Annotated in this window: 44 protein-coding genes and 1 pseudogene (1 of these 45 running past the window's edge); 21 read left to right on the top strand and 24 right to left on the bottom strand. The window is 42.2% G+C overall.

Going from position 1 to position 57,671, the window contains the following annotated elements; all coding sequences use genetic code 11:
• The 21 genes from QME03_RS03705 to QME03_RS03605 all read right to left on the bottom strand — a co-directional run.
• On the bottom strand, positions 1-561 hold the 5' portion of the coding sequence (locus QME03_RS03705) for a nucleotidyltransferase domain-containing protein (RefSeq protein ID WP_281723514.1). It extends 522 nt beyond the left edge of the window; 561 of the gene's 1,083 nt are visible here — the first part of the coding sequence; the start codon lies at positions 559-561; its stop codon lies off the left edge, out of view.
• A gap of 189 nt (positions 562-750) precedes the next feature.
• A complete protein-coding gene (locus QME03_RS03700; RefSeq protein WP_281723513.1) occupies positions 751-2,673 on the bottom strand; it encodes a nucleoside-diphosphate sugar epimerase/dehydratase in 1,923 nt (640 codons plus the stop codon).
• Positions 2,674-2,709: 36 nt separating this feature from the next.
• Positions 2,710-3,660: an MraY family glycosyltransferase gene (locus tag QME03_RS03695; protein WP_281723512.1), complete on the bottom strand. Its 951-nt coding sequence runs from the start codon at positions 3,658-3,660 to the stop codon at positions 2,710-2,712.
• Between the two features lies 1 nt (position 3,661).
• Complete coding sequence (locus tag QME03_RS03690; protein ID WP_273147500.1) at positions 3,662-4,597, bottom strand: NAD-dependent epimerase/dehydratase family protein; 936 nt, start codon at positions 4,595-4,597, stop codon at positions 3,662-3,664.
• 183 nt (positions 4,598-4,780) lie between these two features.
• A complete protein-coding gene (locus QME03_RS03685; protein WP_281723511.1) occupies positions 4,781-5,941 on the bottom strand; it encodes a glycosyltransferase family 4 protein in 1,161 nt (386 codons plus the stop codon).
• A gap of 81 nt (positions 5,942-6,022) precedes the next feature.
• Positions 6,023-7,102, bottom strand: coding sequence for a glycosyltransferase (locus QME03_RS03680; protein ID WP_281723510.1), 1,080 nt, complete (start codon positions 7,100-7,102; stop codon positions 6,023-6,025).
• 34 nt (positions 7,103-7,136) lie between these two features.
• Positions 7,137-8,006 (bottom strand): glycosyltransferase family 2 protein, encoded by an 870-nt coding sequence (locus tag QME03_RS03675; RefSeq protein ID WP_281723509.1) that lies wholly within the window; start codon positions 8,004-8,006, stop codon positions 7,137-7,139.
• Between the two features lie 11 nt (positions 8,007-8,017).
• Positions 8,018-9,043 (bottom strand): acyltransferase family protein, encoded by a 1,026-nt coding sequence (locus QME03_RS03670; protein WP_281723508.1) that lies wholly within the window; start codon positions 9,041-9,043, stop codon positions 8,018-8,020.
• A gap of 16 nt (positions 9,044-9,059) precedes the next feature.
• Positions 9,060-10,214 (bottom strand): EpsG family protein, encoded by a 1,155-nt coding sequence (locus tag QME03_RS03665; RefSeq protein ID WP_281723507.1) that lies wholly within the window; start codon positions 10,212-10,214, stop codon positions 9,060-9,062.
• A 7-nt stretch (positions 10,215-10,221) separates the two neighbouring features.
• The gene (locus QME03_RS03660; protein WP_274946752.1) at positions 10,222-11,424 is read right to left on the bottom strand and encodes a glycosyltransferase family protein; all 1,203 of its coding nucleotides are present in this window, start codon (positions 11,422-11,424) and stop codon (positions 10,222-10,224) included.
• Positions 11,421-12,710: an HAD-IIIA family hydrolase gene (locus tag QME03_RS03655; RefSeq protein WP_281723506.1), complete on the bottom strand. Its 1,290-nt coding sequence runs from the start codon at positions 12,708-12,710 to the stop codon at positions 11,421-11,423. Before QME03_RS03655 ends, QME03_RS03660 begins: the two co-directional genes overlap by 4 nt.
• A 5-nt stretch (positions 12,711-12,715) precedes the next feature.
• Complete coding sequence (locus tag QME03_RS03650; RefSeq protein ID WP_281723505.1) at positions 12,716-13,363, bottom strand: D-sedoheptulose-7-phosphate isomerase; 648 nt, start codon at positions 13,361-13,363, stop codon at positions 12,716-12,718.
• A gap of 39 nt (positions 13,364-13,402) precedes the next feature.
• Positions 13,403-14,440: a GHMP family kinase ATP-binding protein gene (locus tag QME03_RS03645; protein ID WP_025816667.1), complete on the bottom strand. Its 1,038-nt coding sequence runs from the start codon at positions 14,438-14,440 to the stop codon at positions 13,403-13,405.
• Between the two features lie 412 nt (positions 14,441-14,852).
• The gene (locus QME03_RS03640; protein WP_281723504.1) at positions 14,853-15,821 is read right to left on the bottom strand and encodes a glycosyltransferase family 2 protein; all 969 of its coding nucleotides are present in this window, start codon (positions 15,819-15,821) and stop codon (positions 14,853-14,855) included.
• A gap of 85 nt (positions 15,822-15,906) precedes the next feature.
• Positions 15,907-16,986 (bottom strand): polysaccharide pyruvyl transferase family protein, encoded by a 1,080-nt coding sequence (locus tag QME03_RS03635; protein WP_281723503.1) that lies wholly within the window; start codon positions 16,984-16,986, stop codon positions 15,907-15,909.
• Positions 16,983-18,140 (bottom strand): Coenzyme F420 hydrogenase/dehydrogenase, beta subunit C-terminal domain, encoded by a 1,158-nt coding sequence (locus tag QME03_RS03630; RefSeq protein WP_281723502.1) that lies wholly within the window; start codon positions 18,138-18,140, stop codon positions 16,983-16,985. Before QME03_RS03630 ends, QME03_RS03635 begins: the two co-directional genes overlap by 4 nt.
• Positions 18,134-19,681: an oligosaccharide flippase family protein gene (locus tag QME03_RS03625; RefSeq protein WP_281723501.1), complete on the bottom strand. Its 1,548-nt coding sequence runs from the start codon at positions 19,679-19,681 to the stop codon at positions 18,134-18,136. Before QME03_RS03625 ends, QME03_RS03630 begins: the two co-directional genes overlap by 7 nt.
• A gap of 15 nt (positions 19,682-19,696) precedes the next feature.
• Positions 19,697-20,023 (bottom strand): hypothetical protein, encoded by a 327-nt coding sequence (locus QME03_RS03620; protein WP_345740167.1) that lies wholly within the window; start codon positions 20,021-20,023, stop codon positions 19,697-19,699.
• A gap of 65 nt (positions 20,024-20,088) precedes the next feature.
• On the bottom strand, positions 20,089-21,195 hold the full coding sequence (locus QME03_RS03615) for an acyltransferase family protein (protein WP_281723500.1): 1,107 nt from the start codon (positions 21,193-21,195) through the stop codon (positions 20,089-20,091).
• Between the two features lie 701 nt (positions 21,196-21,896).
• On the bottom strand, positions 21,897-22,898 hold the full coding sequence (locus QME03_RS03610) for an acyltransferase family protein (RefSeq protein WP_281723499.1): 1,002 nt from the start codon (positions 22,896-22,898) through the stop codon (positions 21,897-21,899).
• 328 nt (positions 22,899-23,226) lie between these two features.
• On the bottom strand, positions 23,227-23,691 hold the full coding sequence (locus QME03_RS03605; protein WP_025817476.1) for a MaoC family dehydratase: 465 nt from the start codon (positions 23,689-23,691) through the stop codon (positions 23,227-23,229).
• Positions 23,692-24,361: 670 nt separating this feature from the next.
• Between QME03_RS03605 and QME03_RS03600 the strand changes: the two genes are divergently transcribed.
• The 4 genes from QME03_RS03600 to xpt all read left to right on the top strand — a co-directional run bounded on the left by QME03_RS03600 (position 24,362) and on the right by xpt (position 28,540).
• On the top strand, positions 24,362-25,645 hold the full coding sequence (locus QME03_RS03600) for a histidine-type phosphatase (RefSeq protein ID WP_025817474.1): 1,284 nt from the start codon (positions 24,362-24,364) through the stop codon (positions 25,643-25,645).
• Positions 25,646-26,098, top strand: coding sequence for a Fur family transcriptional regulator (locus tag QME03_RS03595; protein WP_281723498.1), 453 nt, complete (start codon positions 25,646-25,648; stop codon positions 26,096-26,098).
• 328 nt (positions 26,099-26,426) lie between these two features.
• Positions 26,427-27,746 carry a nucleobase:cation symporter-2 family protein gene (locus QME03_RS03590; protein WP_281723497.1) on the top strand — a complete coding sequence of 440 codons (1,320 nt, stop codon included), beginning with the start codon at positions 26,427-26,429 and terminating at the stop codon, positions 27,744-27,746.
• A 227-nt stretch (positions 27,747-27,973) separates the two neighbouring features.
• Positions 27,974-28,540, top strand: coding sequence for a xanthine phosphoribosyltransferase (gene xpt / locus QME03_RS03585; RefSeq protein ID WP_273263482.1), 567 nt, complete (start codon positions 27,974-27,976; stop codon positions 28,538-28,540).
• A gap of 207 nt (positions 28,541-28,747) precedes the next feature.
• Here the strand turns inward: xpt and QME03_RS03580 are convergent, their stop codons facing one another.
• Positions 28,748-29,650 (bottom strand): patatin-like phospholipase family protein, encoded by a 903-nt coding sequence (locus QME03_RS03580; protein WP_025817469.1) that lies wholly within the window; start codon positions 29,648-29,650, stop codon positions 28,748-28,750.
• Positions 29,651-30,009: 359 nt separating this feature from the next.
• Positions 30,010-30,669, bottom strand: a complete 660-nt coding sequence (gene upp / locus QME03_RS03575; protein ID WP_025817466.1) for a uracil phosphoribosyltransferase — start codon at positions 30,667-30,669, stop codon at positions 30,010-30,012.
• 465 nt (positions 30,670-31,134) lie between these two features.
• Here upp and pckA point away from each other — a divergent pair, with 465 nt between their 5' ends.
• The 8 genes and pseudogenes from pckA to QME03_RS03530 all read left to right on the top strand — a co-directional run bounded on the left by pckA (position 31,135) and on the right by QME03_RS03530 (position 40,180).
• The gene (gene pckA, locus QME03_RS03570) at positions 31,135-32,748 is read left to right on the top strand and encodes a phosphoenolpyruvate carboxykinase (ATP) (protein WP_281723496.1); all 1,614 of its coding nucleotides are present in this window, start codon (positions 31,135-31,137) and stop codon (positions 32,746-32,748) included.
• 1,728 nt (positions 32,749-34,476) lie between these two features.
• Positions 34,477-35,400: pseudogene (locus tag QME03_RS03560) on the top strand (EcoRI family type II restriction endonuclease).
• A 19-nt stretch (positions 35,401-35,419) separates the two neighbouring features.
• On the top strand, positions 35,420-36,445 hold the full coding sequence (locus QME03_RS03555) for an adenine-specific methyltransferase EcoRI family protein (protein WP_281723493.1): 1,026 nt from the start codon (positions 35,420-35,422) through the stop codon (positions 36,443-36,445).
• 256 nt (positions 36,446-36,701) lie between these two features.
• A complete protein-coding gene (locus tag QME03_RS03550) occupies positions 36,702-37,100 on the top strand; it encodes an FKBP-type peptidyl-prolyl cis-trans isomerase (protein WP_025817158.1) in 399 nt (132 codons plus the stop codon).
• Between the two features lie 419 nt (positions 37,101-37,519).
• Positions 37,520-37,918: a hypothetical protein gene (locus QME03_RS03545; RefSeq protein WP_281723492.1), complete on the top strand. Its 399-nt coding sequence runs from the start codon at positions 37,520-37,522 to the stop codon at positions 37,916-37,918.
• Between the two features lie 473 nt (positions 37,919-38,391).
• Positions 38,392-38,823, top strand: coding sequence for a D-Ala-D-Ala carboxypeptidase family metallohydrolase (locus tag QME03_RS03540; protein WP_025817160.1), 432 nt, complete (start codon positions 38,392-38,394; stop codon positions 38,821-38,823).
• 610 nt (positions 38,824-39,433) lie between these two features.
• A complete protein-coding gene (locus QME03_RS03535; protein ID WP_025817161.1) occupies positions 39,434-39,898 on the top strand; it encodes an HU family DNA-binding protein in 465 nt (154 codons plus the stop codon).
• Between the two features lie 171 nt (positions 39,899-40,069).
• A complete protein-coding gene (locus QME03_RS03530) occupies positions 40,070-40,180 on the top strand; it encodes a smalltalk protein (protein WP_156932255.1) in 111 nt (36 codons plus the stop codon).
• 293 nt (positions 40,181-40,473) lie between these two features.
• Here the strand turns inward: QME03_RS03530 and QME03_RS03525 are convergent, their stop codons facing one another.
• Positions 40,474-40,860, bottom strand: a complete 387-nt coding sequence (locus QME03_RS03525; protein ID WP_273113516.1) for a hypothetical protein — start codon at positions 40,858-40,860, stop codon at positions 40,474-40,476.
• Between the two features lie 359 nt (positions 40,861-41,219).
• On the opposite strand from QME03_RS03525, the gene QME03_RS03520 reads away from it, so the two are divergent.
• The 9 genes from QME03_RS03520 (at position 41,220) to QME03_RS03480 (ending at position 57,343) form a co-directional block, all read left to right on the top strand.
• Positions 41,220-44,030 (top strand): TonB-dependent receptor domain-containing protein, encoded by a 2,811-nt coding sequence (locus QME03_RS03520; RefSeq protein WP_281723491.1) that lies wholly within the window; start codon positions 41,220-41,222, stop codon positions 44,028-44,030.
• 277 nt (positions 44,031-44,307) lie between these two features.
• Entirely contained in the window at positions 44,308-45,570 is a 1,263-nt protein-coding gene (locus tag QME03_RS03515) for a RagB/SusD family nutrient uptake outer membrane protein (protein ID WP_281723490.1), read from the top strand.
• A gap of 1,004 nt (positions 45,571-46,574) precedes the next feature.
• The gene (locus QME03_RS03510) at positions 46,575-49,670 is read left to right on the top strand and encodes a SusC/RagA family TonB-linked outer membrane protein (protein WP_281723489.1); all 3,096 of its coding nucleotides are present in this window, start codon (positions 46,575-46,577) and stop codon (positions 49,668-49,670) included.
• A gap of 46 nt (positions 49,671-49,716) precedes the next feature.
• Positions 49,717-51,261: a SusD/RagB family nutrient-binding outer membrane lipoprotein gene (locus QME03_RS03505; protein ID WP_281723488.1), complete on the top strand. Its 1,545-nt coding sequence runs from the start codon at positions 49,717-49,719 to the stop codon at positions 51,259-51,261.
• Positions 51,262-51,482: 221 nt separating this feature from the next.
• Positions 51,483-52,586: a glycoside hydrolase family 18 gene (locus QME03_RS03500; RefSeq protein WP_281723487.1), complete on the top strand. Its 1,104-nt coding sequence runs from the start codon at positions 51,483-51,485 to the stop codon at positions 52,584-52,586.
• Between the two features lie 22 nt (positions 52,587-52,608).
• A complete protein-coding gene (locus QME03_RS03495; RefSeq protein WP_281723486.1) occupies positions 52,609-53,772 on the top strand; it encodes a BT_3987 domain-containing protein in 1,164 nt (387 codons plus the stop codon).
• 98 nt (positions 53,773-53,870) lie between these two features.
• Positions 53,871-54,863 (top strand): discoidin domain-containing protein, encoded by a 993-nt coding sequence (locus tag QME03_RS03490; protein ID WP_281723485.1) that lies wholly within the window; start codon positions 53,871-53,873, stop codon positions 54,861-54,863.
• Between the two features lie 350 nt (positions 54,864-55,213).
• The gene (locus tag QME03_RS03485; protein ID WP_281723484.1) at positions 55,214-56,617 is read left to right on the top strand and encodes a THUMP-like domain-containing protein; all 1,404 of its coding nucleotides are present in this window, start codon (positions 55,214-55,216) and stop codon (positions 56,615-56,617) included.
• A gap of 363 nt (positions 56,618-56,980) precedes the next feature.
• A complete protein-coding gene (locus QME03_RS03480) occupies positions 56,981-57,343 on the top strand; it encodes a hypothetical protein (RefSeq protein WP_281723483.1) in 363 nt (120 codons plus the stop codon).
• Positions 57,344-57,671 lie beyond the last annotated feature (328 nt).

Raw genomic sequence — 57,671 nt, 5'->3', positions numbered from 1 at the left:
CTGCTCGATAGAAGCCTCGGCCAGCAGACGTTCCCAATAAGTTTGGATGGCGTTGCTGTTAAACTTCATCATGCAGAAATGCATCTCCAAAGGCACATCTTTATAAGAGAAGTCGCGATGTTGCATGCTCTCTTCACCCCCAAGTGTGATGCCCCAAGCCTTTTGCAGCAGCTGTTGGGCACGAGCAAAGTGGTTGGGGACACAATAAAAATCAATGTCGCCCGGCATTCGCGTTTCAGGATGAGGATAGAGTAAAGCCAGCGTTTGCCCCTTAAAGATGCGATAATCAATGCCATCGTTGGCCAAAATGGTTGCCAACTCTTTAGCCACAGCGTTAACCTTGTGGTTGAGTTGTTCAATCATCATGGTGCGCGAATAGGCCAGAAGCGCGTCGGCACGCTCCAACTTCACATTGTTGCGTATCAAGGCGCCCATCACTAAGCCCTCTACCGTTTGCTTGGCAGAAGCCTGTTGGAGCTTAACAAACTGCTCGTGACTGAGCGAAGTAAAGGGTAATGGCGTTTGCCACAACTCATTATGAAGAACAGAATACAGCATCATGCCGAGATTAAAATTGAAAAGGATGAATATTAACCATAAAAATGAAGATGCAAGCCACAAGGCCAGCAATAAAAAGCCCTAAAAGAGCAAGATGGGAGCGGCAAGACACATAGTAAACGTCGCCACAGCAGGCATCGTTGCTCGTCTTTACCGCCCCCATCTCGTTATATGGGCATCACAACCAAGCTTTTAATCAAGCTCAGAATAAACAGAGTTTTTGCTCTTAAACTCGGGCACAATCTGTTTCATCTTGCGCACGATATTCATATCATCATAGGTATGCGATATAGATACCAGTTCCATCACATCGGTGTTCACCTGTTCGTAATCGTACTCGCGCACCTTTGCGATGCGTATTTTGGGGTTGAACGAGGGCAAAGTACCCTCTTGGTCGTTGAGCACCTCTTCGTAAAGTTTCTCACCAGCACGCAACCCCGTGTATTGTATCTCGATGTTCTTAGCTCCCGAAAGGCGTATCATACGCTTAGCCAGGTCGGCAATCTTCACAGGTTTACCCATATCGAACACGAAAATCTCGCCGCCATTGCCCTTTGTACCCGCCTCGAGCACCAGTTTACAAGCCTCGGGAATGAGCATAAAGAAGCGAATGATGTTGGGGTCGGTAACGGTAACGGGGCCACCAGCCTTAATTTGTCGTTCGAACAGCGGTATAACCGAGCCATTAGAGCCCAGCACATTACCAAAACGCGTGGTAACAAACTGCGTTGTGCCATGGATTTTGCCCTCTTTCTCGGCCTTATCAAGCGCCTGCACGTAAATCTCGCAGATACGTTTAGAGCAGCCCATCACGTTAGTGGGGTTAACAGCCTTATCGGTAGACACCATCACAAACTTCTTTACGCCATATTTCAGACTAAGGTCGGCCACCACCTTTGTACCCCAAACATTATTTTGGATACTCTCGCTGGGGTTGTTTTCCATCATAGGCACGTGTTTATAAGCAGCGGCATGGAACACGTAATCAGGGCGGAAAGTCGAGAAGATGCCCTCCATGCGGTCGCGGTTAGCGATAGAAGCCACCACGGTAGAGGTTTTCACGTTGGGATAGTTGTCGGCCATCATCAGGCGGATGTCGTGTTGTGGCGTCTCAGCTTGGTCTACCAGCATCAGTTCGCCAGGTTGGAAGAGACACACCTGCCTAACCATCTCGCTACCAATACTACCAGCCGAACCAGTGATAAGAATTTTCTTACCGTGCAAGAGGTTGCCCACGCTTTGCATATCGATTTGAATTTGGTCGCGTGGCAGCAAGTCTTCTATACTAATTTCCTTCAGTGTGTTAACCACCTTAGACGAATCTTCGCCATCCCATTCTTGCACACCCTCGGTCATATAGATATTAACGCCAGCCTCGATGAGCATATCTTGTAGCTGCGTGTTGTCACGGAACACCTCGTTGCGTAAGGGCGACACCAGCACGGCATTGATACGATTTTCCTTAATTACTTTGAGCAAGTCTTTATCTACAGGATACACCTTTTTACCCATGAGATAATGATTGGTGAAAGTATCCTCGTGAGTGATAAACCCGAAAAGTCTGAACTGTTGTGGCTTTTGCGCAGCAATATTTTTAGCCAGTCCCACGCCACCTTCGCGCACACCATAGATAAGTGCACGTTTGGCCCGTTCGGTATCGAACACTGTGTCGTAGATACCCTTAATCATGATGCGGAAAGTCCACAGCAGGATAGTAGTAACCAGATAAATAGACACGATATGCCTTAAATGCAACGGCACGAGGTACTGATGCGTTTCGGGCGTGAAGATAATGAAATAATGAAGAATGGCTACAATAACAAAGCCCAACCCCATTGCATAAGCCACCCGCTTGAGGTCGATAAACGACGAATAGCGTATTACGCCAGCATAAGTGTGGAACACACGGAAACCAATCACATTAAACAGCTGATAAAACAGCAATGTGTTGATAATGGGCATGATGTTGGCGGCAGTGCGCGACAAGCGGAAGAACAGCATGCACACAAAAATACCACCAAGAATGCAAATGAGGCAGTCGATAAGGAAGATGCACCAGTAAGGCAAAGACTCTCTACGGAAATACCAGTTAACTAGTTTATTAAAAGACAACATAAAATCTAATTCTGTTTTTATACTTATGTATTATCATCACTTGCGTTGCAGGTGTAGATGAAAAAACTTCTTCATAAAAAGAAGATACGCCAAAGACAATACCACAACCACTGCGGCAAACATTATCAGGCCAGGCTTCAGTAAGTAAACAAAACAAACCAAAGCTTGCAGACACATGTAAATGGCAGAAACCAAGACATGGGGCATCTTTAATTCGTTGGCCATTATCTGATAAGCATGCTTGCGATGGGGTTGGGATAACTTCTCATGCAGTAAAATACGATGAATGAGTGTAAGCGTACCATCGACACCATAAACAGTGAGGAAAGCAAACCACGAGAAGTCGTTGGTTAACAACACCAACTTGCAAATAAAGAACAATATGACAAACGCGATGGCCACAGCCCCCACGTCGCCAGCAAAACACTTGGCTCGCGTTCTAAAGTTGAAGAAGCAGAACACAAGTACAGAAATAAGACTAAACAAAATAAAATTAGGGTCGACAAACTCAATGACATGGTGGTTAACATACAACAACGCCACCAACACCACAGTGGCATAACCTCCAGTAATGCCATTCACGCCATCCATGAAGTTGAACACATTAATAGCCCCTGCACAAACGAAAAGCATAATGGGAATAAGCCACCACAAAGAAGAAGTGATTAAGCCCAACTGCTGAAACATTAAAAGCATGGCTACAAAATGTACTAGAAGCCTAATGCGTGGCGGCAAGGAGCTAACATCGTCGTAAAAACTGATGCAAGAAATCATCAACATCCCCACGATAAACCACGGATAAGCAAAACCCGAATAAAAAAAGTAGACCAAGACAACAAAAGGGAACACTATGCCACCTCCGCGCAAGGTAACAGCCTTTGACGACCCGCGTTCAGAGGGTCGGTCTACAATATTGTACTTCGAAGCGACTTTAAAATACAGTAATTCGAAGACAAATGCAAGAACAACAATTAACAGATAAATCATCTCAATGCTTAATAAAACTCCTTATTGTTTTTTCAAGACCCGCTTTCGAGTCGATGGGCAACCGGTCAACACCCAGCGCCTTTTTTATCTTTTGGTTAGACACTACATAACTCTCGGTTAGCTTAGCAAGTCTTTGGGTGTTAAGTGGCAAGTGCAACACGTTACCCACCTTAGCCAATAAGCCTATTAACCCAGGCGAAACATTCCAAATGCGACATTTCTTACCCATCACGCCACAGATAATCTCGATTAGGGCGTTTGTAGACAGCGGATTGTCATCTGCAATATTATAAGCTCCACCAGGAATATCTCTGTTAAGTAATTCAGAAACGATGAGACAAACATTGTCAATAGAAGCAAACGAACGACTGTTGCTGAATGCGCCCAACGGCCAAGGAATGCCTTTAGCCACCAATTTATAAAGCAAGTTAAGATTGCCTTTGTTACCCTCGCCATGCATCATACATGGCCGTAGGATATACACCTGCTTGTTAGATGCAGGATGAGTTTGGATATAACGTTCAGCTTCGAGTTTGCTTTCGCCATATGGTCCTTTGGGTTTTGGCTCATCATCTTCGGTCAGTACACTAGTACCCAATTCGTCGGCAATGGCCTTCACCGTGCTAAAGAAAAGGAATTTAGAGGCCGACGAGTTTACGAAATAGTTGTAAAGATTAATTGTGAGGTCTCTGTTCACCTTGAAATAAACGTCAGCCTTAGCTTGGTTTTTGGTATCATGAGCCTTTCCTGCAAGGTGTATAATGGCATCAACTTCGGGCAAAGAGGCATTATCGAGGTCGTTCCAGGTATATATTTTTTCAACGCCAGCCATTTTGCCTGCTGTACGCGCCAAGCCGAAAATGCGATGTTTTCCAGACAACTGGGCCACAAGATTTTGACCCACAAAGCCATGCAAGCCTGTAATAAGTATGTTCATGCTATAATGTTAAATTCATATTGCGGTGCTAAGATTTTGCGTAAGTGATTTTGCACCTATATTTTTTACTCCCTAATATTTTCTTTTATGTTTGAATCAAACTAGGAATATGCATTGTGAGCAGTGCCTTAAGAAATTGAGTATCCAATAAAAGAGGCATTGCTTGAGACCTTTAGATTTGTGTTAGGCTTTGGAAGATGGAGCATACAAGCGTTTAATTTCTTCCCACACCCTAAGGTTATCAAAGTTAAGCGTAACCCATGAGCGTACTTGCTCTTTAGAGAACGAGCGTTCGCCTCTAGACATCTCCTCAATAACTTGAGCAAGCTGTTGAGGTGTTCGGTTGACAAACACACCCGTTTGGCCATCCACAATCGAGTCGCAACAGCCAGTTACGCGCGTTGTTATGACAGGCACACCCATCGACTGCGCTTCGAGCGTACCCGTGGGGAAGCCTTCTCGATAACTCATCAACACATAGACATTCATCATGGCATAGAAATATTCCATGTCTTCGTTCTGAAAATCGGTAAAAACAATCTGCGGGTCGTTCTTTATTTTGTCTTGAACTTCTTGTGGTAAGGCGTCTCGTTCTTCGAACATTCCCACCAAAAGGAGTTTAAGTTTAGGGTTATTAGCCTTAATCAACTGGAAGGCATCTACCAGTTCTATTATTCCCTTATCTCTTACGAGGCGTCCGGTGTAGCCTACAACCCAGTCGGTTTCATTAATCCCCCATTTACTTCTAAACTCGGCCATCTTTGTGGGGTCGATATTCTGTGGATTGAACTTGCCTTGCGTGTCCACCCCCGAACAAGTACCCTTACCCAACACAATTTGCTTACGTGCAGGAGCGAGTTTGTCTTTGATGCTTTCTTCCAAAACAGAAGGACTAACGCAGACAATCTTAGTTGCTAGCAGAGAAGCAAGACGGTCTACACTCATGAGAATGAACCGTTTGAGTCCTGTAGAAGTTTGGTAAACCAGCCCATGCCTGAAGTACACCCGTTTAGGAACACGCATCAACCAGGCAGCCACCATCGACAGGAGCCCGCCTTTGGGTGTATGTCCCACCACAATACCCGTTTGTGTCTCTTTGATGTAACGACAAATTTGCCTAATCGACTTAAAGTCTTGAATGGGGTTGATGCTTCGTAGGATAGGTATTTCGCGATAGCCAAAATGGTGTTGTTGTGCATAAGGAGCCAAATAAGGGCTTTCAGAGCATACAACATTTAATTCGTAGCCCAATTCTCGGAAGTATTCAAACTGCCCTCCCAAGAAATAAGGTATAACGAAATAAATATTCACCACATGTAGTATATGCTTATCGTTATGTATCATTGTCTAATAAATTGTTGTTGAAGAAATTGTGTGAGCTGCTTCGTTCTTTACCAATATTGAGTGCACATAAAAGAGAAATGCTTATTTGCTATGCATCAACTCTTGATAAACAGCTTCGTATCCGTCTACCATCTTTTCAATATCGAACATCATAGCACGTTGGTAACATTTCTCGGCCACTTCATCGTAATAGGCCTTATCATCGTGCAGTTTTTGGATGATGCCAGCTAACGCCTTAGCATCTTCATGGGGGAACAGCACGCCATAACCTTTGGTTACCTCGCGCAACCCATCAACATCGCTCGCAATAAAGGGACGACCCGACGACATACCCTCAATGTTAGAGAGGGAGAGGCCTTCCCAATGGGAAGACATCACTACCACATCAGCAGCTTTCAGCACTTGGGGAACATCCGAACGAATACCCAAAAGTTTAACGCGATGGGCAACTCCTTCTGATGCAATGACAGCTTCTAAAGCATCACGTCTTACCCCATCACCTACCAACCACAGCTGATATTGGTTAGGCAGTGAAGCAATCGCCCGAATTAGTGTGTCTTGATCTTTAGCCTCGCGAAATCCAGCCACCATAACAGTAACAAAGGTATCGGCCTGTCTCAAGTTTGGCGCCTCATCTGCAAGATAAAATCGTTGAACATCCACACCATTATTAATGGTGAGCACTTTCTGCTGGTAGTTGTTGCCAATATGTTCAAGTAGTTTTTCTTTAGCTATATCGGAAATGCAGACTATTTTATCGTAACGGCTATACATCCAGCGGTCAATACTACGATATCCCCAAATTGAACGTCTACGATTATTGGTAGAGTGTTCAGTTGTGACCAATTTGGCCTTACAATTTCCTTTGGCCATAGCAGCAAACAACTGTGGTGAAGTGTTGTGCGTATGTACGATATCGTAGTGTGCCATGAGGCGTTTAAGCCGTTTAACATGCTTAAAGTTATACACGCTATCGGTTTGAGAAAACTCTATCACGCCACAGCCTCCATCAATTAAAGCCTGCTTAAAGATAGAAGGACCGCCAGCGAAAGCCACGACATCAACTTCATGTCCTCGACTTTTAAGCTTCAAAGACAAGTCAACCACAATTTTTTCAGCCCCACCAGTTTGCAGGGAAGTAATTACTTGAAGAATGCGCATATATTGAACTCTCTATTATATTGAACTCTCTATTTTACTTTACCAAACGCAGGTCTTTTATGTGCATCAACCATCCTAAGGGGCACACACACATCCACATCCACCCGATATTGGGTGCAGGTTTGCCCTTTTTACAACACAATCTAAATCGCCAATAGTTAACAGCAGCCTTTAGCTTATCTTTAAAAGGAATATCCAACGAAAGCATTTCGGCATAACAGGTGGTGCTGGCAATGGGACTTTTCATGCGAATCTCAACAATTCTGGCTGTCAATCCGCCATCTTGATATTCCGCAATATAAATGGGCTCGTTAAAATACCTAAGCTTATATTTACGAGCTATCCTATTCCAGATTAGTACCTCAGGGCAGAATTTTTCATCGTCAATTTCAGGGAAAGGGAATTCTTTCATAACTTCTGTGCGGAACACCTCAGACAAATCCCCTAGCACATGATATTTACTTCTAATCTCAATGGAATTACAATCTAAAGTAGGTGTAGGTAAGCCAGAGCCAACAATTCGCCCATCGGGGTATGCATCCACACCAGCTACACCACCAAAGTTTTTATCATCTTTTATCTGTTGATATACTTCCACAACCATTTTAAGTGCATCAGGCGGCAACATATCGTCGCTATCGGCAATAAAGAACAACTCGCCTTGTGCTTGTTGCACCCCCTCGTTAATGGCACGATGTTTCCCGCCATTGCGCTTAAATACATATTTGATTGTTATTATCCCTTCCTCAATAAAGGTCTTAACCACCTCGCTTGTATTATCAGTTGACCCATCGTCAACAATTAACCATTCAAAATGGTGATAAGTTTGCTTCTTAATAGAAGAATACAACCTTTCTAATAAATGCGCCCGATTATAAGTGGGAGTAAAGAGAGTAATAAGCATAAGCGTAAAATTTAATTCCTGGTTATCTTCTTCCAGCTATATATTCTTAACTTATCAAGCAATATTGAAAAGAAGAAGATTACCAATAATGTGCATGCCACTGTTAAAACAAACATCATGGTGCTATGAGCGTCAAACAAGAATTTTATCCATCGCCCAAAAAATGGTCTCAAAATAAATTGGTTAGCATGGGTTAAATAAACTGCAAAGCAAGATATTGCCATCCAATTAATAAACTTGCTCTTAATATTAAGCTTAGAGAAGGCTAACACCATAAAAAGCGACTGGCATATAACTAAAGGGTTAGTGTAGGTGAATATTCTACCAAACACCATAATATTCATTCGAGCCAGGAAAAATGCAAGTGAAGCATTTAAAATAGCTATTGCAAAGAAAACTGCAATATATTGTTTACCTCTAAACTTAGATGTTTCAAAGCCATAAATCCTTAAATAACGCATTAATAAATACAACCCTATGAACGACAATGCCGAGAATCCTCCTGCAAATTCTGGTGCTCCATTAATACTTAGCCATCCATAAATAGTTTGAAATACAAAAAAGACAATTAATATATGCTTAACTAACACTTTATTAGATGCATCCTCTATAAGTTTATTAAGAAATGGTGAAAAAAGGAATAGAAGCGCATAAGACTTTACGAACCAATAATCTTCTCCATTAAGCAAACACACCACTAACAGAGACCGTAAATTCAAGTATTCGCGAGGGTTGACGAAAACGAAACAACAATATATTAAAACAGAAAAGAAAAAAACCTGAAAAAGGAAACTACCTAGACGTATGAGATTAAAGCGGATTCCATACCAACCAGACAGAAGTATAAAAACATTTACACACACCACTGATACTGATTGTGTAAGAAATCTCATAAACACAGAAAATGGTTCAGTGTTTGCCTCCTCAAATGTGGGCAACCCTAACGATAAAAAACCAGTATGTACTAGCACCACTAAAAGCATAGCTACACAGCGTAGCAGCTCCATATTTGAATCGCGTTCTTTATTTAAAGACATAGAAACAACTTTATTCTTAACGGTGAAATTTATCAATGTCATAATCTAGATCGTATTCCCACTTATCATGCACCCAGTCTCCCTTTCTAACACCATTAGTGAAAAAGGATTTATAAGGATAAAGCGTTCCTAACGGACCCCAAGAAAAAAGTAAAATTCTCAAATACAAGAAACAAGAAAAAACTACAAGTGCAAGATATTGAGAGGTTATTCGCTTTGCGTTAGGGACGATTAATGACAATGTAGAAATTAAACCTATTAAATAATACCACCCTAATCTACCACCATTTAACGATTTTATAAATATTAGCAATATTGCGCAAAATGCCAATGCCATATTTAATAATATGGTCTTGGATGGGGTATTGGGTATCTTCTCATAATTTCGCAATATAAAATAGAGAAAGAAAAATGCTTCTAAGATATACTCAACTTTAAATCCAACTTCGTTTTCTGCATATTGTTGTCCTCTACCTTCCATATCTGAAACAGAACCATATAAATCAAATAACGTAGATGGGATACCTGTTACACCAATAATAAGACAAAAAAGCATCACCCACACCACTGTTGTTTTTGAGAATTGTTTCTTTGCTAAAAAATATACTGGCAAAAGAATAATACCTGAATTGTGTATCAAAGTCGCCAAAAGTACTACAGCAAGAAACTTCAGCAATTTTCTCTTATATGCATACGTTATGGATAACCACCCAATACCCACACCTAACAATTGCCGTAGATAGGTAAAGGTGAAAAAGAAAATTAACCCCATAAACAACATTATTGCAAAAGGATAATTATCTACATACCGTATAAAAGAGATAAAGAGCAAAACATAAATGGCGATAGTCAATATCAAAATAAAAATATATCTATTTGCAGTAATATACGAGATGCCTACATTTAGCCAACTAAAGCCCCACTCAGATGCATACAACTCAAAGATATAAGCTGTTTTAACATCTCCACCTGCAAGTCTCACGTCAGCCACTTCATCAAATAGTTCTCCATATATATATCGGTCGTAGCCCCCTAGCATATCAGAAAAGCCAACAAATAATGCTAATACTCCGAACCAAAGAACAAGCAATGCGCTAGATTTCGCTTCGCCTTTCTTAATGAAAAAAGAACAAACTATTGCGAAAGCCAAAATGAGTAGATATATGTACATCTCCTTATTATTTAAACAGTTCCATCAATTGTTGCGATATGCGCTTTCTTCCATGCTCTCTGAAGATAGCTTCACGCCCAGCCTCTGCCATCTGCTCATACTTCTCCACATTACGAGGAATATCTTTTAAAGCAGCCAATAGTTCTTCGTTTGAACGATACTCCACACACGATACGCCATTCTCTACCGCGATATTCTCCAATGCGTATGGTGTACCCACAACCAATAAGCCATTAGCCAAAGCATCAAGAACCTTGCCCTTTGTGCCTGTGCCAATGGCTATTGGCGTTAGCTGTATATCGTGTTTACATACCTCTTCTATATAGTCTGGCGCAAACTTTACATGTTCAACATCATAGCCTAGGGCGTTTAAGGAATCTACATGCTGCTCCCAGCCTTTTCCTAAAAAGGTAAGTTTATATGCTTGCTGGAGTATAGCAAGATTATCTTTATTCGCAAACAAATCAACCATCTCATCTGCCCGTTCTTTCATATAAAAATCATAACGACCAGCTATCAATAGTTTTATTTTGGGATGGGTAAACTTAATCTCCTTGGGAGTCTCTGGGAATTCATAGTGCGGATGGCGTAAAAAAACGGCATTAAGATTAGGGTTAATCTCTTGTAGGAAACGCACATCTTCTTCACCCACCAAATGCGCTACTACATTATCAGACGCATCATAAGCACGTTCCATTCTATAATACTTGCGATAATTAACCACGCAACGGAAGAATTCTCCTGCACTAGCAAGAGTAAAACGACAACCTAGCCTACGAAACCAATGCAATGAATAACAATCAGGAACTGTGTGTACTCGTTTGAACTCTTTAAATTGTTTTAGTATACCCGAAAACTCCTGACCATACACCCACACCGCATCAGGTTGAGTAGTTTTTATCTGTTCAACCATAGACTTTGGTAATCGAATATAATAACCGATGGGATATTTTAGGAATAGGCGGATAAAGGTTAAATGCAGTTTTAGTATCCAAGTGAAGAAAGCGGGTTGCTTCAACAGATGTATCTTAACACGCAATTCTCTTTCTACGCTCTCAATTGTCTCGGGAGATAGTTTGTTTGCATTATAACTATATATGTCAACCTCTATCTCCTTTGGTCTATCAACCAACAAATGATAGGGATGCCCCGAGGGGCCTCCCATATTTTCTTTATAAGGAGTAACTGGCGTTATAAAAGCTATTTTCATTTGAATATCTCGTTTACGACACCAAGTAATGCATTCTCGCCATTGGTCTCTATGAGAAATGCCTTTTTACAGCCTGCATTTTCTGCAGCTTTAATATCAATTGCACTGTCGCCCACCATGTACGACTGACTTAAGTCTATATTTAAAGCCTTTTGTGCCTGTACAAAGAGCCCAGCCTTTGGTTTGCGACATTCGCAATCAAGCTTATATTCAATGCGTTCTCCTTCAAAGCCTTTATCGGTGTGATGAGGACAAAGGAACAAGCCATCAATAAACGCGCCTTCCTTACCCAAAAGCGTTTCCATCTTATTATGTATCTCTTGCAGTTGTTCAAAACTACAATCACCGCGAGCAATCACGGGTTGGTTAGTAACCACCACTGCCAAATAGCCAGATTTATTTATCTGCTTTATAGCCTCTGCAGCCCCTTCAATTAATTCGAAGTCGTTGATATCAGTAAGAAAACCATTTGTCTTATTGATAGTACCGTCACGATCTAAGAAAACAGCCTTTTGCTTAACAGACAAGTTATGAGCGGCGATTTTGCCTGAGAGTAGATCGTTTTCCACTTCAACCAGTCGCTCGGGAGTTCCCATGTCCTTAATATACTCAGAGGTTTCGTAGGCATAAATTTTCCCACTCTCTATAGCAGGCTTCAACACATCTCTATCAAGGTCTACCTTATCAAGACTTGGAAGTTTGGCTCTTGCTTCCTCAAGCAATCGAGGAGAAATCATTTCTATACCAGCATTAACGACATTTCGATAATAGAGTCGTTCGTCTTCCTTATTCATCCATTTCACCACCCTATTTGTATGAATGGGCATGCCACCATTAGAAGCTGGCAAGATTTCTGTTACAATCAACGAACTATCAAAAGGATGATTATTGGGATGCACAGTAAGACTTGCTAATGCTTGGCGGTATTTGTGGAAATTAATAAAGCGATTAAAATCAACATCGAGCATCACATCACCAGACATCAGTAAGAAATCTTCCTGCAATTCTGGCATTCTAAATAAAGCTCCAGCCGTTCCAAGTGGCTGTGTCTCTATAAAGTACGAAATAGTTACACCCCAACGGCTACCATCTCCAAAATAGTCTTTAATTACTTCGCCAAGGTGTCCAATAACCAAAACAACATCAGTAAGTCCACTGGCTTTCAGGTTTTCAATCTGCCACTCCAGAATAGGTTTGCCGCACACAGGGATCATCGGCTTGGGTAAATCGCTTCGCACTGCAGCGATGCGTGTACCCTTCCCACCGGCCATAATTACTGCCTTCATTATCTCTAATTTTCAAAAAAACGACTTTCAAGCATCAAGCACAAACAATGATACACAGGGAGGTGCAATTCCTGAACCATAAATGTTTCTGTTTCGGGAACCCTAATGCACACATCTGCATAGTTCATCATCTTACTCTCTTTTTCTCCTGTAAGTCCTATAATATGAAGACCACACGCCTTTGCTACAACAGCGGCATACAATACATTTTTGCTATTGCCTGATGTAGAAATACCTAAAAAGACATCGCCAGGCTTACCATAACCACCTACCTGCTGAGCAAAAACCAACTGAGGATCGCAATCATTCATAAAGGCAGTCATCAATGGTGCTTGCGCAGTAAGGTCTATTGCAGGCAATCCACTTTGTATGTTCTCAGCGATAGTTGCTCCCAGTTCTTCGTCAACATTCTTAAGCTTCTCTGCAAAGCTAGAAGAAACTCTTCGCCCAAGTTTAAAGCCCTTCATCAATTCACCAACAATATGACCGGAGTCGGCTGATGAACCGCCATTACCACAAACAAGTAACTTACCACCATTTACATACGAGCGTTCTAATATCTCGTAAACCTCTATAATACTTTGCTTGCATGCAGAAAGGACAGGATACCTTTCTATCAACAGTTCTAAATGCTTATATACTTTATTCTCCATTATCGTATTATCAATTTATGAAACAAGTGTTTCCGACAACTACAGACCAGTGTCGAAAATCTTCCATCCATGAGCACCACCATCGGTAAATTGGAAAGGCATAACAAAGCCTCCTAATGACTTAAGGGCATTCTCTACCAATTTCTTCTTTGTTGGCTCTAGAACAAACATGATAAAACCACCTCCACCTGCACCAGATACTTTTCCAGCTAAAGCTCCTGCAGACATGGCCACATCCATAGCTTCTTGTATCATGGGGTTGGTAATTTGGTTTGCCATTTTTTTCTTATTTTCCCAACCTTCACGAATAATATCAGCAAAGGTGCGTACATCACCCTTTAACAGAGCTAATTTCATATCAACAGCACTCTGTTTAATCTTGTGCATAGCCTCCACAGCATCGGTCTTACCTGATTCAGTATTTTTCTTTTGCTCATCAATGATTGCGGCACTGCTTCTCGAAGCACCTGTAAAATATAAGAGCATGGAAGACTCCAATTCATCCACAATCCAACGCTTGATTTTAAGAGGATTGACAATCACCATGCCATCCTTCAAAAACTCCATGTAGTTAAATCCACCAAAGGCAGCTGCATATTGGTCTTGTTTGCCTCCAGACAACTTTAAATCAACACGTTCAATTTCATAAGCCAATCGAGAAATCTCATAATCTCCCAAAGGCAAACTCAACCATTCAACAAAGGCTTTCAAAATGCAAACCACCATTGTCGAAGAGGTCCCTAAGCCAGATCCTGGAGGGGCATCATTATGTGTTGTTATTTTAAAAGAAGACATTTGAGGAGCAAAGTCTTTCACAACCCTATTATACACCCCTTTTATCAACGATGCGTTACCATCAATAGGCAACGATGTAGCAAATGGGTATTCTCCAGAGAAGTTACTATCCAACGAGTTAATAGATATCATCCCATCAGTAGTTTCCTCAATTGTACAATACGCATACAAATTAATTGTTGCATTAAGAATTAAACCACCATAGGTATCACTATAAGGCGACACATCTGAGCCACCACCGGCCAGCCCAAGTCGCAAAGGGGCTTTGCTACGTATAATCATTTAAATAATAATTTTCATCTATAACTAAACAGAACTAACTAATGTTTTGAGGTATTTCCTTCCGTCTTCTTTTAATAAATAACCTAAATGACGTACCCCTAAATTAACTGCGTAATACAAACGAGCTAATAAGTAAGTGGGATATTTCATATGTGTCTTAAGAGTTCAGTAGACATTTTCAGTGGTAAACATAAGCACAAAAGTGCCCAAAATATCATACTACAACGACATAAAGAAAATGGTAAGTCCCATACTCCTCTAGGTTCTAAACGGAAGCTTTTAATTTTTGTATTGAGCAGATGAGCCACTACATTGGCTGCGTTTCTGATAAAATAATTCGTAACTATTCAGCACTTGCATAACTTTAGTTAAGCATTTTCAACAGTAAATGCAAGTATCAAGAGTCGAATATTTATAGGTGAATACAACTAAGATTAACAAGCTTACTTAAAAGCCATATTTTCCACGATGTAAAAGGACCTTTAAGAGGAAAGACACCATGATTTTTCATATCTAAAAAAACTTTTTTCTTAAAGTTTTTATCCATCAAAGGATTATTGCTTCGCTTTACAGATAAGGAAAGATTCAACAAAATATTATTACTCCATCTCAATATATGATTTTGAAGTTCTACATCATCAATTGTTTTAGCAAACTTCTGAAGAGATAATGCTACATACATATCACCTATAATGTAAAAATACTGTCGCTCCGCCGTTCTTGATTTTGAAACAGAACCAGCATGCATTGTATAGATGTATGCTAAATAATCCGAAAAATAGACACTATGAGCTAAAGCAACCGCCCTCATAGAAAACTCAACGTCTTCATGTGAAATTCCTTCGTAAAATCTTAACTTGTTATTATCCAAAAATTCTCTTTTGCAAATTATAGCACATACTGACGAAGGTTGATAGCCGCTTAAAATTGCATCACGGCCTTTTAAAACGATATTATGTTTAACATTTGGTTGCGAACACTCTATACGAGTTATTTTACCATCAATAAGCTTTAATTGAATTGCAAAAATATCTGGACAATTATATTTTTTTATATCTCCTATAATTTGTCCTACTAATGTTGAGTCTAAATAGTCATCACTATCCATAAACCAAATATAATCTCCTGTTGCTTCTTTTAAGCCAAGATTTCGAGCCACACTGGCACCACGATTACTTTGATTATTTTGCTCTATTACTGCTATGCTATTATATTGTTGTGATAGTTCTTTTGCAACTTTTACACTATCATCAGTAGAACTATCATCTACCAAAAAAACCTCAATATCTATTTCTGATAAGGAAGAGTTAAAAATGCTCTTGACACATTTTTTTAAATATAACTCACTATTAAAAATAGGAATAATAAAACTTATTGTCATTAGAAAACACGATATTAATTGTATTATAACAAGCCATTTTAACGAAACCTCTGAATTTAAACTTAAGGTGTTGTAAACAATTCATCTACCCCAAATTGATTGATTTTTGTAAATACTCTACAGACATATCTCTTTCTCTCTTCAATTTTTGGTTCACATTATTATAATCAATAAATTCAAAATCTGGCTCCTCTCCTATTTCTAAGAAACGCCCTTGTAAATCTAGTTTATCAAGTAAGGATAACAGGCGCAAATCCGAATCAGAATTCTTTTTTAAACAATAGAATTGCCTATTATACATGATAGAAAACGCTAAACCATGGAAAGATGTTGTTACTATAAATGTAGCATCTTTGAAATATCCAACAAATTCATTAGGGGACGCTGTCTGTACTAATCCCTTTCTAGGCTCTATCGGATGTGACGATATCTCTATGATTTCTAAATTTAGCTTTTCCGCAATTTTTCTTGCTAAGTTATTTAATTCGGTCCATTGACCTATTTGATATAAAAGAAGATATTTCTCTTTTTTAGGTGAAATTGCTATATCATCAAAAACCTCTCTACCTGCTAAAAGAGTGGGATCTACTACAACATTCACTTTCAGATTAACCAGAGGTTGTAATAAATCAGCTAGAGAACTTTCTCTTACACTAATACCCTTTAAGTTACTGAGATTAATTGAAAAATAGTTTTGTTGCTCTAGTGATAATGACTCAAATCTACTACTTGCAGCATAAGATATAACATTACACTTTGCACCATTTCCAAAATACACCCCATCAAAATTTCCACCTGTAAGTTTAGGATTCCATATTTGATCACTTCCTAATACCAAGAAGTCTAAATAAGAAAAGTTATTTTCTTTAGAGTAGGGAGACAAATCTAAATATTCATCCATAAATCTCTCAAAAACATACCAGCGCTTAATTCTTATTGGTTTTACTATAATTTCTATAAATAAACGGACAATACATTTATAAGGATTACGGGATAACCAGTATCTTAGATTAAACTTTCTAAAAGTATTAACAATATATCTGGGTCTGTAATTAACTACATTAACAGAATGCCCAGATAACTTTAAAAATTCTTTTAGACCATAAGCTTGTAAAACAGCCCCATAGTTATGCGCACAATGAAAAGTAATTATTCCAATTTTCATAATTTATTCTTTATTGTTGAAAGCAACTTTGCTATAAATATTTTTGTTTTGTAGACATAACCCAAATCTCCATACTTATACGCCACATATTTAAAACCTTTCTTTTTATAATCATCTAGAAAGTTTTGACGTTTTACATTTGGCTGTATACATTTTCTTAAAACATCCTGCATACATTCTTTCGTATTACTTGGTATTATTTCTAATAGTTCTGATGCATGGTCAAAAGTAGATTTACCAACTGAAGAATTTATAAATATTAAAGATATCCCCTTATTATCTCTAAACTCTTGGTGAGACGTTTTTTCCCAATGCCAAAAATCCCCTAAAGAAATATCACCAACACGCTTTAAATTGGTATAAGGACAATTATAGCAACTTTCCCTTTGAATTAGATGTGAAAAATATAAATAAAGATAAGACTCTGTAATAATTTTTTTCTTATTGTTAAAGCTATATGTTTCTATTCCACCTTTCCAGCCTAAAAGTTTATCTCTCATATTTACTTTCTGTAAAGAAGAAGAATGTTTAGTCTCAAGGAAAGATAAATAATCCTCCCATATCTTAGGGGCACCTACACCATGACATAGAATGTCAACTGTGATTAATTTACCAGTTTTAATCCTTTCTGTTTGCTTTCTTAAATTCTCTATTTGGCATGGAACGCCTGAGAATAAAATCTGTCTATCATTTTTTAACTCGTTTATAACATCTAAAAATATACCATCTAAATTGCTTTGTACATACTTAGAACCTTTTATTACATTTAGCGCTTCTCTATTAGTTATCTTACAATGACTAACTTTAAAGTCTTTTGAATAATAAACACCATAAACAATACCACCTTGGGCAAGTATCGTTTCAGCAATGGCTGCGAACGCACCGCCACTTTGACTTTGACTCAGTTTTTCCTCGTCTTTTAATCGGCCTGCATATACAAGTGGTTCTTTGAAATCATTAAAGTTTTTATAAGATGGTATAAATTGACAATCTCTGAAACACTTCCCACAATTTGTACATAAATCATTATCTATTAATGGATATTTAAAACCCATTTCATCTGGTTCCATTTTTATAGCCCCAAAAGGACATGCTACTACACATGCGGTACAACCACAACACTCATGAAGCTTCTTGCTATCAACTCTCAACATATTACTGAGCTAATTAGTTTTTTGTATGAATTTAATAATGCATTCTTTATTGTGTACCTCTCTGAGGAAGAGCATCCTATAAAATAAATAGACAATAACGTTATAACTAACGTTAATCCTGTCACCACAACAAAAGAGGATAAATTATTAGACAACCTACAAGACATATAAATGGGTAAAGCCGAAGATACAATACCTATTAGACCTACTCTACAAACAACATTTTTAATATAAATCCTTACGCTTAATCCTATCATCTTTCGTAATAAAATTAATCGAACAACAAGACAACATAAGTTTAGGACTAGAGCAACAATAAGAGTAATTTCTGGGGGAAACCCTCTTTCTAGAAAGAAATAAGAGATCGGTAGACAAAGAAATTGAAAGGCTCCTATTATTAACTGGTAATTCTTTATATTACCAGTAGCAAGAATAGCTGTAATTAATGGACGTGATGCAGAATCACATAAAGCAAACAGCAGAATTAACCGCACAAACCAAATTGTATGCTCGGGAACAACTTTTAGCCATATTTTTAAAATATATGGTGTCTCTACTATAATGGGTAAAGATAAAAATAATAAAAGGTATAACGAAAATTTTGCACTCTTATAAATAAGGTCCAACATATATGCTTTATCATTAGCTGCATAAGATTTTGTAATCTGTGGATTCACAGCAGTCATAAAATTAGAAGCAAAGCTATTTACAGCTCCATTTACCTGTTCAGCTATACCACGTGCGGCATTAACAACTGGCCCTGCATATAAATTCAACAATATATTTGAACCTTGATCTCTTAGAATTGCTGATGACGAACCTATAAAAGTCCAGCCTGAAAAAGCAAACATTTCTTTCATTAAAGACTTATCTATATAAAAGCGCCATTTTGTTTCTACAAAATGTCGTTTACAATAGATTCCATTTAAAATACGTATGACAATATAGGTCGTTAAGAGAAGAAAGGAATAAACTATTAACTTATCTAAAAAGAAGAAAGGCAACAAAAATACTATTAATAATTTTAACAATGTATGAGTAATTCCCAAATAAGCAAACGCTTTCATGTGTTCATGAGCAACAATGATTGCATTATAAGGAATAGTTATAAGATCAAGTACAAGTACTATAACAGATGTATGGAATACACATCTTGCAGCAAACATTCTACTTGGATCTATATTCAACTTTTCAGACAGAAACCATAAACCCAAAGTTTCTGACACAATAATAATTAATATTGATAATATTATTTGAATATTTACAGATGTACAAAAGATATTATTCAGCTTATCAATATTTCCTTTACCTAATTCAAATGTCAGAAAACGACTAATTGCTCCTGATAGTGAAGAAGATAATATTACAAACATACCTACAAAACCTCCAACCACATTATATATACCATAATCTGTTACGCCTAGTTCATTTAATATAATACGACTTGTATACAGAGATACTAATAATGAAAAAAACGTTCTAAAATATAGTGCTAATGTATTCTTTGCTATACGTTTATTATTAGATGATACGTCTGACATTATAATGTTAATTTATTATACGTCAAAAAGAATTGGCTCCCAAACAACGGATGGCACAAATAAAATCCAAAATCGCTTTTTCAGTGTAGTCAGCCAAGTTTCTCTTGAAAAAGAAGTCTTCCCAAATTCAAAAATCAAAAACCGTGATATGCCTTGATTTAGGGTCAAGTTTAAGAAAGCAAGTAGCCCCACTATTCCACCAACAACTTGATACGTACCATAATCATCAACACCAAGCGTATTGAGAACTACACGAGACGTATACAATGATATGGCCATGACGAAAATCATCCTGACATACATGTATATGGTATTCTTCGCTATCTTTTTATTGTCTACCATATAATTATCTCAAATATCCAAAACTAAAACAAATCATTTCTTTACACAACTCAAAGGTATCCATTCTATTTTGACCTGCTCCCTGAGAGCAAGCTATTAATCTTCGGCGAAAGCTTATCTAATATAATATATAGTAGCAAACACACCGAAATCTTTATTATAGGCGTTAACAAATAGTCGCCCACAAAAAACAATGTAGAACTTGGAAGGAATTTAAGCCAGGACGAAGGAAAAACCATAAAGTAGGGCATGAGATGAAGTGCGAAAACAAAAAAGACGCTCCGCGCCAATAGGGGATGCAACCGCACACTGCCATGCTGTATCAGCCCAGCAACAACAACAACGAGAGACATAAAGAAACTAATAAAAAACAAGCTGTTTAACCAATAATGAGTTTCTCCTATAGAACGTAAATAAATAAACAGAACTATAAGACCTAACGTCAATGTTAGAATGGACACTTTAAATTTTCTTCCTAATTCAATTATATTCATTTGTCGTATTCCCATATAGGAACCTATACCGAAGAAGATAAATGCATTATAGTTAAAACCAATTATATCTAGATTATACCCTGTTATTGCAAAAAAGAATAACACGACCATAAATAGTTTAGGAACATGCTTTACAAACAAATATATTATAGGAGAACAAACACACAAAACAATAAGATCCCTTATATACCACAAAGGCACGTCAAGTGGATAGCATAATGTATGGGTGTTTCCAAAAACATCCATCCATGTAGAAGGATGGCCTTCATTTAAGAAAATACGCATAAAATTTAAACCGCTTGGCAAGCCTTTTATGCGACAAAAGGCAATTGTGAAACAAGCTGCAATAATATTCCAAAGAACAAATGGCACAAATAAAGTCCAAAAACGCTTTTTCAGTGCCGTCAACCAAATTTCTCTTGAAAAAGAAGTCTTCCCAAAGAAAAACAAATAACCAGAAAGTATAAAGAATGCTGGTACTGCTGCCCTTGCTATGACCTCAGTAATTACCAACCTTAACAAGTTATATGCGTCTATATCGGTAAAGTTTGCCCAAGAAATAGAAACCTCTCTCAATGGAGTTCCCATACCCTGGTTGTGAATATAAACGATAAGGACAATTAAAGGGAAACGTATATATGAAATTGTTTTTGACTGCAATTGATTAACTTGATTCATAAAAACAAATAAGGTAAAACATATTTAATAAAGGAAAGAAAACAAAGTTTCTGATTTAATTAATAAAGAGCTCGCCACAACCAACTAATAGATAAATATCATTCTAATACTTGGTTTTGTATCTTCAAGATATAGCCCTATTATTTGGGGATTTAAACAGCAGTCATGAAAGACATTGCAACATAAGACTGACATAAGATCAAGGCAAGGAGGCTACAAATAACACTAACTCCATGCTATACCCATGTACTAGTCTTTGCCAATCAATACTACCATTCGGAATTATCAATATCATTTAGACTATATCAATAATAAGGTTTACTAAATCTACATCCTCTCCTCCCTATCCCCAAATTCGTGGGTATAGGCACTCTCTAATTATAACACCACAATTACCCCCGCATTAGAACGTTTTTGTTCGCAAGTTATCCATCGTGCATGCTCTTTACGTATGCAAAACTATATATTTTTTTTTAATGCTCCAAATAAATTTTGAAATGAGTGAGGCTAGAATGGCAATGCGGACAATTTAAAAGAATAATAAAACGGTGTTTTAACATTACCTCTACTATGTGAACGATATTATTGCTGTGCTGCTACGTTATATCTTTTTACGCAGAGTTCTATCTCTCAGTATTGTGTTTACATAAAACGGCATAATTCTGATGTTAAATTATTGCCCTCGAAGAGTCCGTTCGTGCTTATATTTTCAACACACTGGCTGTTTTTTTTGCCAAATAACAAATCACTATTCCCACGATAAGGCTCACCACCAGCAAGACTGTGAATATTACCAAGGGATACCTAAAGCTATAAACAAGGTCATGAAATAAGTAGTAACAAAAGAAGGTATGTGATAACCATATAATCATGCTATAGCCTCCTAGATATGCCAACACGCGTTTCGCAGCACCAGGCATTGGCAATTTAAGCACTAAAAGTATTACAGCAAAAGAATATAGAGGGTCGAATGCTGCTGTTTTGAAGGTTATCTTTAGTGCAAAAAGAAGTAATAGGGCCACATAAACATAAGCGCCTTTAATGAATGGTGCTTTAACGTATTTGCTACGAAAGAGCACAACACCTAAAGTTACCGAGAAAAGGAATTGTACATATTCTACAACTAATGCTACCGCCAAATGCGAATAAACAAAATCTCCATAACGACTAAACAAATAAGACGATGCTAGATACAACAAAAATGTACCTACTAAAGCCCACTTCATTCCCACCTTCTCTATTATCTTTAAGATGTATAAGGCAGAAATGCTTATCAAGGCATAGGGTAACAAAAACCAAGTTTCATAATTGTAGTTATGCTTCCAAGATAACACATTGAGCAAAAAATCGGTTAGCGAGCCTGGATAGTGTTCGGGCTTTACAAATACTCCAATGGGAACAAACACAAGCAACACCCACCAATAATGTATGTAAAGTTTTAATAAGCGCGGAAGTTGTGTGCGAGGCGAAAGCCTGTTTTCATTATACAAGTAGGCTAGCCCATACCCACTTAGTATTAGAAAGAAAGACACAGGTGTGCATAGTCGAGTTAGATAATAAGACAGAGACAACCCATTTGAAAAATGCAAATCGGAATAGTTTCCTATATCACTTTCTTTTAAAAACAAGTGCAACCACAACATCATGATTATGGCCACTCCTTTCAGAATGTCTGTTTCTGTGCGCGAAATATTATTCTGCATAATCTTTAATTTTAAGCTTTACAAAATGCTTTTCTACTAAATTTGTAATTAATAAAGGGATAATCAATGTATACATACAATATGCCTAGATGCATCTGACTTCTACTTGATAATCTTGTTGTCAATTGTTTTGTTAGCAATTATATTAAAAACACTGCAAAAATAATAAAATAAAGGGGAATTCACAAAAATATATCAATGAAATAAGAGTGCTAAAAAATATCATTAACTAACAACAAAGTAGGTTCTTAGGCCTGCTTCAAAACGATGAAGCACAGCACACAGAACCTACGATTAAACTTTGATGAGGGAACCGTCCTACCCCCTCTTACTCAAAATAATACAAGAAGGTGGCGATGCCTTCGAGGGCGGGTTTGCGTTGTCCTTCGATTTCTATTTTAAATTCTATCTCGGTTTTGCAAATGCCGCGAATATTGCTGATGGCGTGCAGTTTGGTAACCAGTCGCACTTTACTTCCTGTCACCACGGCCTGTCCAAAGCGCATCTTGTCCATGCCATAGTTCACCAACATCTTGATGTTGTTCACCTCAATAATCTGTTCCCATAGGTGAGGCAGCAGCGAGAGGGTGAGATATCCGTGTGCAATGGTGCTCTTAAACTGACTTTCTTGTTTGGCACGCTCCACGTCAACGTGTATCCATTGATGGTCTAACGTGGCATCTGCAAAGAGGTTGATGCGCTCTTGGTCTATCTCCAGCCATGGCGAAACGCCTAGCTCTTCGCCCAGATGGGCGGCAAACTCTTCGTAAGAGTTAACAACTAATTTGCTCATTGTCTTTTATTTAATGATTATCTGATGCAAAATAAATGGCTCCATCGCGCCATAAACTACGGCGAAATTACATAAAAGTATTGAAGAAAACAAATGTTATCCTATTTTGGATGGCGTAGCATAGGCTTTTACCATCTATTTATTAACCCATCCATGTGCGCCTTTTTCTTTAACCCAAATGCGTCATTAGACCACAATGTTTCCAGTACTTTTGTTTTTGTGTTGTTTCCTAACATCTATTATTTTCTTGTAGACACTTTGCTTGTCGTATTCTTTTGGCGTAGTGCACTACACCAAAAGAACAAAACTAAGATACCTACAAGCAAATAAAAGATGGACTGGAGCCATGAAAACAACATCAAACAGATGATAAGCGGTCAACCCGCCGATTTTGGTTAAAACATGAATCATACAAAGACACTAAAGCAACTAAACGCTGAGATATATTCTCACGCCAAAAGAAGAAGACAAACCTCATCACCCTTACCCCTCTCCATTATATACTCTTTCCATGCCTTCCTCTTCCTTACCCTCTCCAATTCTATACACATCACGCCCTTCTCATCATCTTAATTTGCCCCTTCTTCTCTCGCAATCCTTAACTTCTCTCATTATCTTGCCCAAGTTCAAAAAAAATAATTATCTTTGCACATTCAATCATTTTTACCTTATGAGAAAAGCTTCAATTGTGTTTTGCGCTTTGACCCTCAGTGTTGGTGCTTTTGCCCAACAGGCCAAGGACGATTTTAAGAAAGACAGACTCATGTCTGCCGGTAATTATTGGGCCTATCCCGGTCCGCAAAAGGCGCAAACGCCTGCGCCAAAAGGTTACAAACCGTTTTATATTAGTCACTATGGCAGACACGGGTCGCGCTATCTCATCGGTACAAAAGACTACGACACCACTTACTTCACGCTCGCCAAGGCCGACAGTTTGGGCAAACTCACACCGCTAGGTAAAGCCACCATGGGCAAACTGAAGCTGATACGCGAAGAAGCAATGCTGCGCGATGGCGAACTAACACAACGCGGAGCCGAACAACACAAGGGCATTGCACGCCGCATGTATCAAAACTTTCCCGAAGTTTTTGCCGGACGAACAACCATCGATGCCAAAAGCACAACCGTTATTCGCTGCATCCTTTCCATGGAAAATGCATTGCAACAGCTGCTGTTGCTTAACCCACAATTGATTGTTAAGCACGATGCCAGCATGCACGACATGTATTATATGAATCAAACAGACGATAGTTTGCGTGCAAGAAAAATGCGTGGCGCTGCAAAAGATGCTTACCTTGCTTTTGCGAAGAAACACGAAATGCACGACAGAGTGATGAATTCGCTCTTCAACGATGCCGAATACTGGAAGAACAATATAAACGCTAACGAATTTAACCGCATGCTTATTAAGGTGGCCAACAATGTGCAAAGCACCGAATTGCGCCATAAGTTGCAGCTGCTCGACCTCTTTACGGTTGACGAACTTTACGAAAACTGGCTCGTTGGCAATGCTCGTTGGTATATTATGTATGGTCCTTCGCCCCTCAATGGTGGCACTCAGCCATACAGTCAGCGCAACTTACTGCGCAACATCATCACGCAAGCCGATAGCTGTATTAAGCTTGCTAGTCCTGGTGCCACACTGCGCTATGGCCACGACACAATGGTAATGCCCCTTGTTTGCTTACTCAACCTCAACCAAAACGGCCGACAGATTGCCGACTTGGAACAACTAGCACCCCAGAATTGGCTAGATTATAAGATTTTCCCCATGGCCTCAAACCTCCAATTTGTGTTCTATCGCAAGAATGCTGCCGACAAAGATGTGCTCTTTAAGGTGATGCTTAACGAGAACGAGGCCACATTGCCCCTCAAAGCCGTTAGCGGTCCGTATTATCGCTGGAGCGACTTCCGCGATTTCTACCTCAAGAAAATAGACGCCTACAAAGAATAAATGCACGACGAAGCCTTTTTTGTAGCCAAACTAACACTGCGCCACATCAAACCCACGGCCACTCGCCTGCTTATTGTTCGCGAGATGATGCGAGGCGACGAAACCGTTTCGCTCCCCGAGCTGGAACGTCTTCTGCCCACTATAGACAAAAGCACCATCTCGCGAACACTTTCGCTTTTCTTGCTCCACAGACTCATTCACGCCATCGACGATGGGTCGGGCGCACTCAAATACGCCGTATGTGCCGACGATTGCGATTGCACTGTGCAAGATGAGCACACGCACTTTTACTGCGAACATTGCCACCGCACTTTCTGCCTCAAACAATTGTCGGTGCCTGTGGTGCCTCTACCCGATGGCTTTCTCCTCAATAGCGTTAATTATGTACTAAAGGGATTATGCCCAGAGTGTACAAGAAAGGAGTCTGAGGTTAGGTGTAAAGTAATAAAGTAAGGAGTAAGTAGTAAGGAGTTGAGGAGTTGAGGAGGAAGAAGGAGTAGGTAAGAAGTAGTAGGTAGTAAGGAGTAAGGAAATGAGTAGTAAGGAGTAAGTAAGAAGGAGTAAGGAGATGAGTGTAAGGAGTAAGGAGTAAGTAGTAAAGCCGAATGAATACGCGGCGTTATCCATTCTTTCACCTTTCACCCTTAAACCCTTAAACGCCCTTTCATCCTTTCACCCTTAAACGCCCTTTCACCCTTAAACGTCCTTTCATCCTTTCACCTTTAAACGTCCTTTCACCTTTAAAAGCTATTGGGTTAGACATTTTATTAAATAACAAACAATGGAACAACAAACAACCAAAGCCGCCATTATTTATGGTGTTAACGACCGCCCACCGTTGCAAGAAACTCTTTTTGCGGCCATTCAGCACCTATTAGCCATCTTTGTGGCCATCATCACCCCACCGTTAATCATTTCCAAGGCCCTACACATGGACCTAGCCACCACGGGTTTTCTGGTGTCGATGGCCCTCTTCGTGTCGGGCGTTTCCACCTTTATACAATGCCGTAAGTTCGGACCTGTGGGCTGCGGATTGCTTTGTGTACAAGGCACAAGCTTCTCGTTCATCGGTCCAATCATCGCCATCGGTCAGGCTGGTGGTTTGTCGCTCATCTTCGGAGCCTGCATAGCTGCAGCGCCAGTAGAGATGGCTGTTAGCTATTCGTTTAAATACCTGCGTCGCATCATCACCCCCTTGGTAAGTGGCATTGTGGTGATGCTCATTGGTTTGAGTCTTGTTAAGGCTGGCGTTATGGCTTGTGGAGGCGGCGACCCCGCGGCCGAAGATTTTGGTACGCCACGCAACCTCATCGTTGCAGCCACGGTTTTGGCCAGCGTCATCGCACTCAACTGCAGCAACAACAAATATATCCGCATGAGTTCTATCGTGCTAGGCGTGGTTGTGGGTTACATCTTGGCCCTTTGCATGGGCATGGTCGACTTTGGAAGTTTCAACGCCAGCAACGTGGAAGCATTCTATGTGCCCATACCTTTTAAGATGGGTGTAGATTTCAACGTGTCGTCTATCATTGCCGTGGCATTGGTTTACCTCGTTACAGCCATCGAAGCCACAGGCGACGTAACGGCCAACTCGATGGTTTCGGGCGAGCCTGTTGATGGCGAAGTGTATGTAAAACGCGTTTCGGGCGGTGTGTTCGCCGATGGCCTCAACTCACTTTTGGCTGGCATCTTCTCATCGTTCCCCAACTCCATCTTCGCTCAAAACAACGGTATCATCCAGCTAACGGGCGTTGCTAGTCGCTATGTGGGCTACTTCATTGCAGCCATGTTGGTGGTGTTGGGCCTCTTCCCCATCGTGGGCATTGTGTTCTCGCTGATGCCATCGCCTGTATTAGGTGGCGCCACGCTTCTCATGTTCGGTACTGTAGCCGCTGCGGGTGTTCGCATCGTGGCAAGTCAGAAGCTCGACCGCAAGGCGGTGTTGGTTATTGCAGCCAGTTTAGCATTGGGTATGGGCGTTGAATTGATGCCCACCATCCTCCAGCAATTGCCCCAAAGCGTGCAAACCATCTTCTCTTCGGGTATCACCACTGGCGGTTTAACTGCCATTGTGGCCAACGCGCTGCTTAATAGGAAGTGATTTTAGTTGGGGAGTTTTTGAGTTGGGGAGTTGGTGAGTTTCTGAGTTAATGAGTTTAGGGTGAGCATACAATCTGCTTACCAACTCGAAAACTCATAAACTCAAAAACTCCCCAACTCAAAAACTCATAAACTCATAAACTTACCAACTCATAAACTCAACAACTCATAAACTCACCAACTCATAAACTCAAAAACTCACCAACTCATAACCCCACCAACTCACACATGGATAAGTTAAAAACACGCATCCTTCAAGACGGCAAATGCTATGAAGGCGGCATTTTAAAAGTGGATAGTTTTATCAATCACCAGATGGACCCCAATTTAATGATGGAAGTGGCTAAAGAATTTAGCCAACATTTTGGTGATGCCCACATCAATAAGATTGTAACCATCGAAGCCAGTGGTATCGCTCCCGCCATCTTGGTGGGCTACATCATGCAATTGCCCGTGGTGTTTATCAAGAAAAAAGAGCCAAAAACAATGGAGAACATGCTCACATCGGTGGTGCACTCATTTACCAAAGACCGCAGTTACACGGTGTGTATCTCGGCCGACTACCTTACCCTGCACGACCATGTGTTGTTTATCGACGATTTCTTGGCTAATGGCAATGCCTCGATGGGCGTAATCGACCTTTGCAAACAGGCTGGCGCACACCTCGAGGGCATGGGCTTTATCATCGAGAAAGCGTTCCAAAAAGGAGGCGAGCTACTGCGCCAACACGGCATTCGCTATAAGGCTTTGGCCACGGTAGAGAGTCTTGAGAACTGCGAAATCAAACTCAGATAACTCCCTTTCTCATCGTCTTTGCCCCAAAGACAAACATTTAGCTCCACCGCCAGAGCCATTTTTTTACAAGCAGATGCCCCAGTTATCCTTTACAATTAGGGATAACTGGGGCATTATATTTTAACCCAAATCTGTCATTAGCGATAAGGCACGAGTCAAGAAAAGCCCCTCATAGCCTATACACACTACCATGTACGCCTATTTCATTTATTTTCCAAACGATTTGAGTTGGTCCCAGATAGAAGCATGCGCTTGTTCATATTCATTCAGCGCCTTACGCATCTTATTTTCACCAATAAGTGATATTTCTGCAGCCTTATCGTAGTCGTTACCTCCATAACGCTTCATTTGCACCTGCACCGCGATATCAGGTTTAGAGATAATGATTTGTTGTCGGGTATTTTGTTCAAGCATGATAGAAATCGTACGCGAGAGCAGCGTCATATAGTTCAGCCCCAATCCTTCTTGGTAGTCCATAATGCGTTTAACGATGGCAGCAGGCAACGACTTCGCCAGAGTTTTCTTATCGATAATATCGCTCATAAGCTTTTCTTCCTTATAGTCGTGTGTGCTCACATTAACCCCAACCAGCAAGTCGCCTTTCACTCTAGCCACCCTATTAAGTGGCAAACCATTAACCAGTCCACCATCCACAAGAAGCATTTCACCTTTTCGCACAGGATTGAAAAACAGCGGTATCGAAATACTAGAGCGTACAGCCTCGTATAAGCTTCCTTTCTTAAAAACCACCTCCTTACCACTGTTCCAATCAGTAGCAACAGCGGCATAAGGAATGGGCAAATCCTCAATATTTACATCGGGTACAATTTCTTTTAGAGCATCCATCACCTTTTCGCCCTTTACCAGGTGGTTCAAGCTAAAAGAGAAATCCACTAAAGAGAGAATTTTCTTTTTGTCTAGTTGCACCATCCATTCCTTCACCTCTGCCAATTTTCCAGCGGCATACATAGCTCCAATCAAAGCCCCCATTGAGCAACCAGCTATAGAGGTTATACAATAGCCTCTACGTTCCAGCTCTTCAATAGCACCGATGTGAGCCAAACCGCGCGCACCTCCGCTCGACAAAACCAATGCAACATTTTTCTTCATAGGTTATTCTAATTTTATATTCACTCGATGGTTTATAGGTATCTGTTAATTAGATACTTAGCGCAAATTATTGCCATACTAAGACACCAACGCAATGTTATAACCACCGCGAACAAAGTTACAGAAAAATTCTTTCTGCCAAACTTTTTTGGCGCATTTATGCTATGCACCATTGATAAACAAGCAAGTAGCACCTCCAGAAAAAGAAAATATAAACTAAGCTCCACAAAGTAAGAGGCATACTTCATGAAGCTAAAAGCATTTTATTCACGCTGTGTCAATCGTTGAGTTTAACCCCAATTGGTTATTCAATCGCCAGCACAGGCCAAGAACCAATTGGGGTTAAACATTAAAAAGGCTTACACCTTTTCGCCGTAGCACAAGTCGCCAGCATCTCCAAATCCAGGAACGATATATTTATGTTCGTTCAAACAAGGGTCGATGGCAGCACACCAAATAGTGGTTTTGTCTTCGGGGAACGTTTTACGGATATGCTCAATACCCTCGGGCGAAGCAATCACGCAAGCCACATGGATGCGTTTAGGAGTGCCCTTAGTTAAAAAAGCCTTATATCCCAGTTCCATCGAACCACCAGTAGCCAGCATCGGGTCGGCAATAATCAGGTTTTTACCCTCGATGCTAGGTGTAGCCAAATACTCCACATGTATGCCCACCTTCGTATGTTGTTCGTCAACATATTCGCGATAAGCCGACACAAAAGCATTACCCGCATGGTCGAAGATATTCAAAAAACCATTATGGAAAGGCAATCCCGCACGGAAGATAGTTGCCAGCACAATTTTATCTGTTGGCACTTCCACACTGGCCACCCCCAAAGGCGTAGTAATATCGCGCGCCTCATAGTCTAAGGTCTTGCTAATTTCGTAAGCCTCCAATTCACCAATACGTTGAATGTTATTGCGAAAGAGCAGCCGATTTTTTTGATAATCCACATCGCGGATTTCGGCAAGATACTGATTTACAATCGAATTGTGTTCACTAAAATTTACTATCTTCATCATCGTAAGAATATGTTATAGGTCTGTTTCTAAAAATCTCAGCATCGCGATAGCCGTTTAACGGCCCATACGCCTTAGGTGTCTGCACACAGCAAGGCAGACAAACACCTGGTTTGTCCGCCTGCGGTATCTTGTTAACTCGTAAACGTGTCAACTCATGAACTCGTCATCTCATGAACGCAAAAGTTCAATAACACAAGAACTAAAGAATGCATAAGCTCACGAACTCAAAATTAATGCCATGCAAAAGTATTAAATTCCCGCTTATTTTTGTAATGTGCAAATAGCAAAAGGCGCAACACACCCTGTTTTTTATATTCTTTAACCTAAAAAGGAAAGCACAAATGTATTTTTCTCCTTGCGCGCTTGGTGGTTCTTAACGATTTTGCTAACTTTGCGCTGTACACCAAGAAGGCGTGTGCTTAGTCTAAGGATAAAATTCACACTTAAACATATTTAAGAAAAATGGCAAAGTTTGACAAGTCAGTACTAGAAAAGTACGGAATTAAAGGAACAACAGAAGTTGTTTACAACCCTTCTTATGAAGTGTTGTTCGAAGAAGAGACCAAAGAAGGCCTCGTAGGTTTTGAAAAAGGCCAAGTTACCGAACTTGGTGCTGTTAACGTAATGACTGGTGTTTACACTGGCCGTTCGCCTAAAGACAAGTTTATCGTTGACGATGAAACATCACACAACACTGTATGGTGGACCACCGACGAATATAAGAACGACAACCACCCCGCTAGCAAAGAAGCTTGGGAAACTGTTAACAAACTGGCTAAGGAAGAACTTTCTAACAAACGCCTCTTCGTTGTAGACGGTTTCTGCGGTGCCAACAAAGACACTCGTATGAAAATCCGCTTCATCGTTGAAGTTGCATGGCAAGCTCACTTCGTTACCAACATGTTTATCAAACCCGTAAACCAAGAAGAATTGGACCAAGAGCCCGACTTCATCGTTTACAACGCTTCTAAAGCTAAGGTTGAAAACTACAAAGAACTGGGCCTTAACTCAGAAACAGCTGTTGTATTCAACGTAACAACCAAAGAGCAAGTTATCCTTAACACCTGGTATGGTGGCGAAATGAAGAAAGGTATGTTCTCTATGATGAACTACTACTTGCCCCTCAAAGGCATCGCTTCTATGCACTGCTCGGCCAACACCGACCTCAATGGCGAAAACACAGCCATCTTCTTCGGTCTTTCTGGTACTGGTAAAACCACTCTTTCTACCGATCCTAAGCGTTTGCTCATCGGCGACGACGAACACGGATGGGACGACAATGGCGTGTTCAACTTCGAAGGTGGTTGCTACGCTAAGGTTATCAACCTCGACAAAGAAAGCGAACCCGATATCTACGGCGCTATCCGTCGCGACGCTCTGCTCGAAAACGTTACTGTAGACGCTAACGGCAAAATCGATTTCACCGATGGCAGCACAACCGAGAACACGCGCGTGTCTTACCCCATCGACCACATCAAGAACATCGTTCGCCCCATCTCGGCTGGTCCCGCTGCTAAGCAAGTTATCTTCCTCAGCGCAGACGCCTTTGGTGTTCTTCCTCCCGTTTCTATCCTCAGCCCCGAACAAACCAAGTACTACTTCCTTTCGGGCTTCACCGCTAAGCTTGCAGGTACCGAACGCGGTATCACCGAGCCTACACCTACCTTCTCGGCTTGTTTCGGCCAGGCGTTCCTCGAACTCCACCCCACCAAGTATGCTGAAGAATTGGTAAAGAAGATGGAGAAGAACGGTGCTAAGGCTTACCTCGTTAACACTGGCTGGAACGGTACTGGCAAACGCATCTCTATTAAGGATACTCGTGGCATTATCGATGCTATCCTTAGCGGTGCTATCAACAGCGTTCCCACCAAGAAGTTGCCTATCTTCGACTTCGAAATTCCTACTGTTCTCGAAGGCGTTGCTACCAACATCCTCGATCCTCGCGACACTTACGCTGACGCAGCTCAGTGGGACGAGAAGGCTAAGGACTTGGCTGGCCGCTTCATCAAGAACTTCAAGAAGTACGAAGGCAACGAAGCTGGTAAGGCTCTCGTAGCTGCTGGTCCGAAGTTGTAAATCACTGAAAGCATAACAACAACGTTGTTATCACATATCTTAAAAGCTCGCTCCACGCTGGGGCGAGCCTTTTTTGTGCGCTTATGGCTGCTGCGTGAGGCTTTTCCCTTATGGTGGCCCGGCTGTTAAGCTGTTGAGGGGTGCATTTCGCGGTTTTTACGTGGCTGCTCCCTCGCAATGCTTCACTCGCGCCTCTCCACTTTTGCCGGCTTGCTTAAAAAGGCGATTTGCGTTCTGTTTGTAGGCTTCATGCCTACTTCGAACATATACTTCCATAAGTGCTTACAAGCGCGCCTCAAGCCAATAAAAAAGCCCTTAAACAATGTATACCGCCGAATAAGTGCTGCTTCTAACTTTGCGCTTTAACCCTTTAAGGGCGCGATGTTGAGCCATCAGGCTTGCGAAAATGTAAAATATTTGCACCAACTTTTAACATCATGAGTGCCCCCTCCATAAAATTTCGGGCACTTGGGCGAAAATTCTCGCGTATTTTTAAAGTTTATAACACACTGGTTTACTAGCACTTACACGAAATAAGTGCTTAAAAGTGGCCTTTTAAGCCCATTTTGGGGATAAGAGGCACAATTTAGTGCCTAGCCAAATACCAGCAAACGGCGTTGCGCCAATTAGGGGCAATTTGCCTATAAAACGGCCTTAAAAAGGGGGTTTTCATGGGTTTTTGCTGCGTTTTGTAGGAGATAGCATTGCATTTAGCACGAGTTAGCATTGCATTTAGCACGAGTTAGCACTGCGTTTTGTAGGAGATAGCATTGCGTTTTGCACGAGTTAGCAATGCATTTTGGTGCTAAATGCAATGCGTTTTGATGCTAAATGCGTTGCAAAAGCAAGGGTTTTGGCCATCATTTTTTGTGGTTTCGGATGCAGATTTGGCTCAAATTTTCTTCAAATAGAAATGCAAAAGCATAGTAAATGGCAAAAATCGGAGAGGAGAAGCACCCGAAGTTGGCCGCCGTTTTTACCATTCTGCTGCATTTTATATAGGTTTTGCAAGGTAATTTCTTCTAGAATGGTTCGCCAAAAAGTTGCGATTTGTAAAATATATTTACCACCTTATAGTCAAAAAACAAATGTTTTTTTAGGATATTAAGACTTCCCTTATCTCTGTATTATGAAAACAAAGCAATGTTCACAACAACTGGAAACATTGCACAAGGTTCAGCAGCACAAGGAATAATCGGCCTATACACTGAATATAACCTGCATACTGATGTTGGCCAATGGCAGAGATGTCAATCGCATATTATATTCTTTAATAGCAGTAAATAAAGGAGGCATAAAGTATAGAACCCACAAAAGTTTTGGTAATCAGAAACTAAACGCCATCACATAAATTGCTGATGTAACCTTTTTGAGGCATAACTGCTGTTAGTGACAAACAAATGTGGCAGAAATTCAGATTTATCACTTCGTACATGAAAAGGTGTACCTATCTTGGTTTAGCAGCACAAAGACAATAAACCACCCTCAATATATACAACATAAAAAATCAATACGTTTTCCATTCATGGTAATTGAGCAATAACGCTCTTAGTAGAAAATCCGCGATTTCCTATTGTCTTTCTGAAACAAAATGCTATCTTTGCGTCAAATCATTAGCCTTTTAAATGCTAGGCTTAGAATGAAGTACGTGTTCCAAGTGAAGATGATACGCTTAAATAGAAAAAAGTTAAAGTATTTTAGGCTGTTTAATCATTGAGAAACAAATATATGTCGAAAAAGAATCAGTCCAACAGACTAACAACCCAACAAAAGGAGTCGAAAGGAGTTGTCGGTATTTTCGGAGAAGAAGCGAAGACACACGACATGACTGTCGGTGAGGTTTCTCGTCTTGCCCTTAATAAGCTTCAAGAAGAGTTCCCGCAATTGGAATTTCGATTTAGAACGAGCATCAAGAAAGAACGTTTTCGTTAAGCCAAATGAACAATGTCGAGCTTGCTCGAACATTGTCATGGCGAGAAAACGCACTTTTCACGAAACGGAAAAGAAGAGATTAACGAAGCTTTAAAGAAAATTGACCCGGAATTGGGGCAAACGCTTTTCGTTCCAAATTCAAGTATTATCCCTGATGGGGGAATTGTAGAAGTGAAAGACGATAATGGAGACTGGAGGGTTGTATTGGTTTGTGAGGCAAAGCATCAGGGAAAGGATATTGAAAACATCAAGGCAGGCAAACTTGTTGGGAAAAAGGACAACCAAGATATTATGGCTGCAGGTAATGCCATTGAGAGGTCTCATAAGAACATTGCTGAATTTGCCAATCTGATGTTGACAGAGTTGCACTTTCCTTATGTGCTATTCTTGGGAGGGTCGAATTTCCTTACAGAGACCATTTCTGTTAAACGTCCTGACGGAAGAGTTGTTACACTCGAATACAATTCGGGAATGCTGAACAGGCTGGACAGACTGACCGCAGCCAACTACGGCATGCCTATCAATACAAACTTGTGCAAAAACAAGTTCATCAAATATAAAGACAAGACTATCATGCTTCAAGCAACATCCATTTACGCGCAGGGAAACGGAGAAAGATGGAATAATGAGAAGATGCTCGAAATCATGCTTGATATTTCAAGAACTTCTTTGAAAATGTTGGGTAGCGACTTATTTAAGCAGCTAACCCAGAAAAAGTAATTTAAACAGATATTGAAGTATGGCAAGAAAAGCTACAAACGAGTTACTGCAAAAGGCGAAAAAGCAAAAGAATGATGAGTTCTATACACAGCTTGCCGACATAGAAAGCGAGTTGCAGCATTATGAAAGTCATTTTAAAGGCAAAGTGGTGTATTGCAATTGTGATGACCCACACATCAGCAACTTTTTCAGATATTTTGTTTCTCGTTTCAAGAAGTTGGGACTCAAGAAAGTTATTGCAGCCTGTTATAAGGAACAGCATGTGGACTTGTTTGAAACAAAAGAAAACAATCATGGATTTTTCTTTGAATACACAGGAACAGAACTTACTGGCACCGACCCAAAGACAGCCAACATCGTTTACTTCAAGGGAGACGGCGACTTTCGCAGTCATGAAAGCATAGCCTTGCTTAAACAATCAGATATAATTGTTACCAATCCGCCCTTTTCCTTGTTTCGAGAGTATGTGGCACAATTAATGAGATACGACAAGAAATTTCTTATTATCGGGAACATCAACGCCATTACATATAAAGAAATCTTCAAGCTCATTCAAGACAATAAGGCATGGCTTGGAGTTAATCTTGGCAGAGGTATTTCTGGATTTATCGTGCCAGCACATTATGAACTCTACGGAACAGAAACAAAGATAAACGAATTAGGGGAAAGGATTATTTCTCCCAATAATTGCTTGTGGCTTACGAATCTGGATAACTTCATACGGCATGAAGATATTTTGCTAACTAAAAGTTATATCGGATACGAACAAGAATATCCTAAATACGATAATTATGATGGTATCAATGTCAATAGAACAAAGGACATTCCACAAGATTATTGCGGATATATGGGAGTGCCGATAACATTTCTACATAAGTTTAACCCGCATCAATTTGAGATAATAAAATTCAGAAAGGGAAACGATGATAAAGACTTATCAATAAACGGGAAGTGCCCTTATTTCAGGATTATTATCAAAAACAAACATGTCAATCCTAAAATCAAGCGCTTGGCTGATAAATATCAATCAGTGTCATTGAAGTAATCTTGACTTTTTCATCTTTCTTATCTGCTTGAGAAAAATTAGTATGAATACGATATACTGCGTATCAAACCTATTAAATAGGCTTCAATACGAACCTATTCACTCATTGGCGGGTTTACATTTATTGAGGCCTTTATAGCCTCAGCAATATCCACCACGGAGGGCAGAGGTGAAACTACTGTCCAAATCCAGGCAGTACATGTCTAAGTAAGACTTGTAAGATTACAAAATAGTCACAACAACAACCCTCAACAACATGGCAAAACGTGAATATATAGAAGCCAACAAACGATGGCTGGAAGAGAAAAAGAAAGAAGAAGGCGTGAAAGGCCTGGAGAAAGGCGTGATGTATAAGGTGATTAAGCAAGGCGAAGGGAGCGGCGCAAGCCCCTCGCCACGAAGCATCGTAACAGTGCATTACACGGGGCGAACCATCAATGGGCGTAAATTCGACTCGAGCCTGGGTGGCGCGCCCCTTGCTTGCCGACTGTGCGACCTTATTGAGGGCTGGATAATTGCCCTGCAACAGATGCATGTGGGCGACAAATGGGAACTGTATTTGCCGGCCGATGTGGCTTATGGCAAGTTTTCGCAACCGGGAATACCTGGTGGGTCGACGCTGGTGTTTGAAGTGGAGCTGTTGGGCGTGGGCTAAATGCTTGCCAAACATGCAGTCTAGTTGCAAAAAGAAGATAAAAACCGAGGCGAGTGAAGCGCTAATGGCTGTTTACACTGGGAAGTGATGAGCAACGCGCGCTGCAACAACGCCGTTGTCACATCACTAAAAGGCTTGCCCTGGCTTGGGTAAGCCTTTTATTTGTGTTGGTACACCTTATATATATAAGGGCAACGCCACGTTGGGGCTTAACCCTCGCCAAGGGCACACCTTGCACCTAGCCACATGTGTCACAGCTTAAGTTGAGCAACAAAGGGAGTAAGCGCGTTATTGGGTTAGTGTTGAGGGGCGTTGGGTTATTCTTTATTAACAGAAAAACTTTAGTATTGAAAGGTCTTTTCATTTTCTCGTAGTAAGTTTGCAGCAGAAATCAAACAATAAATCCAAAAGAAATCTGTATGAATAATCTTCTTAACAACCCAGAACACACCGACAGCAAGCAGCGACTAACACTAGCCCGACAACACCTCATCAAGGCATTCGCGCCCTTGCTCTCTACTCAACACCCTGGAAAGCAAAGGTGGATTGGCACCAAAACCGACCTACTGGAGATGGTACACCTGGCCTATACCTTCTCTTATGTGCGCGACGACCAAGGACGCCCCGCCACCTTTCTATGGATGGTGCAACGCGCCTGCGACAACTTTTTGCTCTCCATGCCCCGAAACCCCAGCGCCTTTGTGGGCAAAGCCATGCAACGAAAAAACACGAAACAGGCTCCACTACTAGAACGATATTGCCATCTGCTTTACGAACGAGGAATAACCCAACCGTTGCATACATGGATGGCGGTGTGAGGTTGTGAGGTTGTGAGTTTTTGAGTTGGTGAGGATTTGTGTTTTTGAGTTGATGAGGTTGTGAGTTGATGAGTTGATGAGGATTTGAGTTTTTGAGTTTTTGAGTTGATGAGTTGGTGAGTTGGTGAGTTTACGTATTCGTTAGCTTAGAGACTTATAAACGCTGAAACTTGTCAACACAAACAAAACCCACACAACCAAAAAAAATAAAACAACGTCCCACACAACCAAAAAACTCATGAACCCAAAAACTTATAAACTCAAAACAAAGTCCACACAACCCAAAAACTCATCAACTTATAAACCCAAATCCTCATAAACTCAAAAACTCAATAACTCAATAACTCAAATCCTCATAAACTCATAAACTCAATAACTCAATAACCCAAATCCTCATAAACTCATAAACTCAATAACTCAAATCCTCATAAACTCAAAAACAGAACCTCACCAACTAATAAACTCAAAACAACATGAACCTTAACCAAGCATTGACACCGCATTTCACCCTCGAAGAGTTTGTACGTTCGGGTGTAGCAATACGCCATAACATTGCGAATACCCCGTCAACCCACGTAGTGAACAACCTTCGCCTACTCTGTGAGCACGTATTAGAACCCTTACGCCACCGTTTTGGTGTGATACGCATAACAAGTGGCTACCGTTGCGAAGAACTTAACAACCTAGTGGGGGGCAAACCCAATTCGCAACACCTACTGGGACAAGCGGCCGACATACACCTCTCTAATAAAGAGGTGGCCATGAAGATGTATCACTTCGTGGCCGAACGACTGGACTACGACCAGTTGCTGTTTGAACATCGGCAAAGCGACGGCGCAAACTGGCTGCATGTGTCGTATAATGCAGATGGCAATCGCAAAAACCAATCAGAAATAAATGTTTAGGCACACATCGCGCCCACAACACAACCGCAACACACTAAGGGCGAGTTGGGAAAAAGCAAACGCTTACCCAACTCGCCCTTTAGCATTGGTCAAAGCTTACGCCTTTATACGCCCAAGCACACCGCCATATAGCCCTTAAGTTGGGCTTAAACCCAAATTGAGTGTTAGACCAACTATCACCTATATTATATTGTTTATATTGCTTACAGTTCGTCTATCGCGGGTTTGTAGGTTTCTTACCTCTCTTACTCTTTGGGCCTAGTGCACTGCGGCGTCAAGAAAAAGACAGGCAATGTGCACAACAACGCGCAGGGTAGGCACAGACTATAACGACAGATTTGGTTTAAAATCAAGGTCTTACAAAAGCTACACCAAACACTATCCTCATCACTACACCACCATAACTTGACAAGGGCACCTAGATTTAGTAACTTTGCAAACGTAATCAGTAAGCAACCACACCATCGCCCACCAAGAGGCAGAAAGAGGAAGCGCGATGTCGACTAGCGCAAAACGTACTTTCCCCCACCCTAAAAGGGCGAAACGGATGGCCATTACCGATACAACGAAAACATTATTAATCAAAAAAACTTTTAAACAACAAACAATTATGGCAGTAATGTATAAACTTCGTCAAGAGAAGAATCCCAAGAGCAAGTTCAAAGGTCAATGGTATGCACGCGCCATCGCCATCGAGACAGTAGACACGGCAACCATTGCCAACATCATGCAGCAAAACTGCACGGTGAAGAAAGCAGACATCTTGGCAGTTATCGCCGAACTTATTGACGTGCTGAAAGACCAATTGCAAAACTCGAAGAGCGTTCGTCTCGATGGTCTGGGCACATTCCGCATTGGCATCAAAACCAAACCCGCCCTCACAGCCGAAGACTTCAACGTCACTAAGAATGTTGTGGGCACGCACGTGCTCTTCCGTCCGCAGGCTAAGGTAAACAAAGACAAGACTCGCAACAAGGCCTTGCTAGATGGTTGCCGCGTGCAAGAACTGCCTCTCAACATGATTGAGAAGAAAAAGAAAAAGAATAACACCCCAGTTCCAACACCTGGACATTAATAAGGGTAAAAAGGTGAAAGGGTGACAAAGGCTAACACCAACTATTCGTTTGGCTTATCCGTTTGCTTAACGCCTTTCAGCCCTCGCCACCCTCTCACCCTTTCACCTTTAAAACCCCTCCATCCTTTAACCCTTAAAAGCCTTTTCACCTTTAAAAGATTTCAAAGCACAATGAACACCCAGAAACTATCCACCTTCAAGTTAATCATCAAAGTAATTGCCGCCATTGCCACAGCCGTGCTTGGCGTGATTGCAGGCAAAGGATTGGGCGATGAAGATTAGTCGCGAGCAGCGAGAGGTGATACTCTTCGTCCTCAAATCCATCGCCCTACTAGCCACCACCGTTGCCATGTTCAGTTGCAGTTGGCTATTGGGTTAGCCTCAACTTCAACAAACACACGCTCGTTAACGCGGGTTGGGACAAGTTCCTAACCCGCGTTTTCTTTGGATTGCCCATCTTAGAAAGAGTTGCAAGCAACTATAAAAGACCAATTAAACCAATCAAACTCTGGGTGAAGAAACGAAAAACCCCAAGACCATCACGTCTCGGGGCATTATCTTCGTTACAATTAGAACTAGCGTTTAGCGTTAGCCGTCCATACTTTATTATCTTTAGTATATAAGATGGTCAATGAAGAAGCATCAATTCTAACGAAATGTAGCCCTTCTTTCAAATCGATGTTCACCAAAGTGTGGTCGCCATCTTTCTTGAAACGAACCCCTTTCAAGTCGGGTATGCCATCTGAAAATCTAAAATAGTATTCGCCACCAGCTTTCACAACCGTAACAGAACCATTATCTGCACTTTTCTTGCCATCAGCATCCGTATAAGAGATATGGCCTTTGTATGTTCCAACAAAAAGGTCGTTATCTGCAGGGTCGTCGTTCTTACTACAAGATACACTAGAGATGGCCACAATAATTAGACAAATGAGAGCGGTTAAGCTTAGAATTTTTTTCATATTTGATAAATTTAAAATGATTAAAACGTATGTTTAATTTCTGTATTAAACAAGATTCTGCCACAAAATTACAGTATAAATACGACAAAAACAAGTTTTAAATGTTTTACTTTTATATATATCATAATAATTAACACAAACAAGACACACAACCCGCACCAATTTATTACACCTTAAAAATAGATGTGACGAGTGGCAGAAAAGAAGAAAAGAGAAATGCAATGGCGAGTTATGGCGTTATCGTGCAGGGCACAAAGCACAGGCGCAGAACAAGTAATCACCATTTTTAGGTATTGCCAAAGACGCGCAATTGTAGTAACTTTGACACCTTATTTACATTACTTATATTATTTGTATTCATGATAACTTTTAAGAGAGCTATTATGCTTTGCACCCTTGCCACCCTGTTTTGTGGGGCAATGGCGCAGAACATTGTGTCGGGCATTGTGCTAGACTCAGAAACAAAAGAACCGCTCATAGGTGCCGTTATTGCTAAACCCAACGGAGAAAAAACCGTTTCGGACATGAACGGAGAATTTAAGATTAACGCCAAACAAGGCGATAAACTCAATGTTACCTATGTGGGCTATGAAAACAAAGAGGTAAACATTGCCAATACACAACAAAACACTGTGGTGGCGCTCACTAAAGGCGTTATGCTCAAAGAAGTGAACGTGGTGGCTAGTATTGCCAGTGCACGAAACAAAAAGGCTATTGGCGCAGATGTGGCTCACCTTGATGCCACGAAACTGCTAGACAAGGGACAGGCCTCGAACCTTAGCGACCTGCTCGATGGACGGGTTAGCGGTATGCAGATGTTTCAAAGCAATGGTAAGGTGGGTATGCCCATCCGCTTTAACGTGCGTAGTGGTGCAACACTGAGCATGGACCGCGACCCCATTGTGTACATCGATGGCGTGAGATATAACAACTCGCACACATCGGACATCAACACAGCGCAAGACGCAATGAGCGCATTGAACGACCTACCCATGGACGACATCGCATCAATAGACATCATTAAGGGTCCGGCAGCAGCAGCCTCGTATGGTGCGGAGGCCGCAAACGGCGTTATCGTGATAACCACCAAAAGACAAAGCACAGCCAATGCTGAACGCGGAAAGCTATCGGCTTCGGCCAAAGTGTCGGTGGGATGGAGCACTAAGGCTAGAGAATACACCCAGTTTGTGAACAACACCGACATCAACAACTTCTTTGTTACGGGGCATAACGCCAGTGCCTACGCCAGTTTTACCAAGAACTTTGCACCAGGCAACCAATTGTTTTTCTCGCTTAACGAAAACCATACAGGCGGAATTGTGCCAGGAAACAAAGATGTGCGCCACGCATTGCGCGCCGCATACGACCTAAAACAAGGAGCTTTCGCACTGAACTTTGCTGTGGGATATGTAAACGGAAACATTAGCATACCGCAAACAGCACAAGGAAGAAACGATGCTATCTGGAACCTGATGCGTGCACAAAAACCATGGGGATATGTTTCGGAACGCACTTGGCGCGCCATGAAATGGAAATACGACAACGACCGACTGACAGCCTCGCTGCGTTTGGCTTATGTGCTGCCCTACGATATCAAACTGGAAACGCAAATGGGTATGGACCTTAACCACATCGAAGGACTGTATTCGCTACCCTATGGCTACCTGCTGGGTACTAACGACGAGGGCGCAAAGACACTTTCGAACCGTCGTAACCAAAATATTACATGGGACTGGAAAGCTAGTAGACAGTTTGAACTAGCACCAAAATGGCACTTAACAGCAACGCTGCTGTCGCAAATAGTACAGCGACGCGAAACAATGAACAAAACCATTGCTTCGATTTTCCCTGCCGACATTGACAACATCGCAGCAGCAGCACAACGCTCGGTGGAGGAAACAAGCTTTGAACAACGCACCTGGGGTGTGTATGGCGAAGCCTTTTTGAACTACGACAACCACCTATTTGTGAACGCCGGTTTGCGAAGAGATGCCTCGAACCTTATCGGTCGCAATGTGGCTAGCATTTATTACCCCTCGTTAAGCGTGGCATATAACATGGGGAATGCCAAGGTGCGCACCGCTTACGGTGAGTCGGGCCGTCTGCCCTACCCCACAGATGCCTTCACCTACTACCAGGTTAAAGGCATGTCGGCCTATGGTCCGCTGCTTGTTCCTGGACAAAAAGGAAACGACAACATCCGTCCCGAACGCATGCGAGAGATAGAAGCCGGACTAGACTGGACGCCAGCACGCCACCAACTAGGACTAACGGCCTATGCCCAACTTACCACAGACGCCATTATCTACACGCCCCTACTAAGCAGTAACGGATGGATTGGCAACGAACCACATAACGTGGGAAGGGTAAACGGCTGGGGAGTGGAACTAAGCTGGAACTGGAAAGCATGGCAAAACGCAGCCAAAACGGCCGACCTGAATATCTTTGTTACGGCTAACTATCAAGGCAACCGCGTAATGGACACGGGCGGTGTGGACATTGAGAACCTACCAAACGTGCTGAAAGAGGGGCAACCCGCTTACGCCTTCTATTATAAAGAGGTGACAGGAGCAAAATACGACGCCACGGGTAAATACATTGGCGCAAGCGAAAGCGACGAATATCATTACCTGGGTAAACCCTTCCCCGACTTTAATGGCGCCTTTGGGTTTGAACTTCGACTGCTTTCGAACCTCACATTGAGCACCAAATTTAACTGGGCTCTTGGCGCATCGGTGTATAACCAGAGTTTCTATAACACGGCAGGACTGGGCGATAACCTGAAAAAACGCGAAGACTTACGCGCACAACTGGCCGCCGAAACAATTGGAACAGAAGCCTATCGCAACGTGGCCGAACAGTTGGCACGCACCGAAAGAAGCAGAGCTAACTACGTGGAGAAAGCCGATTTCCTGCGTATGTCGTCTATTTCGCTGGGCTATAACGCCAATGCATTGGCTCAACGCCTAACAAAAGGAGCAGTGAAGGGCGCCAAACTGCTGTTTACAGCCCAAAACCTGCTACTCTTTACCAATTATAGCGGTATTGAACCACAGGTGGAAGCCAACGGCGGAACGCGCCAAACACGTGGAATGGGTAGTTTGTCGCGCGACGTAACCAATGCGCCTTCGGCAAAAACATTTACAGGTACGTTACAAATAGAATTTTAAGAAGAGAAAGAAGCCTAACCCCCATCCCCTCTTCAAAGGGCCAGGGGGGCGTGATGTGCTTGATGAGTTAACAAAATAACGAATAGGCAAGCTAGCGCGTTGAGAGCTTTACAAACTTTTAAGCTGAGGGAGTGACAAGTAATGTTTACCGTTTAACGACAAAGGCATACAGCTTAACATCTTAACTCCTTACCCGTTTACAGCAACCCTATCAATTAACAAGGCCCTTCACTCCCCTCGTTCTTTAGAGAGAGGTTGGGGTGATGCCGTTTTAAAAATGAAAATGAAAGCAATACAATTATCAATAGCAACGATGGCCATGGCCATCTGCCTAACATCGTGCGATGGCTGGATAGACAATGCCAAGACACCCAACAACATGATTACTGCCGAACAGATAGTAACGCCTAGCATGTTGGCCACCATTCGCACTAAAGAAGTGAAAGACGGAGCCATGATTGCCAACGTGAAAACATTGGCAGGCGTGGCCGCTTCGGCAGCATTCCTCACATCGGGAGCAATGACCGATGAGATTGAACCCACCAAAAAACCCAACTTCTTGATTTATAAACAACTGAAAAACGACGACGTTAAGCCCAATAGCGACGTGGCCAACACCTGGAACCAACTGCAAAACTTTAGGGCTAGGGCCGAAGAAGTGTTGCAAGTGGAACAGCAATTGAGCAACGATGGAACGGAAAACTTCGATGCCGTGCGTGCCTATGCTCGATACACAGGGCATCTCTACGCAGGATTGGCTTACCAACTGCTGGGTAAAATGTTCTCGCAAAGCACCGATAAAGCCGACGGCGTGCGCATAAACAACGAGATTATTAGCAACGAAGAGTTGCTCAACAAGGCGCAGCAACACTATTCGCAAGCTTTAACCGAAGCCACAAGCAAAGAGTTGGGCGATAAAAAAGGTGCATTTGTTGCCCAAACGGCAGTGAAGCAGGTGCGCATGCTGATGGTGAAGCTAGCCATGCAACGACAACAATATGACGAGGCAGCAACGCTTTGGCCCGAAGCCTACAGCAATGGACTGCAAGTAGACATTATGTACAACATCAATGGCGGCGCAAACGAACTGTATTCGGCCGTAGGACTACCTGCGATTAACGCCCAAGTGGACGCATCGTTGGTGGCTTCGCTCAACGGAAATGCCGAGAAAGCAGCCATCAAGACGGACAAGAATAAAGATGGGCATCGCTATCTTACTAGCTTAGAGAAATACGGACCCGTGGTTATCATCGACGAAACAGAAATGAAACTCATCAAGGCCGAATTGATAGTAAGAGGAAAGATGCAGGGCGATGCAACGCAATTGGTGAACGAGGTGATGGCACAATACGCCTCAACTCAAAGCATTAGCACTGTTCCCACACTGGAAGAGCTGGCCCACTGGCGCCATGTGTTCCTGTTTCTTCATGGCTGTCGCATAGACGACTTGCGTCGCGACATGGGTAATACGGCCGCTTTAACAGCCTGGAAGGCCCGCAAAGTGAAGTACATCCCCATGCCCGAATTGGAATATAAATAAGCACAACGCAGGCTTTGGGACTGTTGAACACTTGAAAGGATGAAGACTGGAGCAACAATTCGCCCCACGTTATCCGCCTCAAGAGATATACATACTGGAGCAGGCGTAGCAAGAGAAGGCCAAATCACAACCTTTCGCTTGTTAACTACCTTTTACAAATAAGAATAGCACACAGAAAAGTGTTGTGGTTGGTTAGGTAAAGCCAAACCAACCACGACCCTTTACCACCATATTAATAAAGAAGTATTCGCGTATCCTATCGAGAAATACGCAAAACACACAGCAGCAGAAGAATGACTAGCATAATAGCAGCCATAAAACACACGAAACAAAGGAGACCTAAACACGAAATTAAAAGCAAAAGACTACGGAGTGAAAACGCATAACGAATGTTAATTTACCACTAATAATTGTTTTATATCAAGAATTTCAATACCTTTGCAACAGTGATAACATTCGTTAAGATTGAGTTTTCAAACATCAATAACACCATTTATGGCGTATTTTTAAGTGGGAAACAAACGCATTTACAGTCCCACTACCAGGCCTAGGGCATCACTCACCAGGCAAAAAATCAAGTTATGGGCCAACAAATAGCGCCCTTCTCACCTTGACACAGTATGCGCAGACTACACCATCAGGTCTCAGCGCAATTAATTCAATAAGAAAATCGTGTTTTACAACATTAGGAACATCCAACAAAACGACGCAATCCCCCAAAAACTGAGTCACACCACGTTGCTCGGAAGGGTTAGCGCATCCCTGTAATTCATTATGTCGAGTATTGCTTCACCACGCCAAAAGTGTGGTCTATGGCATCGCGCACTCTGCTCAAGCAGCGTAGGCGCATCGTATTTGCATAGCGACCAAGTGAGATGACCAGCATCACATACATGCCAACACCAGGCAAAAACAAAGAAATACAATCTTCGGCACCACAGATAATGGGTAGCCACACACCAACAACGAAACATTAATTTAAAAAGTCATTCAAAATAGCATCTATGAAAAAGGAAAGAATCCTGTCAACGGCAGTTTTCCTTGTTAGTATTAGCGCTGGCGCAATGGCCAACAACGCCATCCCCAACCAAGAAGGGGCAGCGATTGCCAAGCAACTAACAGAAAAAGCCGGGGCCTCTGCGGCCAACAATCTTCAACAAAACCGTAATGAAGTGAAGGTTACGGGAACAGTTTTCGACAGCTTAAAGGAGCCTATTATCGGTGCCACCGTTCGTGTTAAGGGCGGACAAGCTGCCACAGTTACCGATATTGATGGTAACTTCACCCTCACAACCAACACTGGAGCAACGCTCGTTATCAGCTACCTGGGACACAAAACCATGGAAGTGGCAGTACCTGCAAATGGTAACGTAAGCGTAACGCTTGAGTCGGAGTCTAAACAAATAGAGGAAGTTGTTGTTACGGCACTTGGTATCCGCCGTTCAGAAAAAGCACTTAGCTACAACGTTCAGAAGGTGGGAACCGACGATCTTACTACCGTTAAGAGCACCAACTTCATGAACTCGCTTAACGGAAAGGTAGCTGGTATCAACATTAATGCCTCTTCGGCTGGTATGGGTGGCGCTACTCGCGTGGTGATGCGTGGTCCTAAGAGTATTTCACAAAGCAACCAAGCCTTGTATGTAATCGACGGTGTGCCAATTACCAACACTTCGCACGGCGAAACGGGTGGTATGTATGCATCGCAACCCGGTTCGGAAGGCATTGCCGACATCAACCCCGAAGATATCGAAAGCATTTCGGTGCTTAGTGGTCCGGCTGCCGCTGCACTTTATGGTTCGGCTGCTGCACAAGGTGTTGTGATGATTACCACAAAGAAAGGAAAAGAAGGCAAGGTTAGCGTTACGGTTAGCCACAGCACACAGTTTGCTAACCCCTTTATCATGCCCGAATTCCAAAACGAATATATCAACAAGCCCGGTAGTAACACCAGTTGGGGTGACAAACAAGCTTCGCCCTACGGAAACTACGAACCAAAGAACTTCTTCAATACGGGTACGAACATACAAAACAACGTAGCAATTACCGCAGGTAACGAGAAAAACCAAACCTATTTGTCGGTTGGTAGCACCAACGCTGCAGGTATCTTGCCCAACAACAAGTATAACCGCTACAACTTTACGTTCAGAAACACCACAAGTATGCTTAACGACAAGCTTACTTTGGACTTTGGATTGAACTATATCCTTGAGAACGACCGCAACCTTACAGCTCAAGGTCAATGGTTTAACCCCCTCACCTCGGTTTATCTCTTCCCTCGTGGAGAAAGCTTCGATGCTATTCGCACCTACGAACTATACGATTCTAATCGTGGCATCTATGTGCAGAACTGGAACTTTGGCGATGCGCTGAAGATGCAAAACCCCTATTGGGTGGCACATCGTATGGTTCGCGAAAACAATCGTAGCCGTTATATGCTTAGCGGAAGCCTAAAATACAAGGTAACCGACTGGTTGGACGTTACGGGAAGACTTCGTTGGGACGATGCAGCCGTTAAACAAGAAGACAAACGCTATGCATCAACCATCGACCTCTTTGCACATTCGAAGTATGGATATTACGGACATGCAAAGGTTAACGACCGTTCGCTCTACGGAGACCTAATGGCCAACATTAACAAATCGTTCGAAACCTTTTCTATTGGAGCCAACGTGGGTGGTTCGTTCTCAAGAACTAAATACGACAACGAAGGCCATCAAGGCGGTTTGAAAGCCCCCTCAAACATCTTCACCCCCAATGCCATCGACTACTCTGAGGTTACAAACGACAACCGTCCTATCTACGATTTGCACAAACACGCCGTTAATTCGCTGTTCGCGAACGTGGAATTGGGTTGGAAGAGCATTTTATACCTAACCCTTACAGGACGTAACGACTGGGATTCGGCGCTCGACGGAACCAGCAACGAATCCTTCTTCTACCCCTCAGTAGGTATGTCGGCCGTTATTTCACAAATGACCGAGATGCCCAAGTTTATTAATTACCTCAAGGTTCGCGCATCGTGGGCATCGGTAGGTAGCGCTATTTCGCCAAACATCACATCGCCTTGGCGCTACGAATACGTGCCCGCAACGGGAACTTACAGCACGGTGACTTATCTTTTCCCCAAAACTTTCTACCCCGAACGTACCGACTCGTGGGAAGCTGGTCTTACCGCACGCTTCTTTAACAACGCCCTTACACTCGACTTGACACTCTATCAGAGCAACACGCACAAGCAAACATTGGTGCGCAACATCTCTGTAGGTGGCTACGACAGGGAATATATCCAGCTGGGTAACATCCGCAACCGCGGTATTGAACTATCGTTGGGTTATAATCATCGCTTCGGCGACCTAGATTGGAACTCTTCGTTCACCTTTAGTTCTAACCAAAACAAAATTATTAAACTGTTCGACGATGATACAGAAGTGGCTAAGAAAGGCGGACTTTCTGGTGCAGAAATTATTTTGAAGAAGGGTGGAACAATGGGAGACATCTATATGTCTACCGATTTCCGTCGCGACAGCGAAGGCAATATTGCTACCGACAACACAGGTGGTATCATGCAAGAGAACCTAAGCAACGCCGTTTATCGCGGTTCGGTATTACCTAAGGCCAACATCGGTTTCTCAAACGAGTTTGCTTGGAAAGGCTTTAACTTCGGTTTCCTCATCACAGCCCGCTTCGGTGGCATCGTGTTGTCGCAAACACAGGCCATTCTCGACTCATGGGGTGTATCTAAACGCACGGCCGACGCTCGCAACAACGGTGGTATAGAAATCAACGGCGGTAAGATTAGTGCAGAAAACTACTACCGCATCGTGGGTGGCGACAACCCCATCTGGAGCGAATACATCTACAGCGCTACCAATGCACGCCTGCAAGAAGCACACATTGGCTACACCATTCCTAAGAAATGGATTAAAGGCATGGAACTCTCGCTTGGACTAACCGCCAACAACTTGTTCTTCATTTACAACAAAGCCCCATTCGATCCCGAATCTGTAGCTTCTACCGGAACATACTATCAAGGTTTCGACTACTTCATGCAACCTAGCTTGCGTTCGTTGGGCTTCAACGTAAAAGTGAAATTCTAACGCCACACGCGTATTTTATATGATATTCAAAATAAAGAATACAACAATGAGCAATAACAATATATTCAAGTCGATGGCCTTTGCAGCTCTCTTCGTGGGAGGTGTCGCCATGCAAACGGCTTGCACGGCTGGCTTCGAAGAAGAAAACCGACCAGGACAAAAGATATCACAGGAGGAATTGGACCGCGATAACTACGCCACCAGTTCGTTTCTTACCCAATTGGTTAATGAGGCTTTCCCCGAACAAGAGAATACTTACCAAATGACCGAAGACCTCATTGGTAACTATCTGGGACGCTTTATGACCTATGCCAACAATGGCTTTAGCGACAAAAACTTTGCTCGCTTTAATGCTCCTAATGGCTGGGTGAGTTGGCCTTTCAACAATTCTCTACCCAAAGCCACCTCGGCTTTCAATAGCATTGTTGAAAAAACAAACCGTAAAGGCGTGTTCTACGCTCAAGCTTTGGTGCTGCGCGCACAGGTTTATCAACGCTATGTTGATATGTATGGCGCTCTTCCTGTTGGTCTTGAAGCTGATGCTGCCGCTTACTCGTCGCAAGAGAATGTTTATAAACTACTCATTGCTAACCTAGACACGGCTGCAACACTGCTCAAACCAAACCTCGAAACAACTCTAAATGAAGAGTTCGACAAGGTATATGCCGGACAACTTGGTAAGTGGTATAAACTTGCCAATTCTTTAAAGTTGAGATTGGCCATTCGTATGCGCTATGCCGACCCCGCTGCTGCTAAAAAAGCTGGAGAAGAAGCTGTGGCTGCTGGCGTTATTACAAGCAATGAAGACAACTGCGCGGTTACTTATGTACCCAACGGACAATACAAAACATCGGTTGAATGGGGTGATAGTCGTGCTTGCGCCGACCTAGAATGTTTCCTCACTGGTTATTCAGACCCGCGTCTCAGTGCCTATTTCAAACCTGCAAAACAGTTTACCACTCGCACAATCATCGGATGTTTGGCTGGTGCAAAGATTGAAAACAAAACCATTGCCGACAAGCTTTACTCTGAAGCCAAAGTAGATAAGAACACTCGTGGCGTATGGCTCACTGCTGCCGAAATGGCTTTCTGTCGTGCTGAGGGTGCTCTAGCAGGATGGAGTGGAATGGGTGGAACCGTTGAAGACTTGTACAACAGAGCTATATCACTCTCGTTCGAACAATGGGGCTTGGGTAGTGCTTCTAGCTATCTGTCAAATAACACCAACACACAAGCCAACTACACCGATGCAGACGGTGGTTACGGACAAAACGTTGCTGCTGTTAGCTCTATTACCATCAAATGGGACGACACCGCTACCGATGAGAAAAAGCTTGAACGTCTGATTACTCAAAAATGGATTGCTTTGTTCCCCGACGGACAAGAAGCCTGGAGCGAAATACGACGCACAGGCTATCCTAAGGTGTTCCCTGTGGCTCAAAGCACTTCGGGCTACAATCTCGATGTTCCCAACCGCATTCCTTTCGCAAACGACGAGCTAACCAAAAACCCTGTTAACTACCGCAAGGCCGTGCAGTTGATTGGTGGAACGGACGACTATGCAGCCAAAATGTGGTGGCAAAAGAAATAACAAGGTAAGTTAGAGACGTAAGAAGTTAAAAACGATAAGAAGAGAAAAGAGTGAGGGTGTTAAGACCTGAAACCAAAGCTTGGCAGTCAACAACCTATACTCAAAAAGTATAGACTCAAACAACAAGCCCCTTTCACCGCCAACCCCTTCACCCTTTTTCGCTTCTGCTAGGCGCGCTTCTTACTTACACACATTCTCAACAACAATAAAATAAGAATTCGATGAATATTAAAAATAAAACCTTGCTGTGGCTTGCGGCTGCTTCGATGGCTCTAACGGCATGCAGCGATTGGACGGATACCGAAATTAAGGACCCAACAAACCTTACCGTTACCAACAAAAGCGAAGAATACTACGCTAAATTGCGCGAATACAAAAACAGTGATCACGAAAAATCTTTCGGCTGGTTTGGTAACTGGACTGGCGAAGCGGCTATGCTTAACAACTCGCTGAAGGGACTTCCCGACAGTGTCGACTTCGTTTCGCTTTGGGGAAACTGGAGCAACCTCAACGACAAACAAAAGAAAGACCTTGAGTTTGTACAAAAAGTGAAAGGCACTAAGGTGCTGATGTGTTTCATCGTGATGGACATTGGCGACCAACTTACACCGCCTATCCCAGCCGATAAAGCGGCTGCCGGAACCACTTGGAAGCAATGGAGAAAAGAATTCTGGGGCTGGGGCGACACCAACGCTTCGAGAATTGCTGCTGCCGAGAAATATGCTAACGCCATTTGCGATAGCATTGACAAGTATGGTTATGATGGTTTCGACATCGATGCCGAACCCAACTTTGCTCAACCCTTTGCCACCGATAAAGAATTGTGGACCGAACAGGGTGTTATGCCTGCATTCGTTAAGGCCCTGAGTAAGCGCATCGGCCCAAAATCGGGCACCAACAAGATGCTCGTTGTAGACGGTGAGCCCAATGCTCTGCCCGACTCACTAGGCAACCACTTCGATTATTTCATCCTTCAGGCCTACACCACAACAAGCGACTATGAACTAAACGACCGTTTGGCTGTTCAAATCAACCACTTCCAAAACAAAATGTCGGCTGAAGAAGTAGCAAAGAAAATTATTGTTTGCGAAAACTTTGAAAACTATGCCGCAAAAGGTGGCGTTAATTTCACTACCAAATTGAGTACAACCATCCCCTCGCTCTTGGGTATGGCTTACTGGCAACCCACCTACGATGGTAAAACCTACAAGAAGGGTGGCGTAGGTTCGTACCACATGGAGTACGAATACGGACAGTCTTCGGCGCAAACCACTTACCCCTGGTTGCGCAAAGCTATCCAAATTATGAACCCTTCGATTAAGTAATAATATCTAACCATTAGCTAGAATGAAAAAATACAGCATAACAAAAAAGGTGGCTGCAATGGTTTTTGCTGCCCTCGCACTTACTGCTTGTAACAATGCAGAATACAGCGTACTTACAAATCAGGCCTTTTGGGATGATACAAAAACCAACGGCAACACTTCGATAAGACTCACCGTTGGCGAAGACGTTGTAGAACAGCCTATTATCGTAAGGCTTTCTTCTCCTGCTCAACAAACAAGCACTTTCGAAGCCGTTGTCGACGAAGCTGCTTTGGCAGAATACAACCAACGTAATTCTACCAAATATGTGGCCTTGCCAAGTAGCTTGTACGAACTCTCTAACACCGAAGCTACGGTTGAAGCTGGTGAGATAACTTCTACTCCCGTGAAAATTACGGTGAAAACGTTCCCCGATTCTATCAAAGAATCTGGTAAAAAATATGCTCTTGCCCTTAAACTAAAAAGCAAGAATGGCGTTAACGAGGTGCTCGAGTCGGGCAGTAAGATACTTTTCGTCATGGCTCAAGTGGTTCGCCAAGACGTTCCTGTTATCAACTACGCTTCGCGCATCACCTTCAACATGCGTAAAGAATATGCCCTCACTTCGTGGACGGTTGAAATGAACGTGAATATCGACCAACTGGGTACTGAAATTGGTGAACTTAACAACCAAATGCTCTTCGGTGGCTGGGCACCATCGGGTAAGGAAGGCGAAATCTATACGCGCTTTGGTGACGCTGCCATCGAAGGTAACCGCCTACAGATTAAAACACAAGGTTCGCAGCTTAATAGCAAGCAACTGTTCAAAACCAACACTTGGTATCACCTGGCATTTGTTTGCGAAGGAACAAAACTTTCGATTTACGTCAACGGTAAACTCGATTCTTCGATGGATTTGCCTGGAAAGGTGGTTAATTTGAGCAATATTATGCGTTTTGCTAGCGCCACACACTTCGTATCTAACGTAAAAGTAAGTGAACTTCGTTTGTGGACTAAGGCTCGTACTCAAAACGAAATTATTAACGATATGTACGAATGCGACCCCTCTAGCGATGGTCTGGAAGCTTACTGGAAGATGAACGAGGGAAGCGGCGACACCTTTAAGGATGCCACCGGACACGGCAACGAAGGTAAGGCTACTACTGTTCCTACCTGGATTCATAACGTTCGCATCGACGGAAAATAATTTATAGCTTTCGGCAACTTGCCTCATGGCGCATTTATGCTTTAGGGGCAAGTTGCACAAACGCAAATTAATTAACATTCAGACGAAAGATTATCCATATGAAATCAATCTTAAAGATAACCCTGCCAGCCTTCATAGGGCTTGCTTCTATGCTTACTGCCTGCCAAAGCGAACCCGAAGTGGGTACTCCACTCTACACTGTGGCCGAAACAAGCAACCTTCCTAAACTTTACATTCACGACTTGGCTAACCAAGGCAACAAAGGTGAGCTAAACGTTGTAAACGCCAATGGCGAACTTATCGTAAAAAAAGATACGGTTGAGTTTTATGTACGCCTTTCTTCGGCACTCGACAAAGACCTCCAAGTGAGCGTTGCCGAAAATCCTTCGGCTACTAAAACTGATGGTGCTGTTGCTTTGGATAAAGGCGCTGTTAACATTCTCACCCCTACTGTTACCATTGCTAAGGGTGCATTGGTGTCTACCGAACCCATCAAAGTGGTTGCTCAGCAGGGCGCTGCACTCGATACACTGCTCACTTCGCGCTCTAAAGGTGCCGTTACGCTAACACTTAACGCTGCACAAGGGGTCGACGTGGCTAGCAACTACGGCAATATGAACATCACCATTAACTATAAGGAAAGTAACCTGGTGGATGATGGCAACACCGATGGACTTACTGCTATGAGCACTTCAGACTACTGGGTGGTTGATGGCTACAACTCTGCCGTTAATCAGCTAACAGACGGTAGCACCGGCGCTTACAACATGTGGTGGAACTACGTTTCTAACGGACCTTTCACCTTTGTGGTTAGCTTTGACAACCCCACCTTGATTAGTGCTTTCGAAGTGTTGCCCGCTACTGGATATACCAACTGGACAGTTAAAACCTTAACGGTTGAAACTAGCAAAGACTGGATTACATGGACAAAACAAGGCGAGATTACCAACTCTTCGGCTAACATTGCCAATGCTAATCCCTTCGTTGTGCGCTTCACTAAGCCTGTTAATTGCCAATATATCAGACTCACCAACATAAAAGCTAACTCTTCGAGAACGCTTGCTATTGGCGAACTCAACGTTTATCAATAAGCGTCAACCAAGTATTTCTTAGCTGCATTGCTAACCCTTCGCCTTTCGCGGCACTATGGTTTACACAACAAAGCTGCTAAGATATACCACCTTTCTCAATCCTAACTATTGCCCCCATTGGCCATAAAACGCCTGTGGGGGCTTTTTTTATCACCACTGCATGCCCAGCCATACATATTTGTAAGACGGCAGACAATAAATAAAAGGCCTTAACGTTGATTATAGGTACACGGATAACAACCATTTTATGCCCTGCAAGCCACTCCTTGCCTGCACCGAACAGTTCCTTGGCAAGCATTGCACGGCTAAAAAGCCTAACCCACACTTCACCCCAAACCCCCAAACTCCACATGCTAACAAACGACGAAACGCTACACTTCATTGCTCAACATAGAAACGACAGCGTGCCCCAACTGGCTTTGACCAAACATAACACCCCAAACATTGACCTCCCTTTTGCCCTTGACCAAATTGCGGGTTGGCAAACGGCTTGTCAGAAACTGCCTTCGTGGGCCGAAAACCCCAATATCTTGTATCCGCCTCACCTCTCTATGGAGCAATGCTCGTCGCAAACCACTGCTCAATATAAGGCAGACGTGGTGTGGCAAATAACTAACAATTTGATACTGAAGGGCAAAACACAAAAAACTAAGCGCAATACTACCAACGACGAACAACTAACAAACAAGCGCGAACACACCTCGTTCGTTGACCTCACTGGGGGCTTCGGGGTTGATTTTTCGTTTATTGCCCAACGTTTTGCCCATGCCACTTACGTGGAGCACCAACAACAGCTGTGCCAACTAGCCCTACACAACTTGCAAGCACTTAATCTTAACCAGGCCGAGGTGGTGTGCTGCGAGGCCGAAAGCTATCTAGAGCGTATGCAATACACCAGTTGCATTTATCTCGACCCTGCTCGTAGGGATAAGAATGGGGCTAAAACGGTACTGATTGAACACTGTTCGCCTAACGTTTTAGAACTGTTACCCAAGCTTTTAGCCAAATGTAAGGTTCTGGCTGTGAAACTTTCGCCCATGCTGCATTGGCAATTGGCATTGGTTAAACTTCGAGAACTGGGCGCTTGGGTAAGACAATTGCACATCGTGGCTGTGAAAAACGAATGTAAAGAGTTGTTGTTCTTGATAACGAATGGTAGTTACGAAGATAATGGCAACAACCATTCGACAAACGAAAATTCCGCGGACGCTCCTCTTAACAAACTGAACTTCAAGGGGGAACAGAACGTTTACACAACTAATGACACCGAGATTACTTGCTATAACGATGGTGCATGTTTTCGTTATATGCTTGCCGAAGCCGAAAACACACCTCAAACCACTCTTCAAACGAATCCCCAAGCAGGAATGTTTCTCTACGAACCGCATGCAGCCATAATGAAATCGGGGTGCTTTGGTTTGCTGTGCTGCAGGATGGGTGTGCAAGCCTTTGCCCCCAACTCACACCTTTTTGTCTCTAACAACGAAGTGCCTAACTTCCCTGGACGTGCCTTTAAACTGGTGTCGGTATCTTCGTTTAACAAGCACGAGCTTAAAACGGCGCTCCAAGGCATTGAAAAAGCCAACATTGCCACGCGCAACTTCCCCCTTAAGCCTGATGCGCTACGCAAAAAACTGAAGCTGAAAGACGGCGGTGAACATTATCTCTTCGCCACTACCGACGCTGAAGGCAAGCATTGGTTGTTAGTGGGAAAACAATGCCATGCCCACTGCCTCTCTCCAAATGTAGAGTAGAGACTAATGCCTTGTGTTGTGTTGCCTTGAATGGCTGTTAATGTCTGTACTGATTTTGTTTGATTGCCAATGGTTGTTTCTCATGGTATTTTGGTAAACATGGTCTACAACGATTAAACGATACAACTCACAAAATGTCCACAAGTAAGCCCAAAACGGGCAACACTCAATGATAGCAACTTATATTTTTTTGATAAGCCACAAAATATCCGTAGCAATGTAAGTCGCCACTCTTCGCTATGTAAAATATTCAGCATAAAATTTAACATTGTGAGTGCCTTTTTTGCTCACCAACCTCCACTCGCTCGCAAATAATCGATTCTCGCGAAGGTTTGTTTGGGTTAAAAAGACAATGGTTTGTGAATGCTGACAAACCGTGTTTTCGTTGAAATAATCCGCACTTTTTACTATAAAACGGGCTTTTTGCAGCTAAATCAAATGCTATTTGTAGCAAAACGCAGTGCTATCTCCTACAAAACGCAGTGCTATCTCGTGCTAAACGCAGTGCTATCTCGTGCTAAACGCAAGACTAAAAGCTGCTTTTTACAGATTTTTCGAGCTCTTTTAGCCACACGAATGATAAAAAAACAAGCAGCTTTTTCAGTAAAAACTAATATAAAAAAGGCCTTTTTAGCCAGTAAATACAGTTTTTGTGAAGATGAAAAATTGCCATTCAGCGACCATTTAGAAGGGCTAAATGGTGCAAAATGCAGATGCAACACTTAAAAACAATGTAAAAATAAATGCAAGACGACCAAAAAACATGCAAAAAAGCAGCTTTTGAACTGCTTTTTCTTCTAGAATGGAGTGTTATACAGAGCATATTTTGTAAAGTTTCAATACCATATTTAACAAAACTACAACACTAGGTTAGGTAATGAAAGCTACATTAATTTTATCGTCTACCATGGAGTAAACCTATTCTACACAGAAAAACTTTACGAACTGCAATAATTCATAATAAAATATTAGTACTGGTGCAATAAAATTGCACGGTAATAAATATCATCAAAAAGAGATAGTTCTTTGACACATTGATTATGAGATGGAAGAG

The organism is Hoylesella shahii, from assembly GCF_937990675.1.
Lineage (GTDB): Bacteria > Bacteroidota > Bacteroidia > Bacteroidales > Bacteroidaceae > Prevotella > Prevotella shahii.
Note: the sequence above shows the minus strand (reverse complement) of the source record. Positions and strands in the feature narration are given on the sequence as shown.

Bases quoted from the DNA above. Each gene is read 5' to 3' on its own strand.
- QME03_RS03700 (WP_281723513.1), bottom strand. From the start codon at position 2,673: ATGTTGTCTTTTAATAAACTAGTTAACTGGTATTTCCGTAGAGAGTCT.
- QME03_RS03695 (WP_281723512.1), bottom strand. From the start codon at position 3,660: ATGATTTATCTGTTAATTGTTGTTCTTGCATTTGTCTTCGAATTACTG.
- QME03_RS03690 (WP_273147500.1), bottom strand. From the start codon at position 4,597: ATGAACATACTTATTACAGGCTTGCATGGCTTTGTGGGTCAAAATCTT.
- QME03_RS03685 (WP_281723511.1), bottom strand. From the start codon at position 5,941: ATGATACATAACGATAAGCATATACTACATGTGGTGAATATTTATTTC.
- QME03_RS03680 (WP_281723510.1), bottom strand. From the start codon at position 7,102: ATGCGCATTCTTCAAGTAATTACTTCCCTGCAAACTGGTGGGGCTGAA.
- QME03_RS03675 (WP_281723509.1), bottom strand. From the start codon at position 8,006: ATGCTTATTACTCTCTTTACTCCCACTTATAATCGGGCGCATTTATTA.
- QME03_RS03670 (WP_281723508.1), bottom strand. From the start codon at position 9,043: ATGTCTTTAAATAAAGAACGCGATTCAAATATGGAGCTGCTACGCTGT.
- QME03_RS03665 (WP_281723507.1), bottom strand. From the start codon at position 10,214: ATGTACATATATCTACTCATTTTGGCTTTCGCAATAGTTTGTTCTTTT.
- QME03_RS03660 (WP_274946752.1), bottom strand. From the start codon at position 11,424: ATGAAAATAGCTTTTATAACGCCAGTTACTCCTTATAAAGAAAATATG.
- QME03_RS03655 (WP_281723506.1), bottom strand. From the start codon at position 12,710: ATGAAGGCAGTAATTATGGCCGGTGGGAAGGGTACACGCATCGCTGCA.
- QME03_RS03650 (WP_281723505.1), bottom strand. From the start codon at position 13,363: ATGGAGAATAAAGTATATAAGCATTTAGAACTGTTGATAGAAAGGTAT.
- QME03_RS03645 (WP_025816667.1), bottom strand. From the start codon at position 14,440: ATGATTATACGTAGCAAAGCCCCTTTGCGACTTGGGCTGGCCGGTGGT.
- QME03_RS03640 (WP_281723504.1), bottom strand. From the start codon at position 15,821: ATGACAATAAGTTTTATTATTCCTATTTTTAATAGTGAGTTATATTTA.
- QME03_RS03635 (WP_281723503.1), bottom strand. From the start codon at position 16,986: ATGAAAATTGGAATAATTACTTTTCATTGTGCGCATAACTATGGGGCT.
- QME03_RS03630 (WP_281723502.1), bottom strand. From the start codon at position 18,140: ATGTTGAGAGTTGATAGCAAGAAGCTTCATGAGTGTTGTGGTTGTACC.
- QME03_RS03625 (WP_281723501.1), bottom strand. From the start codon at position 19,681: ATGTCAGACGTATCATCTAATAATAAACGTATAGCAAAGAATACATTA.
- QME03_RS03620 (WP_345740167.1), bottom strand. From the start codon at position 20,023: ATGGTAGACAATAAAAAGATAGCGAAGAATACCATATACATGTATGTC.
- QME03_RS03615 (WP_281723500.1), bottom strand. From the start codon at position 21,195: ATGAATCAAGTTAATCAATTGCAGTCAAAAACAATTTCATATATACGT.
- QME03_RS03610 (WP_281723499.1), bottom strand. From the start codon at position 22,898: ATGCAGAATAATATTTCGCGCACAGAAACAGACATTCTGAAAGGAGTG.
- QME03_RS03605 (WP_025817476.1), bottom strand. From the start codon at position 23,691: ATGAGCAAATTAGTTGTTAACTCTTACGAAGAGTTTGCCGCCCATCTG.
- QME03_RS03600 (WP_025817474.1), top strand. From the start codon at position 24,362: ATGAGAAAAGCTTCAATTGTGTTTTGCGCTTTGACCCTCAGTGTTGGT.
- QME03_RS03595 (WP_281723498.1), top strand. From the start codon at position 25,646: ATGCACGACGAAGCCTTTTTTGTAGCCAAACTAACACTGCGCCACATC.
- QME03_RS03590 (WP_281723497.1), top strand. From the start codon at position 26,427: ATGGAACAACAAACAACCAAAGCCGCCATTATTTATGGTGTTAACGAC.
- xpt (WP_273263482.1), top strand. From the start codon at position 27,974: ATGGATAAGTTAAAAACACGCATCCTTCAAGACGGCAAATGCTATGAA.
- QME03_RS03580 (WP_025817469.1), bottom strand. From the start codon at position 29,650: ATGAAGAAAAATGTTGCATTGGTTTTGTCGAGCGGAGGTGCGCGCGGT.
- upp (WP_025817466.1), bottom strand. From the start codon at position 30,669: ATGAAGATAGTAAATTTTAGTGAACACAATTCGATTGTAAATCAGTAT.
- pckA (WP_281723496.1), top strand. From the start codon at position 31,135: ATGGCAAAGTTTGACAAGTCAGTACTAGAAAAGTACGGAATTAAAGGA.
- QME03_RS03555 (WP_281723493.1), top strand. From the start codon at position 35,420: ATGGCAAGAAAAGCTACAAACGAGTTACTGCAAAAGGCGAAAAAGCAA.
- QME03_RS03550 (WP_025817158.1), top strand. From the start codon at position 36,702: ATGGCAAAACGTGAATATATAGAAGCCAACAAACGATGGCTGGAAGAG.
- QME03_RS03545 (WP_281723492.1), top strand. From the start codon at position 37,520: ATGAATAATCTTCTTAACAACCCAGAACACACCGACAGCAAGCAGCGA.
- QME03_RS03540 (WP_025817160.1), top strand. From the start codon at position 38,392: ATGAACCTTAACCAAGCATTGACACCGCATTTCACCCTCGAAGAGTTT.
- QME03_RS03535 (WP_025817161.1), top strand. From the start codon at position 39,434: ATGGCAGTAATGTATAAACTTCGTCAAGAGAAGAATCCCAAGAGCAAG.
- QME03_RS03530 (WP_156932255.1), top strand. From the start codon at position 40,070: ATGAACACCCAGAAACTATCCACCTTCAAGTTAATCATCAAAGTAATT.
- QME03_RS03525 (WP_273113516.1), bottom strand. From the start codon at position 40,860: ATGAAAAAAATTCTAAGCTTAACCGCTCTCATTTGTCTAATTATTGTG.
- QME03_RS03520 (WP_281723491.1), top strand. From the start codon at position 41,220: ATGATAACTTTTAAGAGAGCTATTATGCTTTGCACCCTTGCCACCCTG.
- QME03_RS03515 (WP_281723490.1), top strand. From the start codon at position 44,308: ATGAAAATGAAAGCAATACAATTATCAATAGCAACGATGGCCATGGCC.
- QME03_RS03510 (WP_281723489.1), top strand. From the start codon at position 46,575: ATGAAAAAGGAAAGAATCCTGTCAACGGCAGTTTTCCTTGTTAGTATT.
- QME03_RS03505 (WP_281723488.1), top strand. From the start codon at position 49,717: ATGAGCAATAACAATATATTCAAGTCGATGGCCTTTGCAGCTCTCTTC.
- QME03_RS03500 (WP_281723487.1), top strand. From the start codon at position 51,483: ATGAATATTAAAAATAAAACCTTGCTGTGGCTTGCGGCTGCTTCGATG.
- QME03_RS03495 (WP_281723486.1), top strand. From the start codon at position 52,609: ATGAAAAAATACAGCATAACAAAAAAGGTGGCTGCAATGGTTTTTGCT.
- QME03_RS03490 (WP_281723485.1), top strand. From the start codon at position 53,871: ATGAAATCAATCTTAAAGATAACCCTGCCAGCCTTCATAGGGCTTGCT.
- QME03_RS03485 (WP_281723484.1), top strand. From the start codon at position 55,214: ATGCTAACAAACGACGAAACGCTACACTTCATTGCTCAACATAGAAAC.
- QME03_RS03480 (WP_281723483.1), top strand. From the start codon at position 56,981: ATGCTGACAAACCGTGTTTTCGTTGAAATAATCCGCACTTTTTACTAT.